Origin of the sequence: Aeromonas sp. QDB17, assembly GCF_027705305.1 — a bacterium.
Lineage (GTDB): Bacteria > Pseudomonadota > Gammaproteobacteria > Enterobacterales > Aeromonadaceae > Aeromonas > Aeromonas caviae.
Window position 1 is genome coordinate 1 of record NZ_JAPDBP010000022.1, and the last position, 56977, is coordinate 56977.

Sequence of the window (56977 nt, forward strand, 5' to 3'; positions counted from 1 at the left end):
GAAGCGAACTTATCAGGTTGGCGTAGTCCGCCGTGCTGGTAGGGGCGCATTATAGGGAGCCGCGCCGTGATGACAAGGGCTTTTTCACCGAAAAGAACCGTTCGCTCAGATATACAGCAAAGCGGTTTTATTTCGTTCGCATCACCACCATTTCGGGCTGTCATTGGATTTAAATTGAACATTTGAAAAGCCACTTTATAATTGACTTTTCAAATGTCCAATTAAGGTTTCATTCATGCACCAGATCCTGGATAGCCGCAAAGAGGAGAGAATCGTTCCTCTGTTCCGCCTCGGGTTTCGGCCTTTCTTCCTGTTCGGCGCCTTGTTCTCGGCTTTGGCGATGCTGGGCTGGCTGGGGCAGCTCAACGGTTGGTTCGCTCTGCCCGGGATTGCCAACCCCATCTGGTGGCATGCACATGAAATGCTGTTCGGCTTTGGTGCCGCCATAGTGGCGGGTTTTCTGCTTACCGCCGTCCAGAACTGGACCGCTCACCCTGGTGTACGCGGTTGGCCGCTGGCACTGGTCGTGGGATTGTGGGCCACCCCGAGAGGCCTGCTCCCCTGGTTTGGAGAAAGCAATGTCACTCTGATGGTCATGGACCTGGCCTGGTTGCCCCTCTGTACGTGGTTTCTCGCCAGACCCATCATAGTAACGCGCCAGTGGCGCAATCTCTTTTTTGTTCCCCTGCTTCTCGTGTTGACCCTGCTCAATACCGCTTGCTGGCGGTGGCATGCCGAATGGCCATTGGTGGAACATATCCTGCTTGCAACCGTGCTCCTCTTCACGACCCTGATTGCCGTCATGGGAGGACGTGTCATTCCCTTCTTTACCGCCAGAGCCACTGGGGCGGAAAAAGCACTCCCACTGCCGTGGCTGGAGCGCATTGCCCTCGCGTCTCTGTGGCTCATCCTGCTGCTCTGGTTGGTGCTCCCGACACAGTGGGTCACCGGCATCCAGATGTTCCCTCTATATATAGTGGCGGCAGGGGCTCACCTCTACAGGCAGCTGCGCTGGCGACCCGGAACCACGGTGGCCCACCCCCTGCTGTGGTCGCTTCACCTGGCCTACCTCTTTATCCCACTGGGGCTGACCGCCCTGGCGACACGCACGGCTGGCTGGCCGATTGCCTTGTCACTGGCCAGCCATCTGTTCAGCGCGGGCAGCATGGGGGCCATGATCCTCGCGATGATAGCCCGTGTATCCCTCGGACACAGTGGCAGAGCCCTGCAGATAGGACGCAGGATCACGGCAGCATTTGCACTGGTGATCCTGTCCGCGCTGTTGCGGGTCTTGCTCCCCCTCTTTTGGCCAGACCTCACCCTCACTGGATGGAACCTCAGCGGATGGAGCTGGGTTGCCGCCTACGGTCTGTTCATCTGGGTTTATACCCCCATACTGACCAGTCCCAGGGCGGATGGCCGCCCCGGCTAATCATCGCGTGGCCATGGCCGGATAGTGGATCAGATTGTGGAAGATGGCGGGAGCGACCCCAAGATTGCGATAGCCATGGGTACGGTCCGCTGCAAACCGGACGGCCTCCCCCTGATCGAGGGAACGCCACGCTCCGTCAACCAGTACCTCCATCACACCGCTGATGACGATGACATGTTCGGTCACTCCGGGTTCATGGGGTTCTGATTCCCGCTGGTAGCCAGGTAGCAGGGTCAGTTCGAACAACTCGAAACCAAAGCGGGCCTCATAGGGGAAAAGCGGGGCAACCTGCATCCCCTCTCCCGCCGGCTGCTGTCGAATATCATCGGCAATACGGTATACCGTCTCTCCCTGTGCCGCTGGTGTCGGCTCAATGAAACTGGAGAAAGAGACCCGAAAACCGGTGGCAATCTTCCACAATGTTGCCACCGTCGGACTGGATTCACCTCGCTCGATCTGTCCCAGCATGGCCTTGCTCACCCCCGTTTCACGGGCGGCCATATCCAGGCTCCATCCTCTTTCAGTGCGCAGCCCTTTCAATCGCTGGGCCAGATAGCGACTCATCTCCTGCATCTGTTCTCCGATTTCTTCGAGCCATATTGTGCGCCATAACGCACAGCGTTATAGTCGAAACCACATTGTACGCAATAGCGCACAAGCTACCAGCATCCACAAGGAAGTTTCCCATGCCCCTAGCCCTCCCCCACATGGTCGCGGGACTCATCGCCGTATTGGTGGGTTACACGAGTTCTGTCGTCTTGATCATCCAGGCCGCCACGGCCGCCGGTGCCGATACAGCCCAGGTCTCTTCCTGGCTATGGACACTGGGTATCGGCATGGGGGTCAGCTGCATCGGCCTCTCCCTCTATTACCGGGTGCCTGTCTTGACGGCCTGGTCTACCCCGGGTGCCGCCCTGCTCATCACCAGCCTGGGGAACTTCAGTCTGGCTGAAGCCATCGGCGCCTTCATCATCTCTTCACTGCTGATCACCCTCTGCGGTATCAGCGGCTGGTTCGACAGGCTGATGCGTCACATTCCCGCCCCCCTGGCGGCCGCCATGCTGGCCGGAGTCTTGCTCAGGTTCGGGCTGGATCTCTTCAAGGTGGCACCGCAAGATCCTCTGCTGCTTGGCACCTTGCTACTGGCTTTCTTGCTGGGTCGCCACCTCTGGCCCCGCTACACCATGGTGCTGGTCCTGGCTGCCGGCATGCTGCTCTGCACCCTGAGGGGCGAGCTGCAACTCAACGAGGTTCACTGGCAACTTTCCACCCCGGTCTGGATCTCGCCAGCCTTTTCCATCGACGCCCTGCTCGGCATCGCACTCCCGCTCTTTCTCGTTACCATGACCTCGCAAAACATGCCGGGCATTGCCATCCTGCGCGCCCACGGCTATCAACCGGCCACTTCTTCCCTGATTGGCTGGACCGGATTCATCGGCGTGCTGCTGGCACCGTTTGGCGGCTATGCCTTCAACCTGGCCGCCATCACTGCCGCCATCTGCATGGGCAAGGAAGTGGATCACGATGTCACTCGACGCTGGCCTGCTGCCGTGTGGGCTGGATGTTTCTACCTGCTCACAGGCTGTTTCGGTGCCACCGTGGTTGCCCTGTTCAGCGCATTCCCTGCGGTGCTGGTCACCTGCGTGGCCGGGCTGGCGCTGCTCGGTACCATAGGCAGCAGCTTGCACAGCGCCTTGCAGCAGGACGAGGAGCGGGAAGCCGCGCTACTGACTTTCCTTGTGACTGCCTCGGGGATCACCCTGCTCGGGGTCGGGTCTGCCTGCTGGGGATTGCTGATCGGAGTGACATTGCATCAAGTCAATCGGCTCCGCGCCTGACCTGACCATCTGGGGAGACTCCAGTGAGACGCAGCACATAATCCTGAGAAGAGCGTTCACATATGAACCTTATTCCTTTCTAGTGACAAAACGGCGCAGATCCTTCCCGACAAGCGCCGTTGTCAGACTCAATACTGGAGAACGAAGATGAGGAATCAGGCTGTCATTTTGTTACTGGCACTGCTGGGCGCCACCACGACCCAGGCTGCCGACACCGATCGGGAGCTGGCACGCCAGCTCGCGCTGCAGCAGAAGAACCTGCTGCCGCTCCTGAACAATCAGGAATACCAGAGTCCACTGCCCAACCTGCTGCAAAAGGCCAGCCCGCGCCTGAAGCGCCAGGCTCGGGATGCCAACCAGGCGGCCATCAGTCGGCAAGGGCTGGATGGCGAGGTCAGGGAACTGATGCAACTGCGGCTGGCCAATCCGGATCAGGCGGATGCACTGCAACAAGGGGTTGAGCCACTGGTTGCCTACATACCAAGTGGTGACGAAAAGAGCTGGAGCGCCATCGAGGCGTTCGACAGCGCCGGCAGCCCGATCTATCTCGATGTGAACCAGCCGCCGGCGCGGCCGGTACTGGTGGTGGAGGCCGATCCGGTCAAAGCCAAGAATGCCGGCCTGAAGGTGATGCGAAAGGCGCTGGCTGCCGCCGACATGCAGGTGACGCCCCGTGCCACCAGCAACACCACACCCCTCAAGACCAGCATTCTCAAGAAGATCAGGCTCAACGATGATCAGGAGCCCTGGCTGCTGGGCGCCGCCGAGGTCTATGCCGTCGTGGCCGGGGTCAATCCTGGCAGGGACGAGCCCGTGGTGGATATCGTCGACATGCCCTATCTCGACTACGACAACACCGACTACACCCCCAACCAGATCCTGGTCTATTGGGATCGCTACCGCTGGGGAGCCGTCGACGTGGTCATGATGGAGCAGGATGACAACGTCAATTACAAGGAGCTGAGCGCCCTCCTGATTGACGCACTCAAACTCGGCTTCACTGCGGGTGGCGTACCCGAGGCCCTGCCCTTCCTCGACCTTGGCGGTCGTATTGTCAAGGCACTCCCGGACTCCTGGATGACCAACAACGACGACTACCTCGACACCTTCTATACCCTGGAGCAGGATCAGAGCTATCACCAGTATCCCGGTGCTGCCGGCAATGCAGTCATCGATCTCGAGCCCAGGGAGATCCAGCCAACCCGGCCCTGACTGTCGCCCAAAACAAAAAGCCAATGAGAAGACTCATTGGCTTTTCTGTATCAGAGCCGCGGATCAGGCCTGACCTTTCGGCCTCACACCCAGTGTGTGACAGATGGCGTAGGTCAGCTCTGAGCGGTTCAGGGTATAGAAGTGGAAATCCTTCACCCCTTCCTGACTCAGCACACGCACTTGGTCGATGGCAATGCTGGCTCCCACCATGTTGCGCGTCATCTGATCGTTTTCCAGCCCTTCGAAACGCTGGTGCATCCAGCGCGGGATCTTCACGTTGGTGAAACCGGCAAACTTGGCCAGGGTCTGGTAGTTGGAGACCGGCAGTATCCCCGGCACGATCTCCGCATCGATACCGATGGCGGCGCAGCGATCCCGAAAACGCAGATAGGTCTCCACATCGAAGAAGAACTGGGTAATGGCCCGGTTGGCACCGGCATCTATCTTGCGCTTGAGGTTCAGCAAGTCGGATTGCGCACTGCGAGCCTCGGGGTGGCCTTCCGGATAGGCGGCGACCGAGATATCGAAATCGGCTTCGGATTTGAGCAGGGCGACCAGGTCGGTGGCATACATGTCAGGCTTGTCGAGACCGGGAGGCAAGTCGCCGCGCAGGGCCACGATATGGCGAATACCGCTGTTCCAGTAGTCACGGGCAATGGTTCGCAGCTCGTCACGGCTGGCGTCGATACAGGTCAGGTGTGGGGCGGCGATGAGGCCGGTACGCTCCTTGATGTCCTTGATCACCTTGTGAGTGCGGTCCCGGGTGCCCGAGTTGGCGCCATAGGTCACAGAGACGAATTTGGGCTCCAGCACCTGCAGGCGCTCGATGGACTGCCAGAGGGTGTTCTCCATCCCTTCGCTGTTGGGCGGGAAAAACTCGAAACTGACCGATATGTCGCCACCCAGATCCGCCAAACTCTGGTTGAGTGCCTCAACCTGACGCGCGCTGTGAAATCCCATCTGCTCTCTCCCTGTCCTGCAACCCATTCCTTCACGCCAAAACGGATGTTTGGACGTCTAAACGTCTTTCTATCTTTATGAGAAAACGGATCAAAGTCAATACCGATTTGTCAGCGACAAGGGGGATTGCCGATTTTTTTATTTTGCAATTCAACCTAAGTAATGAGCGACCCCATCCCAAAATGCTGTCAGGCACGCTATGATGCGGGCGGATCGTCCTGGACGTTCTGAATCTGCGTGTGATTGTTTGGCCGGGTTTCCCGGCCTTTTTTTAACTTCTTTCCCCGCCTGCCGATAAGCAATTCAAGCGTTTGCAGGAGCCCCATCATGGAAGATCACCCCGGTTTTGCCACCGATCTGCTGTTCGATCGCTATCAGGGCGAGGTGACGGATCATGATGCGTTCTGGACCGTGCGCACCCCGAGCTCTCCAGACTACTACTTCGGCAACTACCTGCTGCTGCCCACCCCCCCAAGCGATCGTGACAAGGGCTGGCTCGAGGCCAGTTTCGACAGGCTGATTGGCTGGGACCCCCGTATCCGCCACCGCACCTTCCAGTGGCCTCTCGCCGCAGGCCAGAACAGCCGGGTCGCCGGGTTCGTGGCGGCGGGATACCAATACATGGAGTGCGTGGTACTGGCGCTGGGTGCAATGGAGTGGCAAGCCCCCACCGGCAGCGACCTGGCCCCGGCTCGCCCGTTCACCGCGGCAGACTGGGATCAGTGGCTCGCCTTCGAGCTGGCAGAGCGGGATCCCGCCCATTCGGAGGAGCGCTATCTTCCCTATCTCTTGTCACGCCGCCAGCTCTATCAGGCCATGATCGATGACGGGCTCGGACAGTGGTGGGGGTTATGGCACCAGAATCAACTGGTTGCCAGCTGCGGACTCTTCTTCACCGGCACCCTGGGACGCTTTCAACTGGTGCGCACGCACGCAGAGTGGCGAAACCGGGGGCTCTGTCGTCTGTTGCTGAGCCAGGTCGCACGCCAGGGACTGGCACGGGCCAGTTCGCTCATCATAGTGGCAGACGAGCACTATCACGCCCAGCGGGTCTATCGCACTCTGGGTTTCGTGCCGGTGGCCCGTATCGGCAGCCTGTGCCGCTTGCCACGGGAATGACAAGTCATCACGCAGATGCAAAACGGGAGGCCAAGGCCTCCCGTTCTTCATGGTGAACCATCAGGGCTGTGCCCCCTCCAGTTCGCTGGCGAGCGCCTCCTCCACTTCGGCAGGAGGCGCTGGAGCGACGGCTCCGGACACCGGTGCTGACGGAGGCTGGGTCGCGCTTGCTCCGGAGGGCGCTTGTCCATCCGGCACCACAGGTGCAGCAGGCTCGGTCCCGATGGCACCCGACACAGGGACGGCAGGCACGCTCGCCTCACACTGACACTCCTGTCCCTTGCCCTGGTTGCCCTGATGGGGGGCATACCACCCTTTCAACCCCTGTTCCAGGCGATCGGCCGCCGCCTTGGGTGCCACGGTTCCCAGCAATACCTGCTGGCTCACCTCGGCCAGTTCATCCCCGAGCTTGGGAGTGCCGCGGGAGAGGATCTGGGTGGCAACCCGGATGGTGGAATCGCACTGATCCCGCCACTCCATCATCTCTCTGGCCGCCGGATTGGTGGCTTCAAAGAAGTGGTTGGAGAGCGAGAAGAAGCCGGGCAGCGAGTTGGTATAGAGCTCGGCAAACTGGGGAGTGGTCAGCCACTGCAGGAAGGTCATGGCGGCCTCCTTGTTCTTGCTGGCCGGATTCATCCCCATACCGATATCGGTGTGATCGGTGAAGAAACAGCCATCCCCCTGCTTTGCCACGGGCGGGCGCATGACACCGAAGTCCACCTTGCCGGTGAAGGGGGCAATCTCCCAGGATCCCGCCGCATAGAAGGCAGCCTTGCCCGAGGTGAACAGCTCGTTGGTGGTGGCGTAGTCGCGGCTCTCGCCCCCCTCCCCCAGGTAGTCACGCCAGCGCGCCAGCTCCTCGAACACCTTGACGTATTGCGGGTTGTTGAAGCGCTCCTGGCCCCCGATCAGCGCCAATCGACCATCCTCCCCCTTCCAGTAGTTGGGGCCTATGTTCTGGAAACCGAGCTCGGAGGCAACCCAGCTCTCCGAGCCGCTCACGGCGAGGGGAACATAGCGACCATCCGCCTTCACCTTGTCCAGGGCCGCGAAGAATGCCTCGCGGGTCTGGGGTACCGTCAGCCCCAGCTCACTGAATATCTTCTTGTTGTAGAAGAAGCCGTGAATCACCGATGCCATGGGTACGCAGAAAGTCTGGGCGCCACTGTCGGTCTGCCAGGGGGATTGGGCAAAGCTCGGGAAGTTCTCCATCCCCGCCATCTCGCTCAGCTCCACCAGATGGCCCGCCTTGAACAGGGCCAGGGAATCGTCAAACGGGCGGCAGGTGATGAGATCCCCCGCCTTGCCCGCCTTGAGGCTGGCCCAGAGGGTCGGCATGTACTCGACGTTCTGCACCCCGTTGAATTTCACCTGAATACCCGGGTGGGCGGCCTCGAATGCAGGAATGATCTTCTGTTCCCACAAGGCCTTGTCATCTATGCGCCAGCTCTCTATCACCAGCTCGCTGGCCATCAGCTGGCCACACAACAGGAGACTCAGGGCCCCGATCCATTTGTTAGCCATAAGTCCTCCTACACCTTGAAATGGGCGATCAATTGCTGCTGCTTGGCGACCAGATCCGCCAGCACCTCACTGCTGCTGGCCGATTCCCGCGCCTCCCGCTCGGTCTCGTAAGCCACATCCGCAATGCCGGCGACATGACGGGCAACCCCCTGACTCACGGAGATCTGTTCCTGGGCGGCATGAGCCACCTGATCCGCCATCGCCTTGATGGCGCTCATCCGCTCGGCAATGGATTGCAGTGCTTCGTCCATCACCCGGGTCTGGGCCACGCAATCCTGGGTCTGCTCCTGGCTGCGTGCCATCACGGCCACCACGTGCTTGCTGGAACTTTGCAGGTTCTCGATCATGGCCTGGATCTCCTCGGTCGAGGTCTGGGTCCGGTTCGCCAGTGCCCGCACCTCGTCCGCCACCACCGCGAAGCCGCGACCGGCGTCCCCCGCCCGGGCCGCCTCGATGGCCGCGTTCAGCGCCAGCAGGTTGGTCTGCTCGGCGATGCTGCGGATCACGTCGAGGATGCTGCCGATGTTGTCGCTGAATTCCCCCAGCTTGTGGGTGATGCCGACCGCCTCTTCCATGGCACCCGCCAGTTGTTCGGTGATCTGGCGCGTAGTCGCCACCTGTTTGCGTCCGGCGCGGGCCTCTTCATCCGCCAGGTCCACCTCGCGCTTGGTGCCGTCGGTGGAACGCGCCACCTCGGTCGCACTCACCTCCAGCTCGGTGATGGCGGCAGCCACCTGATCGGTCTGGCTCTTCTGATCCTGCACCCGTGACATGGCCCGCTCGCTTATCTCGGCGGCGCGGCTCGCCTCGTCCACCAGATGGCGCGAGCCGGCATTGATCTGGGCGAGCAGCTCGCCAGTCTTGTCTGCCAGGGTATTGATGGAGCGGGTCAGGCTGCCGAACTCGCAGCGGCTCTGGTAGTCGATGCGCCGGGTCATGTCACCCGTGGCCATGCGATCCAGCTCCCGATCGATGAGTTGCAGCGGACGCTGGATGCTGCGGGCCGTGGTGTAACCGATGAGGAGCGCGGCGGCCGCGGAGATGGCAGACACGATCAGGATCCAGGCGCTGGCGCTGCTGACGGCGTCATCCGCCCCGACCCGGCTCGCGCTGGCAATCCTGCCCGCCGATTTGGCCATCTCGTCCAGCAGCGCCAGGCTGTTGACCAGACTGGTGTCGAGTTGCTGGTTCAGGGACTGCAGCGAGGCCGCCAGTTGCTGGCCATTGCGCATGGTCGCCAGCAACCCTTTCGGGCCGAGGGCCAGCTCCTGCATCCGATCGAGGTTGACGATGAAACGCAGCCTCACGTCATCGGGCACCTGCACCCGTTCGAGCCGTTTGCGTGCCATCTCGATATCCTTGCCGAGCACCTTCTCCAATTCATTGAGATCGGTCTTGGCATCGGCCCGGCGGATGTTTTTCAGATCCCGGGCAATGCCGGAGGTGATGAGTTCGGCCTTGTTGCGCATGGAGCGTTTGCTCGCGGTCTGCTGCAACAACAGGTCGGCGGCCCACTGGTAGGTATCTTCCAGCCGGATGAACGCCAGCTCCAGTTCATGGCGCCGATCGAGTGCGGCCACCCACTGGCCGTGCTGGGTCAGCACCTGATCCGCCAACCCGTAGAACTCGCGGGTCGCCCCGTCGACCTGGCGGAACCGCTCGCTCGCCTCGGCCACCCCGTCAAACCGGGCCATCTCCTTGCTCTGGGCCAGGAAACGCTCCTGCTGCGCCTTGAACTGGCTGGCCAGTTGCGGCAACTGGGCCGCCTCCTCGCTGGTTCTGTAGGTGAGCACCCAGCGGTTGCTGTCCTGCAGTGCGCCCTTGAGCCCGGCGACCGCGATCACCAGGGGGGTGGCACGATCAGAAACCTGGGAGAGCCCCTCGTTGATCCCCCGGATCTTCAAGATACTGATGAAGCCGAGCAGAACCAGCAACAACAGCATCAGCACGAAGCCGGCGATGATCCGCTGCACAATAGATAAACCCATGGAGGCATCCTCACTCGTTGGGGAAAGGGGTGAATGCCGAGGTTATCGGCAGCGGGATGCAATGGAATAGCGGTTCGTGACGCGATGGCGGGCCAGATCACAGTTGGCGTGACATGGCAGGCAGAAAAGGGCCCGAACAGAGCCGGGCCAAAGAGACATGCTTGTTGTCATGGCCGTGCACCGGCCACGTTTGTCATCAGAAGCGGTAACCGACGCCGAACATGAAGGCCACCGGATCGATGGAGGTGTTGATGGTGCCCACGGCGGTATGCACATCGGTATCGATGTCGATGAGCCAGGCAGAGGCGTTGACGAACCAGCGGTCATTGATCGCCATGTCCAGGCCCACCTGACCCGCCATCCCCCAGGAGGAGTCCACGCTCACATCCGTCCCGGCCAGGGCACCGCGCCCTTCCTCGTCGAAGAAGGTGGTGTAGTTGATACCGGCACCCACATAGGGGCGCACCTTGCTGTTGGCATCACCGAAGTAGTACTGCGCCATCAGGGTCGGCGGGAGGTGTTTGACCTTGGCGACCTCACCCAGGCCGGCAGTCGACACCGAGTGGGAGAAGGGGGTCGCGGCCAGCAGCTCGACACCCCAGTTGTCCGTCAACATGTAGGAGAGGGTCAGGCCAAGCTGCATGTTGCTGTCGATCTCCAGCTCGCCCGTCCCCAGCACGTTGTCACTGCTGGTCTGGGGAGAGACGAACGCCAGGCCACCACGGACCAGGATGTCACCGGCCTGATGTGCCATGGCGACGGGGGAAGCAAATGCGGCTGCGATTAACAGAGGAAGGATCTTTTTCATCACATTATTCCTTTTTTGTTTTCTTTCTATGTTGCAAGCCCGAAAACTATAAAAGGATGTGAATGGCCGGTTATTGATTTAGCTCAATGGTTATCAAGAAATAGATAGATGTACACGGCAGCTTTGATTGGACAATCAAACCGCAGATGAAAATAAAAAGTCATTCAAATACATGATGATGCCTTAAATTACTGCATCATCATGAAATGTAAAATACCAATTAAATACACCTTAAACACCTTCATATCACCTTTCAATTGTTGTTTAATTATGCCCCGGGGCGTATTTTATTAATGCGATGTAACCACGCTGTAATTTGAATTTTATGAAACCACAGACACGCAAAGACAAAATTCTCGGCATTCTTGCCGCCATCTGGGGGATAGGTTCCTTCCTCTTCATTCTGCTGGGTTTCCTGTTCGCCCTCGCCTTCCTGATGCTGACACACTGAGTCTGCCGGACGAGTCCCTCTTTTCTCCCTCTCATCCCTGGCCGGGCGCCAGATCGGCGCACCTCGCCACCGGCCAACAAAAAAGGGGCCCTGGCCCCTTTTTCTCGAGTGACGCTTATTTCTCCAGTAGAGGAGCGAGGAAGCGCGCCGTGTGGGACTCCTTGCAACGGCTCATCTCCTCAGGCGTACCCGTCACCAGAATACGGCCACCACCAGCGCCCCCTTCCGGGCCCAGATCAACGATCCAGTCCGCGGTTTTGATGACGTCCAGGTTGTGCTCGATGATGACGATGGTGTTGCCCCGATCCCGCAGTTGGTGCAGTACCTTGAGCAACTGCTGGATATCGTGGAAGTGCAACCCGGTGGTCGGCTCATCCAGAATATAGAGGGTCTGGCCGGTGTCCCGCTTGGAGAGCTCCCGCGCCAGCTTGACCCGCTGCGCCTCGCCGCCAGAGAGCGTGGTGGCGGACTGACCGAGCCGGATGTAGGAGAGGCCCACGTCCATCAGGGTCTGCAGCTTGCGCGCCACCGCCGGCACCGGATCGAAGAAGGCACGGGCATCTTCCACCGTCATCTCGAGGATTTCGTGGATGTTCTTGCCCTTGTACTTCACCTCCAGGGTCTCGCGGTTGTAGCGCTTGCCCTTGCAGACGTCGCACGGCACGTAGACGTCCGGCAGGAAGTGCATCTCCACCTTGATGACCCCGTCCCCCTGGCACGCCTCGCAGCGTCCCCCCTTCACGTTGAAGGAGAAGCGGCCCGGCTGGTAGCCACGGGAACGCGCCTCCTGGGTGCCGGAGAGCAGCTCGCGGATCGGGGTGAACAGGCCGGTGTAGGTGGCCGGGTTGGAGCGCGGGGTGCGGCCGATGGGGCTCTGGTCGATATCCACCACCTTGTCCAGATGCTCCAGCCCCTCGACGCTGCGATAGGGAGCCGGGGTGGACTCGGTGGCCTTGTTCAGCTCGCGGTGGGCGATGCGGAACAGGGTGTCGTTGATCAGGGTCGACTTGCCGGAACCGGAGACGCCGGTGACGCAGGTCATCACGCCGATGGGCAGATCCAGGTTGACGTTGCGCAGATTGTTGCCGCTCGCCCCTTTCAATTTCAGCCACTTGCCAGTGAGCGAGGTGCGCTCGACCGGGATGGCGATCTGCTTGCGGCCGGAGAGGTAATCACCGGTCAGGGATTCGGGGTTCGCGATGATCTCCTCCGGCGTCCCCTGGGCAACGATGGCCCCGCCGTGCACGCCAGCCCCCGGGCCGATGTCGAGCACGTGGTCGGCTAGGCGAATGGCGTCCTCGTCGTGCTCCACCACGATCACGGTGTTGCCGAGATCGCGCAGGTGGGTCAGGGTCTTGAGCAGGCGTTCGTTGTCCCGCTGGTGCAGGCCGATGGAAGGCTCGTCCAGCACGTACATGACCCCCACCAGGCCAGCCCCGATCTGGCTGGCCAGCCGGATCCGCTGCGCCTCGCCACCGGAGAGGGTCTCGGCGCTGCGCGACAGGCTCAGATAGTTGAGGCCGACGTTCACCAGGAAGCCGAGCCGCTCGACGATCTCCTTGAGGATCTTGTCCGCTATCTGGGCACGCTGACCGGACAGGTTCAACCCTTCGAAGAAGGCCAGGGCATCGCCGATGGACTGCTCAGCGATGGCGGGCAGGTTGCGATTGTCCACGAAGACGTGGCGGGCTTCTTCCCGCAGTCGGCTGCCACCGCAACTGGTACAGGACTTGTTGGCGATGTATTTGGCCAGCTCTTCCCGCACCGCGTTGGATTCGGTCTCCCGATAGCGGCGCTCCATGTTGTGCAGGATCCCCTCGAACGGGTGCTTGCGCACCACCACGTCGCCGCGGTCATTCATGTAGCGGAACTCGATCTCGGTGCGCCCGGAGCCGCGCAGGATCACCTCCTGGGTCTTGAGCGGCAGATCCTCCCAGGGGGTCTCCAGGTCGAACTTGTAGTGATCGGCCAGGGATTTGAGCATCTGGAAGTAGTAGAAGCTGCGCTTGTCCCAACCACGGATGGCGCCGCCGGCCAGGCTCTGGCCTGGATCATGGATGAGCTTGGCGGGATCGAAATACTGCTGCACCCCGAGACCGTCACAGGTGGGGCAGGCCCCCGCCGGGTTGTTGAAGGAGAAGATCCGGGGCTCCAGCTCCGACATGGAGTAACCGCACTCGGGGCAGGCGAAGTTGGCGGAGAAGGTCATGGGGGCAACCCCATCCTCCCCGTCCATCGGCACCACCAGCACGATGCCGCCGGAGAGAGTCAGCGCCGTTTCGAACGATTCGGCCAGGCGCAGGGCCAGGTCATCGCGCACCTTGAAGCGATCCACCACCACCTCGATGGTGTGCTTTTTGTGCAGCTCCAGGGCGGGAGGATCCGACAGATCGCACACCTCGCCGTCGATGCGGGCGCGGATGTAACCCTGGGCCGCCAGGTTCTCCAGCAGCTTGGTGTGCTCCCCCTTGCGGTTGCGCACCACGGGGGCCAGCAGCATCAGCTTGGCGCCTTCGGGCTGGGCCAGCACCTGATCCACCATCTGGCTGATGGTCTGGGCCGCGAGCGGAATGGCGTGGGTCGGGCAGCGTGGCTCCCCGACCCGGGCGAACAGCAGCCGCAGGTAGTCGTAAATCTCGGTGATGGTGCCGACGGTCGAGCGCGGGTTGTGGGAGGTGGACTTCTGCTCGATGGAGATGGCAGGCGACAGCCCCTCGATGTGATCCACGTCCGGCTTCTCCATCAGGGAGAGGAACTGGCGGGCATAGGCGGAGAGGGACTCCACATAGCGGCGCTGCCCCTCGGCATAGAGGGTATCGAACGCCAGGGAGGATTTGCCCGAACCGGACAAGCCGGTGACCACGATCAGCTTGTCACGTGGCAGGATCAGGTTGATGTTCTTGAGGTTGTGGGTGCGGGCACCCCGGATCACGATTTTTTCCATCTTGTTGCGCGCTCGATACGGGAACCAGAGCGGGCCAGTATGGCATAGAGACTACTGGATGAATAGACAGTCTTTCCTTCCGTGCCCCTTCCTCAGAGATACTCCTTGGCCCAGCTCACCGCCTGCAACCGGTTCTTGACGTTCAGCTTCTTGAAGACGTTGTAGAGATGGGATTTGACGGTGTGTTCGCTCACGAACAGGCTGTCGGCGATCTCGGTGTTGGAGGCCCCCGTCATCAGGTGACGCACGATCTCCTGCTCGCGGGCGGTCAGCAGCGTCTGCTGACGCTGAGGTTGCCCGCTACCCTTGCGGTAGTAGTCCACCAGGTCGCACAGCAGGTGGCGCGGGATCCAGTACTCCCCCTGCAACACCTTGCGGATGCCGAAGACCAACCTGTCCAGCGTGTCCTGACGAAAGAAGAGCCCGCTGGTATGGGGCCACATCAGCAGCAGCTCTTTGTTGGTGCTGGTCGGGGCATTGAGCAACACGGCACTGGCCTCGCCAAAGCGCTGGCAGATGGCATTGCTCCACAGCTCCTGCTGGGTCGACTTGAGGTAGTCCAGATCGATCAGCAGCAAGGTTTTGGGGGCGCCCTCTGCAACGTCTGGCAGGTCATTCAGCTCCCCTACCAGCAAGATGGGCAGACCAAGCTCTTCACTGAGGTGACGCTGGAAACGGGAGGCTTGTGCGTTATTTTCGGTGATCAGCACCAGGAGGGAGTCGGGCGTCATCAAGAGAACTTCCTTGCACATTCGAGTCGGGGCTTTTTGGCAAGGAAGAGTACCAATCCCCCTCCTGGCTGCAGCATTAAAAAAGTATTAGACGCATCGGTGGCTCCTTTGAAGCCCAGCAATTTTCCAGCCAATACAATTGGCTAGCACGCCCCCCCCATTTGGGGGGTCAAGTAGTGCCGGTGCGCACCATAACAGCTCCGCCCTCTTCACGCAGCCTGCCCCAGCCTCCTCCCCTTGCTGGTGACACCTTACCTCGGGTAAGTTACTCAGGCTGTGGCGATCCATTGACGTCACAGTGGCAGGGAAGATGTGCGCTCATGCCCGCCAACTGGTACTATGGCGGCCAAACGCTGCGGCCGAACCATGACGCCTCTGCCGGCAAGCTCAGGCGCAGCCAGGACGCTGATAGAGAGATGACACCCAGCCAGGGCGCGCATCTCGTTGCAAACAAACGCATTATTGAATGGGCCCAGGCATCTGGCCTGGCCGGTATACATAAGGGTGGAAGAGAGATTATGGCCAGTCGAGGCATCAACAAAGTCATTCTGATCGGTAACCTGGGGCAAGACCCGGAAGTGCGCTACATGCCGAGCGGCGGTGCCGTGACTAACATCACCCTGGCCACCTCCGATACCTGGCGCGACAAGCAGACCGGTGAGCAGAAAGAGCGCACCGAATGGCACCGTGTCGTCTTCATGGGCAAGCTGGCCGAAGTGGCCGGCGAGTACCTGAAGAAGGGCTCCCAGGTCTATGTGGAAGGCAAGCTCCAGACCCGCAAATGGCAGGATCAGAGCGGCCAGGAGCGCTACACCACCGAGGTGCTGGTCGACAGCTTCACCGGTGTGATGCAGATGCTGGGTGGCCGTCCGCAGGGGGGTGGCCAGGGCATGGGCGGCCAGTCATCCCAGGGCAACTGGGGCCAGCCGCAACAGGCTGCACCGCAACAGAACATGCAACGTCCTGCTGCCCCGCAGCAGAACATGCAACCGCAAGGCGGTTACGGCCGTCCGGCCCAGCAGCCGCAATCCGCCCCGCCGGTCTACAACGAACCGCCGATGGATTTCGACGACGATATTCCGTTCTGATCCCCTGCGGCAGGCCCTGATTCATCAGGGCCTTTTTTTACCTGTTTCTGACGCATTCACCTCCTCCGACGACCATGTTACTGCCACTTTCCCGCGCTTTACGTCCCCTTCGTCCAGGCTTGTGGCTATCATCGAGACGATTTCTCCCTTCGGGAACCTGCATGAACTACTTGAGTCGTCTGCTGTGCCTCGCCCTGCTGATGTTCGGCAGCCACCTTGCCGCGGAGCCGCTGCGGGTGGGAGTCAGCTTTGCCATTCCTCCCTATGTCATCAGCCACGAAGACAGGGGCATTGAACTCGATCTCATGCGAGAGGCCTTCGCAGGCAGCCCCCATGAGCTGCAGGTCGTCTATCTTCCCCTGGAGCGCACCTTCAGGATGCTGGAGGAAGGCAAGCTGGACGCCATCATCAACGTCAAACCCGGCATGCTGGAAAGCGCCTACCTCTCACAGCCGGTGATCACCTTCCACAACCGGGTCTTTACCCTGGCGCCGACGGCAGTCCACACCATGAAGGATTTGCAGACCCTGCGAGTCAGTGCCTTCCAGCGTGCACGGCAGATTCTGGGAACGACCTTCTCCGACATCGTCGACCAGAATCCCCGTTATGAAGAGGTGGCGAGGCAGGAGGGACAGGTACAGCGGCTGCTGCTCGGGCGCACCGATGCCGTGATCCTGGAACAGCGGGTGTTCTACTACTATCTGGCGCAGTTGCTCGGGGATGACCAGGAGGGCGACCGCTATCCCAAGGACAAGGTCAGACAGCACAACCTCTTCCCCCCGACTCACTACCACTTCGCCTTTCGCGAGGCGGGCCACCGGCAATGGTTCGACAGACAGCTCGCCAAGATGAAGGCGGACGGGCGCTATGAGCGGATCTTTGCCGCCTATGGCACCACCTCTACTGCCGGAGACAAAAAAGCCAGCCCATGATGGACTGGCTTGATACCGGCTCCGGGGAGCCGCAGTGGATGGAGCGTTACTTCATCGCGCTGCCGTTTTTCAGCTCTGCTTTCTGACGTTTGGCTTCGCGTTTCTCTTTCAGTGACATCTGCGGTTTTTTCTTGGCATCTTTGCCGTGATGCTGTTCTTTGTTGCTCATCATCAGACTCCAAAAAGGTTACCTGGACAGTTGGAACGGGTGTTCCAGCATGTCAGCCGAATCGTGGATTTCAGTACGCCAACAGTGACGATCGGGGATCGCACTGGCCTCAGCATACTCCCAATCTTCCGCCGGGATCCAGCCTCCCGGCAGCGCCTGTCAGCCAGGCGTTCCCGTCGCGTGCTCCCCCCCGGAAATGACGACCGGGCGACACTTTTGGCATCCGGGGACGGATGGTCAGCCTGTCCCCGATGGATGTGTGTTAGGGTGGACATTCAACGATCGCAGGAGCGCGTCATGAAGAAGCTGGAAATGAAGGATCTGACCGAGGCCGAGAAAGCCGAGATTGCCCTGCTGGTGCAAAAAGCCCAGGCCAATGCCGATCACACCCTGACCAACGGGGAGCGCAACAAAATCCGCGAGGCAGGACGCCAGAAGATCGCCGCCGATCGCGCCCAGGCCGCCAAGGCGGCTTCCGCACTGGCGCGGGAAAAAGCCAAGGAGCGAGCCAGCGCCCAAGTGCTGCCCGACACCTTCAACTGGTCCGATTCCGTCAGCAACAAATACCGTGGCAGACGGTAACGGCAGCATGAATGCTCGCAGATGACGCTGCTGCAAAAAAGGGGGCTGGCAGAGCGTCATGTCATCCCCCTGAAAAGGGCAGCAGAAGGCGCCTGGCAGCTGATGCACACCCGGATAAAACGCCTATCCAGCCATCACTGACTGAAACGAATACCAAGATAAAGATTGCCATGACAGGGTGTGCGTGTTCTAATCGTTTTCGATGGTTCGGTAGTTCAGACCTGATTATGTTAGGCAGTCATCTTAAAGCAGTGATTTGTGCAGGCAGTTATCCCCGATAATTCTTGCCAGATAATTCTCCTTCTTTAGTGCTCCCCATACGTATTTCTGACGAAAAATCATGGATTGCCGCTCCGGTGGCGTTTCACTAATCACTACTCAAGGAAATTATCATGTCCAAAATGACTGGTACCGTAAAATTCTTCAACGCCGAGAAAGGCTTCGGTTTCATCTCCCCGGCTGACGGCAGCAAAGACGTGTTCGTTCACTTCTCCGCCATCCAGTCCAACGGTTTCAAAACCCTGGAAGAAGGTCAGCGCGTTGAGTTCACCATCGAGCAAGGCCAGAAAGGCCCGGCTGCTGCGAACGTCGTTCCGCAGTAATTCAAGCCGGAGCACCTTCCCCTCTTTGGGCAAGGGCCTCAGCAAGAATTGAAAAAACCCGCTTCGGCGGGTTTTTTGTTGCCCGTTTCCGGGTGGCCGACCTGTTGCCCTGCTTCCCTCTCGCCACGTGCAGCAAAAAGGGCACCCTGGTGGTGCCCCATTTCCTGGTCAGGTTCCTTACAGGGGCAGGCTGATCCGCGCCTCCAGCCCCCCCTCCTGGCGATTGTGGAGGCTGAGCTCACCGCCGTGCTGGTGCACCAGGGTGCGGGCGATGGCGAGCCCCAGTCCCACGCTGCCAGACTCGGTGTTGCGGGCTTCATCCAGGCGCACGAAGGGCTTGAACACCTCCTCCAGCTGGCTCTCCGCAATCCCCGGCCCCTGATCGCGAACCAGGATCAGCAACTCGCCGTCACCGCGCACCAGCGAGACCTCGGCCCCCCCTGCGTACTTGATGGCGTTGCCGATGAGGTTTTGCAGCACCCGGCGCAGGGTGTTGGCGCGGCAGGCGTAAACCTGCTTGCCCTCGGCCAGGCAGGTGACGGGCTGGCCCATGTCGGCATAGTCGTCACACAGGCTCTCCAGCAGGCTGACCAGATCCAGCTCCCGGGTCGCCTCCTGCTGCCCCTCCTCCCGGGCAAAGCTCAGGGTCGCCGCCAGCATCTGCTCCATCTGCTGCAGGGTCTGCTGGAAGCGCTCCTTGTCTTCCCCGTCCGCCAGAAACTCGCTGCGCAGCCGCAGGCTGGTGATGGGGGTGCGCAGGTCGTGGGAGATGGCGGCCAGCATCCGGGTTCTGTCCTGCACGAAGCGATCTAGCCGGGTGTGCATCCGGTTGAAGGCCTGGATGGACTCGCGGATCTCGGTGGGCCCCTCCTCGCGCAGGGGTTCGATGTCCTCACCACGCCCCAGCCTGTCGGCGTTGGCGGCCAGTTGCTTGAGGGGACGGGTCGCCCGGCGGAACAGCCAGATCATCAGGCCGATCACCAGGCTCGCCACCAGCAGCAGGTTGAGGGTGGTCTGCCAGGACCAGCTCGCCGTCTCCTTGTCCACCAGGGAGCTGAACTGGAGCCAGCCGCCGTTGGGCAGTTCGATGGAGCCGTAGAGCCGCATGTCCTGGGGCGGCGGCATGCCGTTGCGATCCTTCATCATGCGGTTGTGGTGCTGCCAGGCCCGGCTGCGCTGTATGTCCTGCTTCAGCTCGGCGCTGATCTCCACCGCCAGGGAGGATGGATAGCCGAGCTTGGCCCGCACCAGCTTCTCGAAGCGGGGGCTGCGGTTGTCCGGCTGCAACGGCTCGTCGGCCAGACGCAGCAGCAGGGTCTCGCTGCGGCTTGCCTTGAGGATCTCGTGATAGAGGGAAGGAGGAGAGAGGGAGAGCAGGCGCACCACGGAGATGATGCGTTGCATGGCGTTGCGGCTGTTGACGTAACCGAGGGCCTCCTCCCTGTCCGAGCGGTAGATCTGGATACTGAGCAGCTGGATCAGCACCAGCCCCGCCAGGGCCACCAGCACTATCTGGCCGGTCAACCCCTTGGGCAGCAGCCTGGCGAAGACGCGCTTGATCATGTCGGCCTCACTCCTGGGTCACGTCGGCGGCGAACAGGTAACCGCCACCCCAGATGGTCTTGATGAGCTCGGGATTCTTGGGATCCCGCTCCAGCTTGCGCCGCAGCCGGCTCACCAGGGTATCGATGGCGCGATCGAAAGCCACCGCCTCCCGGCCACGGGCCAGATCCAGCAACTGATCCCGGCTCAGCACCCGCTGGGGCCGCTCCAGAAACACCTTGAGCAGATCGAACTCGGCGGTGGAGAGGCTCATCCCCACCCCCTCCTCGTCCACCAGCTCCCGGCGATTGACGTCGAGCAGCCAGCGATCGAAGCGCAGATCCCGGGTCAGGGTCTCCGGCACTGGCAGGCTCTCCGCCTGGGTACGGCGCATCACCGCCTTGATGCGGGCCAGCAGCTCCCGCGGGTTGAACGGCTTGGAGAGGTAGTCGTCCGCCCCCATCTCCAGGCCGATGATGCGGTCCGTCTCCTCCCCCATGGCGGTCAGCATGATGATCGGCAGACGGGATTTGACCCTGAGCTCGCGGCACAGGGTGAGGCCATCCTCCCCCGGCATCATCAGATCCAGCACCAGCAGGTCGAACTCCCGCTCATCCAGCAGCCGCTTCATCTCCTTGCCATCGCGGGCGCAACTGACGCGCATGCCATGCTGCTCCAGAAAGCGCTTGAGCAGATCGCGGATCTCGCTGTGGTCATCGACCACCAGAATATGAGGGCTGCCTTGGTTCATCATCATCTCTCCGTTATCGGGCTGGGGCGATTATACGAAAATCAACCGGGCGGGTTGTGTCAAAGTGTGCCAGCACGCCCCTGTGCCACACTCTGCTACAAAATAGGCCTCTACTGGCAAATTTCAGACACTTCCACGGTGTTTACTGGATACCAAGGCGAAAGAGCCTCTACCCGTACACATCCGACAGGAGTTACCCATGAAAAAGCTGACCAAGACCCTGCTGACCGCCACCCTGATCCTCGGCCTGCCGCTGGGCGCCTATGCCGCCAGCGAGGCGGTCTCCACCGCGCAACCGACCCAGGCCACGGCGACCGGTTGCCCCATGGACGGTACCGACATGATGGGCGGCAAGCATCATGGCGGCCGCCACGACAAGATGGCCCGCATGAAGAACATGACCCCGGAACAGATCCAGGCCCATCTGCAACAGCGCTACGACAAGATTGAAGATCCGGCCAAGAAGGCGGAGTTCGTGAAGAACCTTGGTCTGCGTGCAGACGGCATGATCAAGCACGCCGAGGTGATGAAGCAGTTCGCAGAAGCAAACCAGTAAATCGACGTGATGAAGCCGTTTGCCGAAGCAGACCAGTAAGTCGACGTAATGAAGCGGTTTGCCGAAGCAGACCCGTGATCCGGCGGGGCCCTGCCCCGACACCGGCGAAAACGACAGGGTGGCGCAAGCCACCCTTTTTTGTCTCCACCCCCCAGTTTTTTCACCTTTTCCTGCCTGGCCGCATCATGTTATGTGAGCGATAACAAACGTTTCACTTTCGAAATAAATCATAATGGTCCCTCACACAACAGACGCGGGCACGATCCCGGGCACAGTGGACAGGAGTCGTTATGGGATGGAATCTGGGCACAATCAAGGGGCGCTATACCGCCGTTTTTCTGGGCTTCATGGCGCTGGTGTGCGCCCTGACGGTGATCGGCATCCAGATCTGGATCACCCCCGCCCTGCAAAAAGCGGGGGAGGAGAACGTGGCGCTGCGAGTCGGCGAGATAGCGACCGATATCCGTGACCAGCTCAACGGGGTGCAGACCCAGTCGCGCAGCATTACCCAACTGGTGGCACAACTGCCGAGCGAGCAGATAGATGCCCAGCTCCCGGCCCTCATCGACCAGTACGGCAACAGCATGGTCTTCGGTGGCGGCATCTGGCCCCTGCCGGACAAGCGGGAGGCGGGGCGCGCCAAGTTCAGCACCTTCTTCCACAGGGATGCGTCCAACGCCCTCATTCCCAACACCTACTGGAACTCGGCAGAGGCGCCCAACTATTTCGATCAGCCCTGGCACAAGGCCGGTCAGCAGGCGCCCCGTGGCGTCTGTGCCTGGGCCGCCGCCTACAAGGATGGCGCGAGCCAGCAGCCGAGAACCAACTGCGCCATGGGGATCTACCAGGATGGCACCCTCTACGGGGTGTCGACCATAGACGTCACCCTGGGCTTCTTCAACGACCTGGTGGCCAAGAAAGAGCAGGAGATCGGCGGTCAGGTGATGATCATCGAGGCTGACGGCAAGATCCTGAGCCGCAACGCCCGTCTGACCGGGGATGTGGTGCTTGGCAACCTCTCCGCCCACGCTGACTATCCCTTCGCCCTCGCCATCAGCGGCCTGCTGGGCCAGGATGCGAGCAAGGGGCAGCTGCGTACCACCTTCCAGGATCAGGGTGAGGAACAGACCCTGCTGATGGAGGCCATCGAAGGGACCCCCTGGTTGCTGGCCGCCGCCCTGCCGACCCGCACCCTGACCCAGGACTGCCGGGATGTGCTCGCCACCTTGGCGAGCATCCAGCTCCCCCTGGCGGGGCTGCTGTTCGTGCTCATGGTGCTGGCCATCAGCCAGCTTGGCAGCCGCCTGCAGACCCTCAAGCTCAACATCGACGCCCTCAGCGCCGGCGACGCCGATCTGACCGCCCGCATCCAGGTCAAAGGGCATGACGAGCTGGACAACATCGCCCTGTCGGTCAACCGCTTCATCGCCTTCCTGCAACAGATGATGGTGCAGGTGACCGCCGCCACCGACCTCATCACCCGCGAGCTGGCCCAGCTCGATCAGCAGACCGGGCAGGCCAGGCGGATCCTGGGAGAACACGCCAGCGAAACCGATCAGGTCGTCACCGCCCTCAACGAACTCAGCTCCACCGCCGACAGCGTTGCCCGCCACGCCAACGACTCCGCCAGCTTCACCGAGGCCGCCAACGGTCAGGCGGCCAGCTCCCGCAAGGTGGTGGGGTCGGCCTCCGCCAGCGTGGTGGCCCTCATCGACGAGGTGGATCTCGCCGCCGCCAAGGTGCTGGAGATGCAGGAAGATGCCCAGCAGATCGGCAGCGTGCTCGGGGTGATCGGCGGCATCGCCGCCCAAACCAACCTGCTGGCGCTCAACGCCGCCATCGAGGCGGCCCGGGCCGGTGAACAGGGCCGGGGCTTCGCGGTGGTGGCCGACGAGGTGCGTGCCCTCGCGGCACGCACCCAGAACAGCACCGCCGAAGTGGGCAGCATGTTGTCACGGCTCACCCAGGGGGTCGCCGAGGCCGTGGTCGCCATGGAGCAGACCAAGCGCAGTTGCCAGGCGGCGGCCGACACCACGGGGCAGGTCACCGGCGGCCTCGACACCATGGCCGACGCCGTGGTGCAGATCCACGATCTCAGCAGCCAGATCGCCACCGCTGCCGAGGAGCAGAGCCGGGTGACCGAGGAGATCAACCGCAACATGGTGAGCATTCGCGACATGCTGAACCTCCTGGTGGAGAACGGCGGCAACACGGAGCAGAGCGCCGCCACCCTGCTGGGGTCCAACCGCCAGTTGCTGGCCCTGGTACACCGCTTCAAGGTGTGAGCCTGAACACCAGGCAGCAAAAAGGGGCCCGCGGGCCCCTTTTTCATTCACCTTGCCAGGACTCAGGCCTTGTTGGCCAGGTTCAGGGTCTTCACGGTCTCGCCTTCGAACTTGATGACCACGTTCTTCTGGGCCACTTCGGAGTCTTTCAGCAGGGACTTGGTGGTCTCGGCCAGCAGCGGGGAGGCCTTGTTCAGAGCGTCCAGGTCATAGGTCCACACTTCCAGACCGGCGTCGGTCTTGGTGCTGGCCGGGGCGCCCAGCTTGTCCTTGATGGCCTGCTTGTTGGAGCCGCCTTCCTTGATGTCCAGAGCCTTCTTGATTGCTTCGTTGGAAGCGGTGTCCATGGCGTTGCCAGCCATCTCTTTGGCGGTGCTGGTGACGCTGCTGGTCACGGTGTCGGTCAGGGAATCCATCAGGCCGGCGTGGGCAACCAGAGGCAGGGCGGTCAGGGCAATCAGCAAGGACTTTTTCATGAAGATACATCTCGCAAGAATGAAAAGAGCGCGCATGAAACCAGCGGGATGAATTGGAGTCAAGAAAATCCCTTGGTCAAGCCGTATTCGGGGGGGAAAAGCCCCGTAGCGGCTCCGACCAGTGCCCTTGTCAGCCGCTGAGCTGGTCCTTGCCCGCCAGCTTGGCCCGGTAGAGCGCCCTGTCGACCCGTGCCATCAGGTGGGACACCTGCTCGTCGGGGTCGGACTCCACCAACCCGAAACTCAAGGTCACGGGCTCGATCCCCTTGACCCTGGCATGACTCAGGCGCTGCCTCAGCTTCTCGGCCACCACCCGGGCGTCGGGCAACCGGGTATTGGGAAGCACCAGCATGAACTCGTCACCCCCCCAGCGGGCCAGCAGATCGATCTCGCGGATGCAGCCCCGGGTCAGCTGCACGATATCGATCAGGGTCTGGTCCCCCACCCCGTGGCCATGGCGATCGTTGATCTGCTTGAAGTCGTCCACGTCCATGGCGATCACGGCAAAGGGCTCCTTGAAGCGCTTGGCGCGCTCATGCTCCAGCCGCACCGCCTGCTCCAGCCGATAGCGGCTGGCCGCGCCGGTCAGGGAGTCCGTCTCCGCCAGGCGGCGGTTCTCCTCCACCTGGAACTGCAATGCCTGGTTGAGCCGCTCCAGTTCGGCGGTACGCTGCGCCACCTGCTGCTCCAGGGTGCGGTTTTGCAGCTCCAGCCTGGCGTAGAGTTCCCGCTGGGCGTGGATGTTGCGGTGTGCCCCCACCATCCTGGCGACACTGCCGTCCGGGTTGCGTGCGACGATGCGGCCGCAATCCGCCACCCAGAGGTAGTCACCGTTACGGCAACGGCAGCGGTACTCGGCCCGGTAGTCTGCCGCCCGCCCGCTCAGGCAGGCATCGAAGCTCTCCATGACCTGCGCCAGATCGTCCGGGTGGATCAGGTTCTCCCAGGTGAAGACGGTGTTGTCGAGGGAGTGGGGCTCATACCCCAGCATCTGATACCAGCCGGGATAGCGATGGACATAGCCGGTGTTGGCATTCCAGTCCCAGAGACCGTCGCTCACGACCTCCAGCATGCCGCTCATCACGGCCTCGTCGAGGGCCGGTTGCCTTGTCATCTCATTGTCATGCAGCATGAAAACCTTCCTTGTTCTGCTACTCGGCGCCACGGATCCGCTTGTTGACCTGGCGGGAGAACCGGGCCTGCCGGTCGAGCCTTCAAGGGGGCGACTGGCCTCGACACCCCGTCATGACGGGTTATCGGCCAGGTTGCTCTCTTGTTGAACAACAGTAGCAGCCCGCACACTTTCGAGTCTTGCGCGCCGTCACGCTCCCTTCCGTTCTTCTGCCGGCCAGATTGCACCACGGCGGTGCACACCTTTGGCGCAGCCCTGCCCATATTGGGCAAGCCTCGCTGACCAGGGCTGCGATTAATAAGTAAGTGCATGAATAAAAAGAAAAATACTTTTCTGGCGCAATATTTGCCTTTATCTGGGTGAACCACAAGGATTGGGGATATTGCATGAAATTAATCACCGCCATCATCAAGCCGTTCAAACTCGACGACGTGCGCGAAGCCATCGCCAACCTCGGCGTCGAGGGGCTGACGGTTTCCGAGGTCAAGGGGTTTGGCCGCCAGAAGGGGCACACCGAGCTGTACCGGGGTGCCGAATACCAGGTGGATTTCCTGCCCAAGGTAAAGCTGGAGATCGCCACCCTGGCCGACAACGTCGAGCAGATCATCGAAGCCATCAGCAAGGCCGCCCACACCGGCAAGATAGGTGACGGCAAGATCTTCGTTTATGACCTGCAGGCCGCCGTGCGCATCCGCACCGGCGAGACCGACGCAGACGCCCTTTGATACGACTGGAACTGAGGAATACGACATGGAAGAGTTGATCACATCCGTCAGCGAGCTGCGCTATGCACTCGACACCTTCTACCTGCTGATCTCCGGCGTGCTGGTCATGTGGATGGCCGCCGGGTTCGCCATGCTCGAAGCCGGCCTGGTCCGCGCCAAGAACACCACCGAGATCCTGACCAAGAACATCCTGCTCTATGCCATCGCCTGCATCATGTTCCTGCTGGTCGGCTACAACATCATGTACGTGGACAACAGCGCCGGCGGCTGGCTGCCGAGCTTTGGCAGCCTGATGGGCAGCCAGGCGGACGACGCGGGCCACTCCCTGCACTCCGACTTCTTCTTCCAGGTGGTGTTCGTCGCCACCGCCACCTCCATCATCTCAGGTGCGGTGGCAGAGCGGATGAAGCTCTGGTCCTTCCTGCTGTTCTGCGTGGTGATGACCGGCTTCATCTACCCCGTGGAAGGCTACTGGAGCTGGGGCGGCGGCTTCCTGAAGGAGGCGGGCTTCTCCGACTTCGCAGGCTCCGGCATCGTCCACATGGCGGGCGCTGCCGCTGCCCTGGCCGCCGTGCTGCTGCTCGGCCCCCGTCGCGGCAAATATGGCAAGCAAGGGGAGATCTACCCCATCCCCGGCTCCAACCTGCCGCTCGCGACCCTGGGCACCCTGATCCTCTGGATGGGCTGGTTCGGCTTCAACGGTGGCTCCCAACTGGCGCTCTCCAGCGCCGCTGATGCCACCGCCATCGGCACCGTGTTCGTCAACACCAACGCCGCCGCGGCCGCCGGTGTGGTCGGCGCCCTGCTGGTCAGCAAGCTCACCTGGGGCAAGGCGGATCTCACCATGATCCTCAACGGCGCCCTCGGCGGTCTGGTCGCCATCACCGCCGACCCGGCCTCCCCCAGCCCGCTGTTCGCCAGCCTGATCGGCGCCCTGGCCGGTGCCCTGGTGGTCTACGCCATCGTCGCCTTCGATCGCCTGAAGATCGATGATCCGGTCGGCGCCATCTCGGTACACGGCGTCTGCGGCCTGTTCGGCCTGATGGTGGTGCCTTTCTCCAACACGAGCGCCACCTTCGGCGCCCAGTTGCTGGGGGCCGCCACCATCTTCGGCTGGGTCTTTGTCGTCTCCCTCGTGGTCTGGAGCCTGCTCAAGGCCACCATGGGCCTGCGGGTCAGCGAAGAGGAAGAGATGATGGGTGTGGATGTCCACGAGTGCGGCATCGATGCCTACCCCGAGTTCGTCAGCGTCAAATCCAGCATCTAAGCACGCCATCTGCTTGCGGGGCCCGGGGGACACCTCGGGCCCCGTTTTTTTGGCGGCTCGGCGCCCCTGAAGGCAGGAGGACGGTTCGAGCGATGCCACTCTGCCAAGTAGCCGGTGAACCCTCTGCTTTGCCCCCTCCCCTTTGCAAAGGGAGGGTCGGGATGTGCCGTGCCGATTGATGGATGGAGCCATGACCCCCTCCCCGCCTCCCCCTTGGCAGGGGGAGGAGCAACCAAGCAGCCCCTGTCTGGACGGATCAAATCATCGAGGTGGCAGCCACGTAGGTTCGATTAGCGAAGCGTAATCGGACAGCGGTAACGGCATTGCTCCCTTCTCCCGTTTATTAAAAAAGGAGGAGAAGGGCTGGAGATAAGGGGCAGGAAAAAGAGAGTTCGCGGTAAACGTTGGGCTTCGCTACGCTCAGCTATGACAAAGCAATCGGTAGTTTTGTATTGATCCAAGCAAGACAAACCTACAAAATTTTAAAAATAAAAAAATATTAGAGGTAAAGTGCAAAGCTCAATATATATAGCCAATATTTTATTGTGTTTGCTCCCACCACACTTTATTATGACTTCGCTTACTTATTTAGGAAGTAAGGTGTATCACAAGCTGTCAAGTAGAACGCGCACCAGTACACTGGCTAGCAGACGACTTGCATGGCCGCAGATGGCTAGTAGACTCACGTCGAACACTCCTGCGATGATGGTATCATATATCATATCTGACATTCGTGGCCGACATCATATCGGTGTTGTGAATGCGTATTTAAGTACGTTTGTTAAGCCCGGATTGGGAATCGGATGGCCACAGTCCTTTACCTTTCCGGGTTTTGCAATTTAAGGCTCAATATGATGAACTCAGAAAATCAATGGTTTCGGAGTCGTGGTTACTTACATTTTGATTCTCCAGTAAAATTACGAAAAGCCTGTCAAATTGTAAAATCTCCTCTCAATGTTGCCCACCATGCATTCCTCCCGCTAATAAGTTACGATATACACAGCTTTAAAATATCAATAGACAAAGATGGTAATGTTCAAAAGAAAATCAAAGAAAGGCCAATTTCATATGCATCACACATCGACTCTCACATTTACTCTTACTATGCAGAGTTATTGTCTAATGTATATGAGAAGGCTCTCCACGAATTGCAATTAAAAGACTCCGTACTTGCTTTCAGATCTCTTGGAAAAAGTAATATTGATTTTGCTAACACGGCCTTTGAAAAAATAAAGGCTCATGGTGATTGCACTGCAATCGCGATGGATATCTCTGGTTTCTTTGATAATTTAGATCATGTAATACTCAAATCAATGTGGTGCAAATTACTCCAAGAAAACTCATTACCAGATGACCATTTCAATATATACTGTTCTCTAACCAAATCGTCTACAGTCAATAGAGACCTATTGTATGCAGCGCTTAAAATATCGAGAAACAATCCAAAATCTACAGGGGCAAGGCTTTGCGATATAAAAACCTTCAGAGATAAAATACGAGGCCTAGGGCTAATAAAAACCAACTCGACTGGAAGAGGTATACCACAAGGAACATCTATAAGCGCTCTTCTGTCTAATATATACATGCTAGATTTCGACAAGAAAATAAAAGACATGGTGGTATCTATTTCAGGAGAATACTATCGTTACTGTGACGATATGCTTTTTATCATCGATAGTGATAAAACCAGCGAGTTAATATCTATAGTGACACAAAGCATCTCCGAGCTAAAGATAGAAATAAATGATAAGAAAACAGAGGTTAGAAACTTCCACGTATATAGCGGAGTTCAAAAATGCGACAAGCCGCTACAATATTTAGGGTTCATTTTTGATGGCGAAAGAAAACTAATTAGATCAGCAGCCCTAGCTAGGTTTTCAGGCAGAATGAAAGCTGGGGTTAGGTTAGCTAAAAAGACGCATCAAAAAGCTAACCTTATCGAAGAGAAAAATGGTGTAGCCAAAACACCACTATTTAAGAAGAAAATTTATGAGCGTTACTCGCATTTAAGCAAGCGAAACTTCATTACATATGGCCATAAAGCGGCAAATATAATGGGTTCTAATGCGATCAAAAAGCAATTAAAACCCCTTTGGGGGAGACTGCTCAAAGAGATAAATGAGCAATAATTGTTCACTCCTAAAAACATACGTTGACGGCGGCAACTCCCTTCACCGCCGTACCATCGCTCACTCCCCCAACCTCTCCGCCAATCCGGAATACCGCTCGGTCTTTTTCCGCACCGCCTGTGCCAGCAGGGCGCGATCGCCGTAGAGATCGAGGCGGGCCTTGGCGCGGGTGATACCGGTGTAGACCAGCTCGCGGGTCAGGAGCGGGCTGGGGCTGTCGGGCAGCACCAGCACGGTATGGGCAAACTCCGACCCCTGGGATTTGTGAATGGTCATGGCGTAGACCGTCTCATGGGGGGGCAACCGGCTGGGCAGCAAAGCCCGCAGGGTGCCGTCCGGCTGCTCGAACCACACCTTGAGGCGGCCGGTGTCATCGGGCAGGCAGAGCCCCATGTCGCCGTTGTAGAGGCCCACCCCGTGGTCGTTGCGCACCACCATCACCGGGCGGCCCGCATACCAGTCGCCATCACGCTGGATCAGCCCTGCCTTGGCGAGGGCCAATTCGAGCCGCTCGTTGAGCCCCGTCACCCCGAAGGGGCCGTCCCGCAGGGCGCAGAGGATCTGGAAGCCGTTGAACGCCTTGAACACCGCCGCCGGATCCTCTCCGGCCCGGGCCGCCTTGAGGTAGCTGCCATAACCGGCCACCCCCTCGGCAATCAGGGCGTTGTAGGCCTCCCCCGCCCAGGGATGCAGGCGGATGTCGCCAAATCCTGCGCCCCAGACCGCCTCCACCGCCGCCCCGTCGCCGCTGTTGCAGGCCCGCGCCAACTGGCCGATGCCCGAATGCTGGTCAAAGCGCCAGCTCTTGGAGAGCAAACAGAGGCTGTCGCGCACGCGGGCCCCCGCTGGCGTGCCTTGCAGGCGATAACCGGTCTGGCGGGAGAGCCAATCCGCCTGCGCGGGGCTGATGCCCTGTTCGATAAAGCTGCAGATATCGCCGAGCACGGCCCCCGCCTCCACCGAGGCGAGCTGATCCTTGTCGCCGAGCAGGATGAGGCGGGCATGGCTCGGCAACGCATCCAGCAGGCGCGCCATCATGGGCAGGTCCACCATGGAGGCCTCGTCCACCACCAGCAGGTCGAGGTGCAGCGGGTTGCCTCTGTGATGGCGGAACTGGCTGCGCCCGGGGATCACCCCGAGCAGCCGGTGCAGGGTGCCCGCCTCGGTGGGGATGGCCTCCACCCACTCGGGGGGCAGATCCAGGGCCTGCAGGGCAGCGCCGATACTCTCGGTCAGACGCGCCGCCGCCTTGCCGGTGGGGGCCACCAGCCGGATAGCCGGGGCCTTGCCCCCTTGCAGGCCGGTCTCCACCAGGATGGCGAGGAGCTTGGCCACCGTGGTGGTCTTGCCGGTGCCGGGGCCGCCGGAGATGACCGCGAAGGGGCGCGCCGCCGCCGTGGCCGCCGCCAGCTTCTGGCCGTTGCAGCAGAGCGCCTCGGGCACCAGGGTATCCAGCCGCTCCAGCTCGCTGGCCGCCTGGGCGCTCTTTAGCAGGGTCTCCACGGCGGGCCACTCCACCTCGTGGGGGAAGACCAGATCCAGGTACTTCTCCACAAAGTGGCGGACGGAGAAGTCCGGTGCGAGGCGGGCCTTGAGCAGGGCCCCGAACACCAGGCCGTAGTCGCGGGCAAAGAGGCGTGACAGGGCCGGGGCAATCTCCGGCCATTCGGCCCGTTCACTCAAGGCGCTAAGGTGGCGGGCCACCCCCAGCTCAAAGTCGTGGTAGCGGGTGAGGTAGAGGCGATCCCCCCAGAGTCGCAGGGGCCAGCGGGGGGTCTCCCCCTCCTCCTGTTCGCTCCCCACCAGGGGGCTGGCCGCAAAGAGGGCGGGCCAGCTCGCAGGATCCGCGAGATCCGCCAGCAGATCCCGGCTCTGATCCGGATCCAGCCCGAAGGGGCGCGAGGATCCCTGCCCGTCACCGCCCTGAGCGAGCATCGCCAGCGGCAGGCAGACGTGGCCGCGCCCCAGCTCATGGCAGGCGAGCGCGGCCCCCAGCACCAGCTCGGGGCAGCCGCCAAGGTCGGCCACCAGCCTGGCAAATTGCAGGTCAAGCTGGCGGATGCGCCCCGCCAGCGCCAAGGCTTTCAGCCGCTCTATCATGGTTTCGCCCTTCATCTCGCCCCTCATGCCTCTGCCTTGTTCGATTTTTCTAAACGATGATCGTCAGACGTCACACCTTTACTAAACAACTCGTCCAGCCCCAGCACCAGTTCCCGGCTGGGCCGGGCATGGAAAATGCCCCCTTGGGGCATGCCGCGCAGGAAGAGATAGAAGACCCCGCCAAAATGCCGGTCGAAATCGTAGCCCGGCAGCCGCAAGGCGAGCAGCCGGTGCAGGGCCAGCGAATAGAGCTGGTATTGCAGATCGTAGCGATGCTCGCGCATGGCCCGCTCCAGGGCCGGGCGGCCGTAATCGGCGGGGCTCATGCCAAGGTGGTTCGATTTGTAGTCGAGCAGATACCAGCGCCCCTGCCACTCGAACACCAGGTCGATGAAGCCCTTGAGCATCCCCTGCACGGTGGCAAAACCGAGCGGCTTGCCGCCCCGCGACAGGGGGTCGTGCTGCTGGCAGAGTGCGGTGAGCGCCGGTGCCGTCACCCGCCCCATGGGCAGGAAGAACTCCAGCTCCACCTGTTTGCGCTCGGGGGCCAGATCCCGCAGCCGCACCGGATCCCCAAGGCTGGTCTCAAGGGGAGTATCCAGCACCGCCTCCACCTGCTGTTGCAGCACGGGAGCCCAGCCTTCGTCGAACCCCTCCTGGGCCAGCAGGGCGGCGATGTGCTGTGCCAGTGACTCACCCTTCGCGTGCTCGAAGTCGATGGTCTCGAACAGGCTGTGGAGCAGGGTGCCGGGACGCGCCCCCTTGGGGAAGGTGAAGATGGAAGGGGCGGGCGCCTCCTCTTCCTGCACGGTGACGGCTGCCTCGGTGGCCACCTCGTCGTCGAAGCCGGGGTTGGCCAGCACCCCCTTGCCGTGGCCGTTGCCCTGGGCCGCGAGCCCGGAGTAGGAGCTGATCCACCAGTCCCGCTCAAGCTGCCCCTGGAACGCGCGCACGGTGGGCTCCCCCGGCGTCTCCGCCTCGGCGGGCAGCGGGGCCGGGCGGGTGAGCGAGGGCTCACCGACGGCCACCCCCGGCAGGGCCTGGGCCAGGTCGGTGAGGGCGGTCGCCAGTGTCCCGGCGTCCCCCTCCTCCCCCTTTTGCAGCAGGTAGCCGATGGCGGTGCGGTGCAGGTCGGTCTTCTCCGACTTGCCCGCCCCGGAGCGCACCGGCGCCAGCCCGAGCCAGGTGGCATAGACCCCCCGGGTCAGGGCCACGTAGAGCAGGCGCAAGTCTTCGGCGAGGCGCTCCTTGTCGGCCTCGGCCAGGGACTCTTCGGCGCCGGTGAGATCGAGCACGGTACGATTGCCCGCCTCCCCCGTTTCGTGGAACAGGGGGGTGTCGGCGGCGCGGTGGCTGCAAATGAACGGCAGGAAGACCAGCGGGTACTCCAGCCCCTTGGATTTGTGGATGGTGACGATCTGCACCAGCTTGCGCTCGGATTCCAGGCGAAGTATCTGCTCCCCGTCCTGGCCGTTGGGCTGGCTCACCGCCTCCCCGAGCCAGCGCAGCAGGGCGTACTCCCCGTCCAGCTCGCCGCTCGCCTGTTGCAGCAGTTCGCCGAGATGGAGGAAGTTGGTCAGCCGCCGCTCCCCGTAGGGGCTCGCCAGCAAGGAGGCGGCGAGGTTGCGCCCGTGCATCAGGGCCCGCAGCATGGCCAGCACCCCGTGGCGATGCCAGACCGCGCGGTATCCCATGAACTCCTGCACCGCGCTCTCCCAGGCCCGCTCGTCCGAGGCCAGCGCGTCCAGGGCCCTGGCATCGAGATCGAACAGGCCGGTGGCGAGCGCCGCCCTAAGGCTTCGCTCATCGCTCGGGTTCTGGCAGGCGTGCAGGATCAGCAGGATCTCTCGCGCCTCCACCTGGGCAAGCACGCTCTCGCGGTTCGACAGATAGACGGAGGCGATGGCAAGGCGCGCCAGCTCCTGTTGCACCAGCTTGCCCTCGGCGCCGGTGCGCACCAGCACGGCGATATCCCCGGCCCTGACCGGCTCGCTGCCAAGCATCGCCTTGCCCTCCCGGGCCAGCGTGAGCAGGCGATGGATCTCCGCCGCCGTGGCGCGGGCCATCCTGCTCTGGTACTCCCCCTTGTTGAAGGTGGGCTGACCGGTGAGCTGCCAGCAATGCAGCACGGGGGCGCTCTGCCCCTCGATCAGCAGTGCCCGGCTCTTGCCCTGCGCCTCCACCGGCAGGAAGGGGATGTCCGCCTCGTAGATGAAGGGATCCTTCGCCCGCTCGAACAGGCCGTTGACCGCCGCCACCAGGGCGCGGCTTGAGCGCCAGTTGCGCCCCAGGGTGTAGTGGGCGCTCACATTTCGCCGCGCCTGGATGTAGGTAAAGATGTCCGCGCCACGAAAGCCGTAGATGGCCTGCTTGGGGTCGCCGATCATCAGGAGCGCCGTGTCCTGGTGACCGCCGTAAAGCCGGTGGAAGATGCGGTACTGCTGGGGGTCGGTATCCTGGAATTCATCGATCATGGCGACCCGGTAGGTGGCGCGGATGCGCTCGCACAGCCGCTCCCCCAGGCCCGAGCCGAGCGCCCCGTCGAGATCCCGCAGCAGATCGTCGAAGGAGAGCTGATGGGCCTGGCGCTTGCTCTCCTGCATCCGGCTGCGCACCACCCTGGCCGCCCGCTGCAAGACGAGATCCCGGATGCCGGGTCGGCTCGCCAGCAGGGCGTCTATCTCGCCAAAGAGCGGCAGGGTGGGCACCGTTCCCCCCTTCTTGAGGTTCTCCTCCAGCACCTGCTGGCCGAAGCGCTCCAGCTCCTTGGGCAGGACGTAGCCGCTGGTCTCGTCCTGCGCCCAGTCGCCAATCTTGGCAAGCCAGCCCTCGTAGTTCTTGCCGGTGTAGCGGCTGATCTGCCCCTCGGTCTGGCAGCGGATCTCGTCCGTCTGCGCCAGCCACCCGGCTTTCACCGCCCCGATGCGGGCCATGGCGACGCTGTGCCGCGCCGCCAGGGTCTCGTCCCCCGCCACCGGGCGGATCTCCAGCTCGTCGTTGTCGAGCCAGCTCCCCATCTCCCGCAGCAGGGCGGCGGGGCTCGGCCAGAGCCTTCGCACCGCCCGGGCCAGGGGCTGATCCACCGGATAGAACTCGGCGCGCCAGTAGTCACTCACCGCCTGCAGCCGGAGCCGGCTGTCGTCGGTCAAAAATTCGGTTTCAAAGAGGGCGCCCGACTCGAAGGCGTTCTGCCTGAGCATCCGCTGGCAGAAGCCGTGGATGGTGAAGACCGCCGCCTCGTCCATCTGCCGCTCGGCGGCCAGCAGGCGACGGGCCGCCAGGTCGTGATCCTCCACCTCCACCAGCAGTTGGGCCAGCAGGGTATCCGTGCTGTGACCGCGCATAAAGGCGAGACGCGCCTCGTGGATGCGGGCGCGGATCCGCCCCCTCAGTTCGGCGGTGGCCGCCTCGGTAAAGGTCACCACCAGGATCTCGGTCACCGACAGGGGACGCTCGTGGGCACAGGGCTGACCGGCGTCTCCCCCCTCCTCGCCTGCTTGTTCGATAACCGGGCCGTGGCCCAGCAAGAGGCGCAGATAGAGGCCCGCGATGGTATAGGTCTTGCCGGTCCCGGCGGAGGCCTCGATCAGCCGCTCGCCATAGAGGGGAAAACGCAGGGGATTGAGCGGGTTAGCCATTATTGCAACTCCTCCAGCGCCTGATGGAGCGGGGTCAGGTGTTCACGGGCCAGCCCCTGCAACTGGGCCAGCACCTCGTCATCGAGTTCCGGGAAGCAGCGGGCGACATAGACGTCCTGCCCCTCTCCCGTCACCATGTAGCCGCCGTTGAAGCGGGCAAGCGCCGCCTTGTCGGCCTCCTCCGGCTTTGCCGGATCCTTCTCGATCCCCTTGAGCCACTCCCAGGCGGTGCTCGGGAAGAAGGGCAGCGGCCGCTTCATCCCCTGGGTCCAGAGGGCCACCAGGGCCGCCAACCTGGGCCGCGCCTCGTCCGCCGCAAGCCTTGGCAGCCGCAGACTCTGTTTGGCATCGAACAGCAGGGTGTCGCCGGGGGCGCTGCTCAATGAGAGGCAAAGGTGCTGGATCCAGGCCAGCAGCAGATCCTTGCCGTTGAAGCTGCCGGGTTTGACCACCAGCGCTCGTCCCTTCTGGGTGTCTATCCAGCCCTGAAGCTGCCCCTGGGCCAGGGCGATGTCGATCTCCACCGCCTGTTTGTCCCCCGTCCAGGGGCGCAGCCGCGCCGCCAGCTTGCCCATCTCGCCGTCGATCTCCTCCAGCAGCAGGCTGCCGAACCACCCTTGCGGCAGCAGGCCGGAGAGTTGCAGCCGGTGGCGACGGGCCTCGCTCTCCCCTTCGGTCAGATGGGCATCCAGCAGCAGCGCCTTGAGCTGATAGTGCTGCAGGCCGTCCAGCTCGAAGGGCTCGCTGTCTTCGATGGTCGCCTCCTCCAGCTCGAACCACACCTTGAGGCGGCGGTTGAGGAAGTACCTGGCGGGCTGGCGATAGAAGCGCAGCAGCTCCGCCAGCTCCAGCCCCTGCTCCCTGCCCCACTCCGCGGGCAGGGGCAGATCGCCGCTCTGGAAGTTGGCGGCACCCCGCTCCGGGCTCAGGGCCGGCAGCCAGTCGGCGGCATAGGTGAAGAGACCGGAGCCGGGTTCGGGGTAAAAGTAGGCCGGGCTGTAGGGGGTGAGGGGGTGCGCCACGATCAGGTGTTCGAGCAGCCGCCGGCCCGAGGTGTCGTCGTCGAGATCTTCATCCCCCGCCAGCACGAAGCCCTGGCGCACGTAGTCGATGAGCTCCGCCAGCAGCACGGAGGGCACCTTCTCGCTGTTGTCCTGGGCGCTGAACCCCTGATAGCTGATGTAGAGCCCCTGCTGGGCACTGAGGAGCGCCTCGAGGAAGAGGTAGCGGTCGTCATCCCGGCGGGATCGGTCCCCGCGCCGCGAGGCCACCGCCATCAGATCGAAGCCCATGGGGGGCAGGGTGCGCGGGTAGACGCCGTCGTTCATGCCGAGCAGGCAGACCTGGCGGAAGGGGATGGAGCGCATCGGCATCAGGGTGCAGAAGTTGACCTGACCGGCGAGGAAGCGCTGGCTGGAGCGGGACTCCCCCAGCACGCTGCCGAGGTAGTCCTGCAACAGGTCGGCACTGATGGCCTGCTCGAAGCGGGCCTCGCCGAGCTGGGCCTGCCAGTCGGTGAGCTGGCTGCGGATGAGCTGGAGCTGGCGCTCTTCATCCTCGTCGGCGAGGTAGAAGCGCTCCAGCAGCGCCAGCAGGCAGGCGTGCCATTCGGCCAGCGGCTGTGCCTGTTGCAGCCGGGGCAGAAACTCCGCCAGGGAGTCGACGAACCAGGCGAGCTTGCCGAGGATCAGCCCCTGCTGCCCCTCGATGTCCGCATAGGGCAGGATCCCCGCCACCGGCTCCCCGTCCCCCATGGCAAAACCCAGCAGCATGCGCCGCAGGCCGAACAGCCAGCTGTTGCCGGACAGACGCGGCAGCGCGAAGCGCTCGGGATAGTCGTCATCCAGCCCCCAGCGGATGCCGGTCTCCTGCACCCAGCGCCGCAGCACGTTGAACTCGTCGTCGTCCAGCTCGAAGCGGCGCAGCACGGCGGGCACCTCCAGGATGGCGAGCAGCTCCCCCGCCCCGAAGCGGGCGTTCGGCAGCCTGAGCAGGGCGAGGAAACTTTGCAGCAACGGGCTCTCCTGGCTCGCCGCCCGATCGGAGATCGCAAAGGGGATCTGGCCGCGGGCCCCGCCCCGCCCCTTGCCGCCCTCCTTGCCAAAGACGGCCTGGATGTAGGGGCCGTAGCTGTTGACGTCCGGCATCATCACCACCACGTCTTTGGGGGTGAGGGTGGGATCCTGCTCGAACAGGGCCAGCAGCCGGTCGTGCAGCACCTCGAGCTCCCGCATGGGGCCGTGGCAGGCGTGGATCTGCAAAGTACCGTCATCCAGGCTGACAGGGCTCTTGTGGTGGCTGGCATCGAGACTGAACTCGCCGGCCCCCCGTTCCGCCAGCTCCAGCACGTCTTTCTGGATGGCCCGCAGCAAGGTGACCTTGCCCTCATCGTCGCGATCCTCGATGTCGACGAAGGCCTCGATCTGCGGCACCTCCAGCTCCATCAGCTGGTGCAGGTAGTCGCGCCCCAGCTTGCCCATGGAGGCGAGCAAGGGGTTGGCGGGGCCCTGCAGGGTCTCGAGATCCGTGCCGGGCTTGAGCTTGTTTTCGAGGCGCGCCAGGGTCTTGCGATCGAGCAAGTCCCCCCAGTAGTAGCGGCAGGGGTTGGTCACAAACAGGTGTACCTCCACCTCGGGGCGGCTGCCGAGGGCCAGCAGGGCCTCCACGTAGCGGGGCGGCAGGGCCGAGATGCCGAACACGAAGACCCGTTGCGGCAACCTGCCCGGCAGATCCCGGGTGCGCTCCAGCTCGTGGATGAAGGCCTCGTAGAGGTTGGCGCGGTGGTAGCCGCTGGGGCTGAGAGCCAGGGTGCGGGCCACCAGCTCGCGCCAGAGCCCGGGCTGCCAATCCTGACCGCTCACTCCGGCCAGCTCCTGGCTCAATCCTTCCCCCTCTTCCCAGCGGGCGATCCAGTCCGGCCGGTAGACCAGATACTGGTCGAACAGATCCGCCACCTTCTGGCAGAGCTGCCAGAGCCGCACCTGCTCCGGCGCCGCCCCGTCACTGCCCCCCAGATAGGCCGCGAGGGGCGCAAAGGCGGGTCTGCCGAGCAGGGTGGGCAGAATGGTCATCAGGTGCCAGCTCATGGCCCCCTTGTTGTAGGGGCTCTGGCGCGGCACGTCCGCCAGCACCCGGGTGAACATCTCCCAGATGAAACTCGCGGGCAGGGGAAAGTCGATGTTGGCGGCGATGCCGAACGCCTTGGCCAGCTCCAGCTTGAGCCACTGGGCCATGCCGGGACTCTGCACCAGGATCTGCTCCCGATCGAAGGGGTGGGAGAGCGGAGCCTGCCGGATGCGGCTCACCAGCAGCTCCTTGAGCAGATCCAGCTGATTGGAGTGGTAGAGGGTAAACATGGACGACTCCCGCCAATTTCATGAAGAGGGGGTGCGCGGGGGGACACTCTCTGGCATTCCCGTCACGGCACGCGAATCGGGATTGTCGGGGATCGGGGGATAAGATGCAAAAGGCACTTGTGGCCTCCGGACTGCGCGCCGTCACACCGATGACATCCCCGGAGAGCGGGCACAAAAAAGCCGGTGCAGGGCACCGGCCAAAAGGCGTTGGAAAACTTGAAACGTCAGGGTATTACCAGTGCTTGCCGAGGCGGGCATCCAGGCTGAAAGCCCCTGCACCGGCCGCCGCCAGGGCCAGGAAACCACCGGCCACGGAGACGTTCTTCATGAACATCAGCATCTGCATCTGCTCGGCAGGCTGATAGTGGAAGATGAAGGCGGCCATCAGGGTGAAACCGGCCAGCAACACGGAGAGGCTGCGGGTAAAGAGACCCAGCATGATGGCGAGACCGCCACCCAGCTCCAGCAGGATCACCAGGGGCAGCATGAACCCGGGCACGCCCATGGCTTCCATGTAACCCTGGGTGCCGGCGTAACCGCCGATCTTGCCCCAGCCAGCCATCACGAACATCAGCGCCAGCAGTACACGACCCACCAGCAGTGCCACATCTTTCATCTTGTCCATCGTCATATTCCTTTGCTTACCATCATGGTATTTACAGTGTAAAAGCTAATTGTTAACTCATTCATTTCGCCAAGATTTTTCTATCAAGGCAGGTCAAACAGCAGGGCTTCACTCCCCCTGGAGGCGGTGAGCACCCAGCTCGACTCGTCGCGGCTGAGCAGCCCGTCGCCGGGTCGGGCAGCCAGACCGTTGCCGGTCAGCTCCCCTGAAATCATGTGCAGGTAACCATGACGCCCTTGCAGTGCCCACTCCAGGGTCTCCCCTTCTGCGAGCTGCAGACGCCACACTCTGGCCTGCTGGCGGATCCTGAAGGATCCCGCCTCGCCGTCCGGTGATGCCACCAGCGTCATCCCGGGCTTGTTTTCAATCTTCTTCTGCTGATAACCCGGGGTCGTGCCGTGTTCATTCGGCTCGATCCAGATTTGCAGCAGGGAGAGCGGCTCGGTCTGCGAGGGGTTGTACTCGCTGTGCCGGATGCCGGACCCTGCGCTCATCAGCTGGAAATCCCCCGCCGGTATCTGCTCGGCGTGGCCGAGGCTGTCCTTGTGCTCTATGGTGCCTTGCAGCACGCAGGTGAGGATCTCCATGTTGGCGTGAGGGTGGGTCGCGAAACCGCCACCCGGCGCCACCCGATCCTGATTGATGACCCGCAGGGCAGAGTGTCCCATCCATTCCGGGTCATAGTAGTGACCGAAGGAGAAGCTGTGACGGGCATCCAGCCAGCCAAAGTTGGCCTTGCCCCGTGCTTCTGCGGCTCTCAATTTCATCATGGTGTGCTCCTCACTGACCAAGTTGGTTCATTAACGCTGGCGACCGTCACCCAGACCGAAGGGGATGCGGTAGCTGCTGCTTTCGTTGCCCAGGCTCACCGTCAGCTTGCCCTGGGTGCGGTTCGGGATGGCGACCTGCTGGGTGCCCATCAGGTTGGCGTGGACGGAAGCCAGCAGATCACCGGACTCGTCGCGCACCTCCAGCATGGGGTTGGCCTTGCCGTCCATCGCGGCGGTGGCGCTCCAGTTGACGAACAGCACGCCCGGGGCGGCATTGAAGTCAGCGGGAACGGAAGCCTGGGCGGCACCTGCGGTCATCAGGCCTGCAACGGCCAGCATCTTGATTACGTTTTTCATGTTCATTCACTCTCTTGGGTTTTATGTCATTGCCAAGGCCCCTTGGGCCCGAATCAATGCATCCATGCAAGAGATCATTCAAATACTATGTTGTTCTTTTGCTGACATCAGACATCGTGTTTGGGGATGTCTCAGCCCGGAACTACCTTTTATTTGGCTGCCAGGCGTTCCTGCCTAAGCGTTGATTGAATATTAAAGTGACTTCCCCTAAGTTGTTAGCGAGATAATCTGGTAAACACATTCAAAAAAATTGAAGGTTGGATATGGCCAAGGAATCGAACAAGGAGCGGGCGCTGACCCTGGAGGCGATCCGGGTGCTGGACGCCATCGACCGCCGTGGCAGCTTCGCGGCGGCGGCCGACGAGCTGGGCAAGGTGCCTTCGGCGCTGAGCTACACGGTACAAAAGCTGGAAGACGAGCTGGACGCCATGCTGTTCGACCGCAGCGGCCACAGGACCAAGTTCACCCCGGCGGGCCGCATGCTGCTGGAGCGGGGCCGGGTGCTGCTGGAGGCGGCCGAGCACCTGGTGGGGGAGACCCGGGCCCTCTCCCGTGGCTGGGAGACCGACATCACCATCGCCGTCGACGCCTTGATGCCGGTACAGGCTCTCTACCCCCTGGTGGATCGGCTGGCCGAACAGACCGATACCCGGCTGAGGTTTCGCGCCGAGGTGCTGGCGGGCAGTTGGGAGTGCCTGGAAGATGGCCGCGCCGACCTGCTCATCTCCTCTCTCAATGCCGATATCGCCATGACCGGCATCAAGCACCAGGTGCTCAGGGAGGAGGTGATGCTCTACGTCGCCCACCCCGATCACCCCCTGCATCAGGAACCCGAGCCCCTGGCGGACGAGACCCTGCGCCGCTATCGCGCCATCGCGGTAGCCGACACGGCACTGCGCAAGCCGGTGCTCACCTACCGCCTGCTCGACAAGCAGCCGCGCCTGACCGTCAGCACCATGGGGGAGAAGCGGGACGCCCTGCTGGCGGGGCTCGGCATCGGCACCATGCCGCAACGCTGGATTGAAGAGGACATCAAGGCGGGCAGACTCAAGGTGATCAGTCCCGAATATCGCCACCAGATCCAGGTCGTGCTGGCCTGGCGGCGGGACACCATGGGCAAGGCCAAGAGCTGGCTGGTGCGGGAGATCCCCAAGCTGTTTGCCGGTCAGGGGGAATAAAGGACTGCCTTCCGGGGTCGGTGGCGCAGGAAGTACCAAAACTGCGCCCCATTCTTGACGACGGGCTCAGATTCGGAGAAAAGAAAAAAAGCGGACCTCTTGCGAGTTCCGCTCAATGCCAGGAAAGAATAAAACCTTGCGGTTAAAAAAACCCTTAAATTGGAAGCAAACAATCGTTTTCTCAACCAGGAAGGTATTGAATCCGATTCGTGTTGAATTATGTGCGATGTAATATGCATCACCAGCAAAATGTTGAAAGGTTGAAGGATATGCACCACCGAGTGTCACTTTCTGCCACCTTGCACCACAACTGGTCAGGCCATTTCCGCCATTATCACCGGGTTACCCTCCTCTGGTTTTTCTAGGTGTCAAAATTTGAGCCCGATACAGACAAACCACTCAATTTCTGACACGACTAAAAATGCAGATAAAGGAATAGTTGCATGACCTACAGCCAGACACTGGCCAATCACATCCTCGACACCCTGAAGAAAACCCTGACCGACAAGGGGATCCGCTATCAGACCCTGGCAGAAGCCATGGGGGTTTCCATCGCCACCGTGAAGCGCATGATGAACAAGCCCTCCCTGCCGTTCGACACCCTGCTGGAGATCTGCCATCTGGTGGGACTCTCCTTCGAAGAGCTGCTGGACCGGACCCAGGATGCCCAGAGCCGCCGGGCCGTCTTCACCCAGGAGCAGGACGAGGCGTTTCACAAGGAGCCGGGGCTCTATGCCTTTCTCGCCAACATCTTCTGGCGCGACAAGACCCTTATCGATCTCAAGCGGGAGTACGGCCTGACCGATGCCTCCTGCTACCTCTATCTGCGCAAGCTGGAGAAGCTCGGCATCCTGCAGCTTGGCATCGACAACAGCTACCATTTCCTCATCAGCGAGCGCATCAGCTTCGAGCAGCACAGCCGCTTCGCCCGCCAGCAGGCGCGCCAGGCCATGTCGGTGCTGGGGGACTATCTGGTGGAGAACATGCACAGGCCCAACAACTACATGGCCCTGTGCCAGCTCCATCTGGGGGAGAGCGAGGCCATGGCGCTGATCGATCGCATGAAGGAGTACTGGCATCAGGAGCTCAAGCTCAACCGCCCCGCCATCGGCCAGCGGGAGGGCAGCAAGACCTACACCATGTCGCTGCAACTGGCGGACTGCGGCTACCAGAGCTTCGACGATCTGATCCCCAACATCGACAACTGATCCCGGTGGATCCTGCGGGATCCGCCATGTCAGCGCCAGAACGCCGCTACTCTGCCAGTTGCACCTGCCGCGCGCCGGTGGCGAGCGGTTGCAGTGCCCGGGTATCCAGGCAGATGCGGATGGCGTCCGGTCGCCAGTGCTCGATGTCGCAATCCACCAGCTTCCCCTCCTCGTCATGATTGACCCGCACCAAGCGCAGCACGGCACTCCCCTGGGCCAGGTTGAGAGCGCGGGCTATCTCTCCCCGGGCCGCCGAGGGGGTGATCTCGAGGCTCGCCCAGCCCTGGCCTATGCCATAGCGCTGCCGGTAAAGCTCGGTGAGGGAGCTGGCCAGAGGAGCGCTGGCGATGCCGGGGAAACGGCTCGCCAGCAGGTGATGGCTGACGTGGAGCACCGGGCGACCGTCGATCAGCCGCTGGCGGCGAATTTCATACAGCGGCGTAAAGGGTTCCAGACCCATCCAGCGGCACAACTCGCTGCTGGCAAGCTGGTTGCCATGGGCCAGCACCCGGGTCTCGGCGGTGCGCTGCTGCTCGCCAATCCACTGGTGAAAGTGGGTGTGGATGGCAGGATCGTAGGTGAGGCGGGGCGGCGCCACGAACCAGCCGCGCCGCTCGGCCCGGTAGATGAGGCCGTCCGCCTCGAGGCTGGAGAGTGCCTCCTTGATGGTGATGCGGGTGGTGGCGAATCGCTCGCTCAGGGCCCGTTCGGCGGGCAGCTGCTGCCCCGCCGCCAGGTGTCCGCTGCCGATATAGCGGCGCAGGGTCCGGCAAATCAGTTCACACTTGGAGGGTGTGCGGCCATCGGCCATCCCCTGTTCACTCAATCGCTCTGTCACTGTCACATCCCTGTCGGTCATTCGGATTTGCACACCACTGGAGTAGACCAGAGGTTGTCGACCCCGAGTTGTAACCGCCCCTGATGACAGCGCCATGACAGGGCGATTGTCACGAAACTGCCATCAAAGCGCCCCGCCACCGTCATATTTCCCCTCTAGCATCCCTCTCGAACCTTAACTGACCTAGTCCAGAGGGATGGGATGATGAAAAGCGTGATCGCAAGTGCACTGGCCCTGGTGGCCATCAGTCAACCGCTGTTTGCCGCCGAGAACATCGCGGATCTCGAAAAAGCCGCCCGCGGTGAGGGCCAGCTCCAGAGCGTCGGCATGCCGGACAGCTGGGCCAACTGGAAGGATACCTGGCAGCAGCTCGGCAGCATCTACGGCATCAAGCATCAGGATACCGACATGAGCTCCGCCCAGGAGATCGCCAAGTTTGCCGCCGAGAAGGCCAATGCCACCGCCGACATCGGCGACGTGGGCGGCGCCTTCGGCCCGGTCGCGGTCAAGCAGGGGGTCACCCAACCCTACAAGCCCTCCACCTGGGCCGACATTCCCAACTGGGCCAAGGATGCGGATGGTCACTGGATGCTGGCCTATACCGGCACAATCGCCTTCCTGATCAACAAGGATCTGGTCAAGGCAGCCCCCACCAGCTGGCAATCGCTGCTGGGCGGCAACTACAAGGTGACGCTGGGTGATGTGGGTGTTGCCTCCCAAGCCAACAACGGTGTGCTGGCGGCGGCCTATGCCACCGGTGGCAGCGAGAAGAATCTCAAGCCCGCCCTGGAGTTGTTCGGCAAGCTGGCCCAGCAGGGTCGCCTGTCGCTGAATGACCCGACCATCGCCAACATCGAGAAGGGCGAAGTGGAAGTGGGGGTGCTGTGGGACTTCAACGCCCTCAACTACCGCGACCAGATCGACCCCAAGAAGTTTGAAGTGGTGATCCCGAGCGACGGCTCCGTCATCGCCGGTTACACCACCATCATCAACAAGTGGGCCAAGAACCCCAACGCCGCCAAGCTGGCGCGGGAATACATCCTCTCCGATGCCGGTCAGATCAACCTGGCCCGCGGCTATGCCCGCCCGATCCGCAGCAACGTTGCGCTGCCGGATGACGTGAAGGCCAAGCTGCTGCCGGCCGAGCAGTATGCCAAGGCCAAGCCGGTGCAGGATCACGCCGCCTGGGAGCAGAGCTCCAAGGCCCTGCCGCGTCAGTGGCAAGAGAACGTCATGATCTACATGCAGTAAGGAGCGGCCAGTGCAACACAAGGTGATAGTGGTACTTGTGGATGGCCTCTCTGCCGGGGTAGCCCATGGGATGGGCTACCTCGCAGGCATGGTGGAGGCGGAGCGCGGCCTCTATACGACCCTCAGCTGCGCCCTGCCATCCCTCTCCCGGCCTCTCTACGAGTGCATCCTGACCGGCGTTCCGCCGGTAGCGAGCGGCATCACCCACAACGGGGTGAGTCGTCTCAGTCTGCATGACTCCATCTTCCATCTGGCCCGCGCCTCGGGCAAACGCACCGCAGCGGCGGCCTACCACTGGGTGAGCGAGCTTTACAACAAGAGCCCCTGGCTGGCGGCCCGCGATCGCTTTACCCACGATGAGCAACTGCCCATCCAGCACGGCTGCTTCTACTGGGATGACGCCTACCCCGACAGCCACCTGCTGATGGACGGCGAGTGGCTGCGCAGCCAGTACGACCCCGATTTTCTGCTGATCCACCCCATGGGGGTGGACGATGCGGGCCACCAGTTTGGTCTCGATTCCCGCCAGTACCGCAATCAGGCGCGCCGCATGGACAGCCTGCTGGCCGACCTGCTGCCCCAGTGGCTGGCAGAGGGGTATCAGGTGGTGATCACCTCGGATCACGGCATGAACAACGATCTCAGCCATGGCGGCACCCTGGCCGAGGAGCGCACTGTGCCACTCTGGCTCTTTGGCGACGCCTTCGTCGAGCGCTGGCCGGATGGGGTGGCGATCGCCCAGACCCAGCTCTGCGCCCTGATGGCGGATCTGCTGGGAGTTCCCCACGACAAGCCGGCAGCCCCCCCGCTGCTCAAGGCGGCCTTTATGCGCGAGGTGCACTGATGATGCCTGCCACCACCGAGATCCTCGCGGATCAACAGGTGAAGCCACGCCGGGTGCGCCGCCACTGGCTGCCGGTCCTGGTGCTGCTGCCGTTTATCCTCTTGATGATCCTGTTCCAGCTCGCCCCCATGGTGTGGGTGCTGGTGGGCAGTTTCCAGACCCCGGATGGCTGGGGCATCGACTACTACCGGGAGATTTTGAGCTCCCCCTTCTACCTGCAATCGTTCGGCAACTCGCTGCGCATCGCCAGTATCGCCAGTCTGGCGGGGCTTGCCATCGGCACCCTCGGGGCAGCCGCGCTGCGCCACAGCGGTGAGAGGGTCAAGCGGCTGCTGCTGGCCTTTGTCACCATGACCGGCAACTTCAGCGGTGTGCCGCTGGCGTTCGCCTTCATCATCGTGCTCGGCATCAACGGTGCGGTGACCCTGCTGCTGAAATCCTGGGGCCTTATCGACGGCTTCAACCTCTACTCGGGCAGCGGCCTTATCCTCATCTACACCTACTTCCAGATCCCGCTTGCCCTGCTGCTGCTCTACCCGGCGTTCGATGCGCTGCAGGATGAGTGGCCGCAAGCGGCCGCGCTGCTCGGCGCCAGCAAGGGGCAGTATGTGTGGCACGTGGCGCTGCCGGTGCTGACGCCCGCCTTGCTCGGCACCCTGATCATCCTGTTTGCCAACGCGGTGGGAGCCTATGCCTCTGCCTACGCTCTCACCACCGGCAACTTCAACCTGGTGACCATCCGGGTGGCCAGTCTGGTCTCCGGCGACATCTTCCTCGAGCCGAATCTCGCGGCGGCGCTGGCGGTGATCCTGATGGTGCTGCTGGGGGTGGTGACGGCCGCCAACCAGTGGTTGCTGAAAAAGAGCTATGTGAACAAGGGGCAATCCCATGCATGATTTGACGCCGCGCTGGCCCAGATGGGTGCTGGGGGCGCTGGTCGCCACCCTGCTGCTGCCGCTGCTGGCTACCTTTCTCTACTCCATCTCCACCCGCTGGGGGGCGACCCTGCTGCCGGACGGCTTCACCCTCGAGTGGTATCTCAAACTCTGGGGCGACCCGCGCTTTCTGGCGGCCTTTGGCCGCAGCCTCCTGGTCTGTTTCGCTACCCTGCTGCTTGGGACCCTGGTGCTGGTGCCTACCGTGCTGGTGGTGGCCTACTACTTCCCCAGGCTGGATCCCTGGATGAACCTCTTGATCCTGCTCCCCTTCGCGGTGCCGCCCGTGGTCTCTTCGGTGGGGCTGCTGCAGATCTACGCTGACGGCGTGCTGCCGATTATCGGCACGCCGTGGATCCTGATCGGGACCTGGTTCACCGTGGTCCTCCCCTTCATGTACCGGGCGCTGGCCAACAGCCTGCAAGGGGTGCCGCTCAAGGATCTGATGGATGCCGCTCACCTGCTGGGGGCGAGCAGTGCCCGCGCCTTCCTGCTGGTGGTGATCCCCTGCCTGCGCAAGGGGCTGCTGGCGGCGCTGTTTCTCTCCCTCTCCTTCCTGCTCGGGGAGTTCGTGTTTGCCAACATGCTGGTGGGCACCCGTTACGAGACCCTGCAGGTCTACCTCTACAACATGCGTGCCACCTCGGGCCACTTCACCAGCGCACTGGTGATGAGCTACTTCCTGCTGACCCTGCTGCTCACCTGGGCAGCCAACAGATTTCATCGGTGAATCAACATGTTCCATCTAGAAGTGAATCAACTGCACAAATCCTACGGCGACACCAAGGTGTTCGAGGGAATTGAATTCGGCATCCGCAAGGGGGAGCTGGTGACCCTGCTTGGCCCCTCCGGCTGCGGCAAGTCCACCCTGCTGCGGGCCCTGGCCGGGCTCACCCCGGTGGATGGCGGTCAGGTGCGGGTGGCCGGTGAGGACATTACCTGGCAGGAGCCCCAGAAGCGGGGCATCGGCATGGTGTTCCAGAGCTATGCGCTCTTCCCCAACATGACGGTGTGGGACAACGTTGCTTTCGGCCTCAAGATGAAGCCCCAGCCGGGGCGGGATCTCGCCGCCAGCGTGCAAGAGGCGCTGGCGCTGGTGGAGCTGACCGGCTTCGAGCGCCGCTATCCGGGCGAACTCTCCGGCGGCCAGCGCCAGCGGGTAGCGCTGGCCCGCGCCCTGGTGGTGCAACCCCGGATCCTCTTGCTGGATGAGCCCCTCTCGGCGCTGGATGCCCGCATCCGCCGCAGCCTGCGCCAGCAGATCCGCGCGATCCAGCAGCGCCTCGAGCTCACCACCATCTTCGTGACCCACGATCAGGAGGAGGCGTTGACCCTGTCGGATCGGATCTTCCTGATGAACAAGGGCTCCATCGTCCAGAGCGGCACGCCGGAGCAGATCTACACCCGCCCCGCCAGCGAGTTCGTGGCGGGCTTTATCGGCAACTACAACCTGCTGGGTGGCGAGCAGGCCAAATCCCTGTTCGGCCCGCGCTTTCGCGGCAAGCTGGCGCTGCGGCCGGAGTCCATCACCCTGCTGCCCGCAGGGGCGGTCAGCCACGAGCCCAGCCTGCCCGGCATCGTTCGCCAGCAGCAGCTGCTCGGCAACGTCATCCGCTATCAGGTGGAGTGCGAGGCGGGGCTGTTGACGGTGGATTGCCTCAACCGCCGTGCCGGCGATCTGCTGCCGGTAGGCAGCGCCGTGACCCTGGTGGTGGCCCGGGATCAACTCTGTGAGGTAGCATAACGCCATGAATCCCATTCATTTTTCAGCCAGTACCCCGATGCTGGCAGCCAACCCGAGGAGCAGCCATGGCCCTGGCACTGTTTGATCTGGACGAGACCCTGATAGCGGGGGATTCCGCCAGCCTCTGGCTGGAGTACATGGTGGCCCAGGAGCTGGCCCCGGCGGGCATGGTGGCCGAGGAGCAGGCCATGATGTCCCTCTACCATCAGGGCAAGATGGACATGCACCAGTACATGGCCTTCACCCTGCAACCGCTGGCAGGCAGGACGCGCCAGTGGCTCGACTCCCTCTGCACCCGCTTTGCCGAACAGGTGCTGCGGGAGCGTCTCTACCCCGAGGGGCTGGCCCGCATCGAGTGGCACCGCCAGCGTGGCGACGAGCTGGTGCTCATCTCCGCCTCCGGCGAGCATCTGGTGGCCCCCATGGCGCAGATGCTGGGGATGGATCACTGCGTGGCCATCCTGCTCGACGAGGAAGCCGGCATGCTGACCGGCCAGACCCGCGGCACCCTGAGTTTTCGCGAAGGCAAGGTGGCCCGCATCAACCAGCTCTTTGCCGGAAAGGAACACCTCTGGCAGGGGAGCTTTGGCTACAGCGATTCCCACAACGATCTGCCCATGCTGCAGGCGGTGAGCCATCCCCATGCGGTCAATCCGGCCCCCGCCCTGCGCCAGTGCGCCGAGGAGCTGGGCTGGCCCCTCTGGACCTGGCAGTTGCACCCTTGATCCGCGCAATGAAGAAGAGGCCCTCAGGCCTCTTCTTTGCTCAACATGCCATCCCCTGAGGGCGAGTCGTCCCGGGGAGCCAGGGGATCCACCATGTAGATGCGATTCTTGCCGTCACCCTTGGCGCGATAGACCTCGGCATCGACCATGGTCAGCAGGCTCCTGGCCCCAAGCCCGGGGGCACTCGCCACCAGGCCGCCGCTGAAGGTGATCCCAAGACCGGGTTCACGCCAGTGCAGGGAGGCCACCCCCATCCTGTACTGCTCCAGCAGCATCTGGCAGAAGTGGATATCCGGATTGGCGAACAGCACCACCAGCTCTTCCCCGCCATAGCGGCATACCCAGCCATGATCCCCCAGCAGCTTGGCGCCAAAGCTGGCCACCCGCTTGAGCACCACGTCCCCGGTCTGGTGACCATAGGTGTCATTGATCCGCTTGAAACCGTCCAGATCGATCATGGCCAGGCAGAAGCGGTCCTGATCGAGCAGCAGCCGATTCAACCGCTCGTCGAAGAAGCGCCGGTTGTAAAGGCCGGTCAGCTTGTCGAGGTTCGCCTGCTGGCGCACCTCGTGATAATCCTTGCTCACCTCCGCCAGCTCGGCATAGACGTGCCTGAGCTCGCGCATCCCCCCCTGGTGCACCTCGTCAGGCTGGGTCCGGCTGGCCCGGATCACGGTGGAGATCTCGTCCAGCATCCGCCTGAAATAACGGGACCAGATCAGTGCCAGCACCATGTAGAGCACGCTGGCCAGCACGATGATCCCGAGCACGTTGAGGGAGGCGCTCGCCACCACCGCCTGGATGCTGGAGGCGGGCAACACGCTGATCAGCACCCAGTTGTGGTCCGGCAGGCGGCTGTAGGCCACGAACTGGCGAGACGCCTGATCCAGGAAGATGCCGTCCTCCCCGCTGAAGCGGGAGAGCCAGGTCGGGTGGGTCATGGGCTTGAGCAGTTGTGAGGGATCGGGGTGGGCCAGCACCTTGCCCGACTGGTTGACGATCATCTGGTAACCGCTGTTCCACTGCCGGTTCAGCTGGGCGGAGAAGGGGGCCAGGATTGCATCCACCGCGAAGACCCCCCGCACCTTGCCCTCCTTGTCGGTGATGGCCCGCGCCAGGGCGATCACCAGCGTGCCGTTGGTGTAGTCGTAGTAGGGTTCGGTCCAGACCATCTTGCCCACATGCTGGCTGGCCAGCTGATACCAGGGGCGCACCCTGGGATCGAAGTCCGCATCCGCCTGCCATTCGGGGTAGATCAGCATCTGGCGTTCGGCGGTGCCCACATAGATGTAGATGAGATCCGCCATCACCCCCTTGTAGAGGCGCCACTCCCTGAGATAGGAGTCGGTGTTGCGCAGACGGGGGCCGCTGATGTCCTCCACCTTGATCTGGTCGTAGATGAGGGAGAACTGACGCTCCATCTCGTTCAGGTAGGGCTCGATGAAGACGTGGCGCAACTGGTGATTGGTGGCGAGCAGGCGCTGTTGCAGCTCTCGCTGCAGGCTGCGCTCCATGTGCAGGTAGTAGATGGCGCCCAGCATCAGGACGGGAATGAAGAGCAGAAGCAGGCCCAGGCGCATCCGTGCCACCAGGGACCAGGTCTTTTTGGAGACTGCTCGCTTATCCAACCCTGACTCCATGCTATCCCCTGACATCGTGTAGTGTCAGAATATCAGCCCCACCTGATGGCGTCCAAAGGGAAGCGCATCAGGTGGCCAACGAGAAGGAACTGGCCTGGATGTTGAAACCGGAACTGCTGACTGCCCTCCATTACTGCGCCGTGATCACCCTGACCGGTGCCATCACCTCGGAGTATTTCCTGTTCCGGCGCGGCATGTCCATCGAGCAGGTGCGCAAGCTGCTGCTGGCTGACAGCCTGGCCGCCCTGGCCCTGCTGCTCATCTTCATCACGGGCGTGCTGCTGGTGGTCGCCCATCCCCAGCCACCGGCCATCCTGTTTGCCAATCCGGGTTACCGCACCAAGCTGCTGATGTTCTTCGCCATGGCCATCAGCTTTGGCTACCCCAGCCGGCTGTTCCACCACTGGCGCCGATCCTTGCGCCAGGGACGGGCTCCCCTTGTCTCCACCCAGCAGCAGTTCTGGGTGATCTGGATCCTTAGGGGCAACCTGCTGCTGCTCGCCCTGCTGCCCCTGCTCGCCAAGCTGGCCAGCCGCTGATCCTGCCCTCGCCCGGCAACAAATGGCTGACGACAAACGCCCCTTCTCGCAGGTATCGTAATGGCGGGGCCCGAGTGCCGCCGAGACTCTTTCTCAGGGATGATTCCGTATGCGTTCAAACATGATGTTATTGATGGCCGCCGCCATCTGGGGGCTGGGCTTCGTCGCCCAGCGTCTGGGGATGGATCACATGGGGCCCTTCACCTTCAACGGCCTGCGCTTCCTGCTGGGCGCCCTCTCCCTGCTGCCGCTCTTGTGGTGGCTCAAGTCACGCCAGCCGCCCCAGCCTGCCGGTGATCACCGCCTGCTGCTGACCGGGGGCCTCATCGCCGGCACCGTGCTCTTCTCCGCCGCCTCCCTGCAACAGGTGGGGCTGCTCTACACCACGGCCGCCAAGGCGGGCTTCATCACCGGCCTCTACATCATCCTGGTCCCCGTCATCGGCCTGGCCCTGCGCCACAAGACCGGGGCCAACACCTGGGTAGGCGCCCTCATCGCCATGGCCGGGCTCTACTACCTCAGCGTCACCGAGGAGTTCACCATCGGCTACGGCGATCTGCTGCAAGTGATCGGGGCCCTGTTCTGGGCCGTGCACCTGCTGGTGCTGGATCACTACTCGAACCGGGTCGCCCCCATTCGTCTTGCCGGGGTGCAGTTCGTGGTGTGCGGCCTGCTCAGCCTGGCCACGGCCTTCATCATCGAGACCCCGACGGCGAGTGGTGCCGTGGCGGGATGGCAGGCGCTGCTCTACGCCGGTCTGGTCTCGGTCGGCATCGGCTATACCCTGCAGGTGGTGGGGCAGCGCGGTGCCCATCCGGCCCACGCCGCCATCATCCTCAGCCTTGAGACGGTGTTCGCCGCCATCGGCGGTGTCCTGCTGCTGGGGGAACATCTGGACGAACGGGCCGTGGTCGGCTGCGCCCTGATGCTGGCGGGGATGCTCATCTCCCAGATCCGGCTTCGCTGGTGGTGGAAGTCCCGCCGCAACAAGGTGCCCAGCCAGCCCTGATATCTGCGGTGGTCATGGACCCCAAATTAAACGAGGCGCCCTTGGGCGCCTCGTTTTATTGCCGCCTGCCTAGCGCACGCTGGAGCAGAAGCTCACGTCATCGCGCAGGGGGTCATTGCTCACGCTGTGATAGAGCTCGAAGCAGGGGCCGTCCCCAAAGGCGAGCCCGGCCGCGACGATATCGCCAATGTGCTCCTGCCAGCGCTCCCCGTACTGGCTGCGATCCGTGATGAGATAGCGGGACTGGGCGTAGCGCCCGGCGGGGATGAGCTGAATTTCCACCTCCCCCGCCCCCAGGGTCCCCACCGGTACGCTGATGCCGATGTCGGTGCGGCACTGGGCCGGCGGCGTCACCTCGGGGTTGTCGTGGTAGATGAAGATCCACTCTCCCCCTTCCAGGCCACGGGGCGCGGCCCACTGGTGAAGGCGATGGCAGACGGCGTCATACCCTTCGCCATAGGGGCCGGTCACGCGGATATAGGCCAGGGTGCGGGCGTCCATCTCGACGGTGTTCATGGTGTTGCTCCTTGCTGATGAGTGGCCTTCAGCATAAGGGAGTGCCCCTTGCCATGCGTGTCCTTCCTTGCGATCCAGGTGTCCATTCTTGCCCTTGTCGCGGCGAAACGCCCCCGGGGTGCAACCATAGTGACGACGAAACGCCTTGGCGAAAGCCTGGGAGCTGCCAAGCCCCGCCCCCAGGGCGATGGCGGTGACGCTGGCATCGGTGTAGCAGAGCTGCCAGGCCGCCCGCTGCATCCGCAGGCGGCGGCACATCTCGCCGGGGGCCTCCCCCACCACAGCGGTGAACACCCGGTGGAAATGGTAGAGGGAGAGGCAGGCGCGACTCGCCAGCGCCTCGATGGAGAGATCCGGATCCTGCTCCAGTGCCCGCAGCACCGGCGTCAGGCGCTCGCGATAGTCGATCATCGGCGCACCCTGGCCATGTAGAGGGCATCCACCAGCACCCCATGACGCAGGCCGTAATCCCGGGCAACGCCCTCCTCCACAAAGCCCGCCTTGCGATAGAGGGCCAGGGCTGCCTGATTGTCGGCCCAGACCGTCAGCTCCACCCGCGTCAAGCCGAGCCAGTTGTCCGCCAGATCCAGCGCAGCCTGCATCAGGGCGGTGCCCACCCCGCGCCCGGCCCAGTCATCGTGTACCGCCATGCCGATGCTCGCCACGTGGCGGCGACGGGGGGCCGGCTCCACCATCAGGACCAGCGCGCCCGCCACCTCCCCCTCCCACTCCGCCAGCAGGCTGTAGATGCCATCCCGCGGGGTCAGCTTCTGCTCCCACTGCTGCAGGGAGGGGAAGGGAAGTTGCAGGGTGCCCGCCTGGGCATGGGGCATGGCGTGAAGATCCCGCAGGGCGGCGGCATCTTCCGGCCCGGCGCGGCGAATGGTGATGGACATGAGACCTCCTGATTGGCTGAATCCCATCTTGCCGCAAGGCTGGCGTCTGTTTCCCCCCCCATCAGCGAAACCAATCAAAGGGTTAGGCACACTCCATTGGAGCCGCTCCCCCACTTCACCTAGTCTGGCGACTCATCACAAGGAGACCCGCCATGACCGACAAGACCCTGCGCAGCGCCAACGGCGCCCCCGTCGTCGACAACAACAACAGCCTCACCGCCGGCCCCCGCGGCCCCGTCCTGATGCAAGACATCTGGTTGATGGAGAAACTCGCCCACTTCGACCGCGAGCGCATTCCCGAGCGGGTGGTGCACGCCAAGGGCTCGGGCGCCTACGGCACCTTCACCGTGACTCACGACATCAGCGCCTTCAGCAAGGCCGACCTGTTCAACGTCGTCGGCAAGCAGACCCCGGTGTTCCTGCGCTTCTCCACAGTGGCGGGCGAGAAGGGGGCCGCCGACGCAGAGCGCGACGTGCGCGGCTTCGCCCTGAAGTTCTACACCGAGCAGGGCAACTGGGATCTGGTGGGCAACAACACCCCGGTGTTCTTCATTCGCGATCCCCTGAAATTCCCCGACTTCATCCACACCCAGAAGCGGGATCCCCGCACCAACCTGCGCAGCGCCACCGCCGCCTGGGACTTCTGGTCCCGCCACCCGGAATCCCTGCACCAGGTCACCATACTGTTCAGTGATCGCGGCATCCCCAGGAGCCTGCGGGAGATGAACGGCTACGGCAGCCACACCTTCAGCTTCATCAACTCGGCCAACGAGCGCTTCTGGGTCAAGTTCCACTTCAAGACCGAGCAGGGCCACCGCTTCTACACCGATGAAGAGGCGGCCACCGCCGTCGGTCAGGACAGAGAGACCAGCCAGGCAGATCTGTTCAACGCCATCGAGCGGGGGGACTTCCCGCGCTGGAAGGTCTATGTGCAGGTGATGCCAGAGGCCGAGGCCCAGACCTACTCGATCCACCCGTTCGATCTCACCAAGGTGTGGCCCCACAAGGACTACCCGCTCATCCCGGTCGGCGTGCTGGAGCTCAACCAGAACCCGGACAACTACTTCGCCCACGTGGAGCAGGCCGCCTTCACCCCGGCCAACGTGGTGCCCGGCATCGGCTTCTCGCCGGATCGCATGTTGCAGGGGCGGCTCTTCTCCTACGGTGACACCCAGCGCTATCGCCTCGGCGTCAACCACGGCCTGCTGCCGGTGAACGCCCCGCGCTGCCCGTTCCACCACGGCGCCCACCGCGACGGCGCCATGCGGGCGGACAGCAACGGTGGCGCCAGCCCCAACTACCAACCGAACCGCTTCGGCACCCAGCAGCCGAGCGAGCAGCACGAACCGGCCCTGAGTCTGGAAGGGGCTGCCCTGCACTACGATTTTCGCGACTACGACAGCGACTACTACAGCCAGCCGGGGGATCTCTTCCGCCTGATGGACGAGGGGCAGCGTGCCCGCCTCGCCGCCAACCTGGCCCGCTCCCTCATCAATGTGGAGGATGACGCCATCGTCGCGGCCCAGCTCAGGCACTTCGAGCAGGCCGACCCCGAGTACGCCAACCGGGTCGAGCTGGCCCTGGCCGCCCTGCAGCGCTGAGTCGCAGGCAGCCAACCTCTGCAAAAGCAAAACGGGGGCCTGATGGCCCCCGTTCTCGCATGACGGTCTTTGATGAATGAAAAACGGAGCCCGAGGCTCCGTCTTTCCATGCCGTATCCATCCCGGACGCTGCGCCCTCGCGCGCTTCCCTCCCTTGCCAACAAGGGTTTGTACCGCCAGCTCACGACGGCAACGACGTTGTGCACTGGCAGAGCGGCATCATTATCCACCTGTGGTAATAAACCTGCCTACGGTAATGCACTTTTAGTCACCCATAAAAACGGAGCCAGAGGCTCCGTTTTTCAATGCGGTATCCATCCCGGCCGCTGCGCCCTCGCGCGCTTCCCGACCCTTGCCAACAAGGGTTTGTACCACCAGCTCACGACGGCAACGACGTTGTGCACTGGCAGAGCGGCATCATTATCCACCTGTGGTAATAAACCTGCCTGTGGTAATGCACTTATATTCACCAATAAAAACGGAGCCCGAGGCTCCGTTCTTCCATGCCGTATCCATCCCGGACACTGCGCCCTCGCGCGCTTCCCGCTCCTTTGCCAACAAGGGTTTGTACCGCCAGCTCACGGCGGCAACGACGTTGTGCACTGGCAGAGCGGCACCATTGTCCACCTCTGGTAATAAACCTGCCTGCGGTAATGCACGTTTAGTCACTAATAAAAACGGAGCCCGAGGCTCCGTTGTTCAATGCGGTATCAATCCCGGACGGAACGCGCTTCGCGCTCTTCCCGCTCCCTTGCCAACAAGCGTTTGTACCACCAGCTACTGCGACGACGTTGTGCATTGGAAGAGCGACGAGCCATTGCTTAGATCCCAGTCAAGAGAAGAAAGAGCCGCATTATGCGATAGAGATCACGCCCGTGTCTGTAGCTGGATCAAGAAAAGGCTCACTGGCCCACCCGGATCGTCCGCTGGTTGCCCTCCGGTTCACCACTCTGTGACGGCGTCGTCACCTCTCGCCAGATCAGGGGGCCATTGGTCTCCATCGCCTGTTGCGGCGCGCACTCCAGCCAGAGCTCCCCCTGCTGGATACGGGCCCCCTGGGAGTATTTCTGATCCTGATACCAGCACACCCGCTCGGGCAGCGAACCAAGGGGCAGCACCAGCTCGGTGCCCACCGAGTGGCTGAGGGTGTTGGACGCCGGGGCGGCCAACGCGGGGAAGAGCCAGCCAAGGGCCAGCAGACAACCTGCACAACGGATCATGGGAATTCCTGTCACGGGGGAGTGAAAGTGTAAAGCGACCAGCAGAGCCCTCGACTTGACCAATAAATGTCAGCTCATCTGGCATTCCGGAAGCAATATGATAGCCTGCCTGCGCCCGCCAAGGCCTGTCAGGGTTCTGCCGTGGGCCCCCACCGGCATCGCCGGGATGCGGTAATGAATAACCCTTAATAATCAGATAATTAACTGGATATGTTGTCAATGCGTATCATGCCGTTGCTCAAGGCTGCCTGCCTGAGCCTGATGTTGTCCGCCTGTGTCGCCCCCCTGCTGATGATGAGCCCCACCAGCCAGCTGATGTGGGCCCTGCTCAAGCCGCTGGTCGGTTTCGATCCGAACGAGGCCAACCTGTTCGAGCAGCCGCTGATCAAGGACAGAATGACCGCCATGCTGGGGCCCAACTACGAGAGCACCATGCAGCTGCTCAAGACCGCCGACGAGCTGCAACAGGAGGGGCCACTCTTTTACGTGGTCTCCCGCTACGCCCCCGTGCCGGACGTGGCCAAACAGGCCGGCATGGTCTGGAACGCCGACACCAACCAGCTCGCCGTCATGGTGCAAAAAGGTGACGGGGCGACCCAGGTCTTCGGGGAAAACCTGACGGCCGCCACCCCGACCTGGCCCAGCGCCATGCAGGGCTGGCAGTCCCAGGCCACCCCGGCCGCCACGGCCCTGACCGGTGCCGGTCAGGGGCTCACGGGCGCGGGCAGTTCTCTGCTGGGCACC

50 protein-coding genes (1 of these 50 cut by a window edge) are annotated in these 56977 nt (G+C 62.4%); 26 read left to right on the top strand and 24 right to left on the bottom strand.

Going from position 1 to position 56977, the window contains the following annotated elements; translation table 11 throughout:
• A partial coding sequence (locus OKC41_RS16830) for a hypothetical protein (RefSeq protein WP_270672192.1) occupies window positions 1-182 on the bottom strand: 182 nt, incomplete at its 3' end.
• A 53-nt stretch (window positions 183-235) separates the two neighbouring features.
• Between OKC41_RS16830 and OKC41_RS16835 the strand changes: the two genes are divergently transcribed.
• Complete coding sequence (locus OKC41_RS16835) at window positions 236-1432, top strand: NnrS family protein (protein WP_010674224.1); 1197 nt, start codon at window positions 236-238, stop codon at window positions 1430-1432.
• Here the strand turns inward: OKC41_RS16835 and OKC41_RS16840 are convergent, their stop codons facing one another.
• Entirely contained in the window at window positions 1433-2005 is a 573-nt protein-coding gene (locus OKC41_RS16840) for a helix-turn-helix domain-containing protein (protein WP_010674223.1), read from the bottom strand.
• A gap of 113 nt (window positions 2006-2118) precedes the next feature.
• On the opposite strand from OKC41_RS16840, the gene OKC41_RS16845 reads away from it, so the two are divergent.
• Complete coding sequence (locus tag OKC41_RS16845; protein ID WP_010674222.1) at window positions 2119-3270, top strand: benzoate/H(+) symporter BenE family transporter; 1152 nt, start codon at window positions 2119-2121, stop codon at window positions 3268-3270.
• Window positions 3271-3417: 147 nt separating this feature from the next.
• Window positions 3418-4482 (top strand): DUF3103 family protein, encoded by a 1065-nt coding sequence (locus OKC41_RS16850; RefSeq protein WP_104452174.1) that lies wholly within the window; start codon window positions 3418-3420, stop codon window positions 4480-4482.
• A gap of 63 nt (window positions 4483-4545) precedes the next feature.
• Here the strand turns inward: OKC41_RS16850 and metF are convergent, their stop codons facing one another.
• Complete coding sequence (gene metF / locus OKC41_RS16855) at window positions 4546-5442, bottom strand: methylenetetrahydrofolate reductase (protein WP_010674220.1); 897 nt, start codon at window positions 5440-5442, stop codon at window positions 4546-4548.
• A 327-nt stretch (window positions 5443-5769) separates the two neighbouring features.
• On the opposite strand from metF, the gene OKC41_RS16860 reads away from it, so the two are divergent.
• A complete protein-coding gene (locus OKC41_RS16860; protein WP_270672193.1) occupies window positions 5770-6561 on the top strand; it encodes a GNAT family N-acetyltransferase in 792 nt (263 codons plus the stop codon).
• Between the two features lie 60 nt (window positions 6562-6621).
• Here OKC41_RS16860 and OKC41_RS16865 read toward each other — a convergent pair whose 3' ends face one another.
• From OKC41_RS16865 to OKC41_RS16875, 3 genes are all read right to left on the bottom strand, one after another.
• Complete coding sequence (locus OKC41_RS16865; RefSeq protein ID WP_052815869.1) at window positions 6622-8085, bottom strand: extracellular solute-binding protein; 1464 nt, start codon at window positions 8083-8085, stop codon at window positions 6622-6624.
• An 8-nt stretch (window positions 8086-8093) separates the two neighbouring features.
• Complete coding sequence (locus OKC41_RS16870; RefSeq protein WP_201895218.1) at window positions 8094-10073, bottom strand: methyl-accepting chemotaxis protein; 1980 nt, start codon at window positions 10071-10073, stop codon at window positions 8094-8096.
• 196 nt (window positions 10074-10269) lie between these two features.
• Complete coding sequence (locus OKC41_RS16875) at window positions 10270-10881, bottom strand: OmpW family outer membrane protein (protein ID WP_010674216.1); 612 nt, start codon at window positions 10879-10881, stop codon at window positions 10270-10272.
• Between the two features lie 325 nt (window positions 10882-11206).
• Here OKC41_RS16875 and OKC41_RS16880 point away from each other — a divergent pair, with 325 nt between their 5' ends.
• Complete coding sequence (locus OKC41_RS16880; RefSeq protein ID WP_010674215.1) at window positions 11207-11332, top strand: hypothetical protein; 126 nt, start codon at window positions 11207-11209, stop codon at window positions 11330-11332.
• 115 nt (window positions 11333-11447) lie between these two features.
• Here OKC41_RS16880 and uvrA read toward each other — a convergent pair whose 3' ends face one another.
• Both uvrA and OKC41_RS16890 read right to left on the bottom strand, forming a co-directional pair.
• Window positions 11448-14276, bottom strand: a complete 2829-nt coding sequence (gene uvrA / locus OKC41_RS16885) for an excinuclease ABC subunit UvrA (protein WP_201895219.1) — start codon at window positions 14274-14276, stop codon at window positions 11448-11450.
• Between the two features lie 92 nt (window positions 14277-14368).
• The gene (locus tag OKC41_RS16890) at window positions 14369-15007 is read right to left on the bottom strand and encodes a LuxR C-terminal-related transcriptional regulator (RefSeq protein ID WP_010674213.1); all 639 of its coding nucleotides are present in this window, start codon (window positions 15005-15007) and stop codon (window positions 14369-14371) included.
• 518 nt (window positions 15008-15525) lie between these two features.
• Between OKC41_RS16890 and OKC41_RS16895 the strand changes: the two genes are divergently transcribed.
• Together OKC41_RS16895 and OKC41_RS16900 are read left to right on the top strand one after the other, a co-directional pair.
• Window positions 15526-16095 (top strand): single-stranded DNA-binding protein, encoded by a 570-nt coding sequence (locus tag OKC41_RS16895; RefSeq protein ID WP_010674212.1) that lies wholly within the window; start codon window positions 15526-15528, stop codon window positions 16093-16095.
• A gap of 161 nt (window positions 16096-16256) precedes the next feature.
• Window positions 16257-17027: an ABC transporter substrate-binding protein gene (locus OKC41_RS16900; protein ID WP_201895220.1), complete on the top strand. Its 771-nt coding sequence runs from the start codon at window positions 16257-16259 to the stop codon at window positions 17025-17027.
• A 46-nt stretch (window positions 17028-17073) separates the two neighbouring features.
• Here OKC41_RS16900 and OKC41_RS16905 read toward each other — a convergent pair whose 3' ends face one another.
• Window positions 17074-17196: a hypothetical protein gene (locus tag OKC41_RS16905; protein WP_010675895.1), complete on the bottom strand. Its 123-nt coding sequence runs from the start codon at window positions 17194-17196 to the stop codon at window positions 17074-17076.
• 297 nt (window positions 17197-17493) lie between these two features.
• Here OKC41_RS16905 and yjbD point away from each other — a divergent pair, with 297 nt between their 5' ends.
• Complete coding sequence (gene yjbD / locus OKC41_RS16910; protein ID WP_042879473.1) at window positions 17494-17778, top strand: DUF3811 domain-containing protein; 285 nt, start codon at window positions 17494-17496, stop codon at window positions 17776-17778.
• A 392-nt stretch (window positions 17779-18170) separates the two neighbouring features.
• Window positions 18171-18380 (top strand): cold shock domain-containing protein, encoded by a 210-nt coding sequence (locus tag OKC41_RS16915; protein ID WP_010675897.1) that lies wholly within the window; start codon window positions 18171-18173, stop codon window positions 18378-18380.
• Window positions 18381-18557: 177 nt separating this feature from the next.
• On the opposite strand, the gene OKC41_RS16920 is transcribed toward OKC41_RS16915, so the two are convergent.
• A complete protein-coding gene (locus OKC41_RS16920) occupies window positions 18558-19943 on the bottom strand; it encodes an ATP-binding protein (protein WP_010675898.1) in 1386 nt (461 codons plus the stop codon).
• A 7-nt stretch (window positions 19944-19950) separates the two neighbouring features.
• The gene (locus OKC41_RS16925) at window positions 19951-20673 is read right to left on the bottom strand and encodes a response regulator (protein ID WP_010675899.1); all 723 of its coding nucleotides are present in this window, start codon (window positions 20671-20673) and stop codon (window positions 19951-19953) included.
• Window positions 20674-20872: 199 nt separating this feature from the next.
• On the opposite strand from OKC41_RS16925, the gene OKC41_RS16930 reads away from it, so the two are divergent.
• Both OKC41_RS16930 and OKC41_RS16935 read left to right on the top strand, forming a co-directional pair.
• A complete protein-coding gene (locus OKC41_RS16930) occupies window positions 20873-21229 on the top strand; it encodes a hypothetical protein (RefSeq protein WP_201895221.1) in 357 nt (118 codons plus the stop codon).
• Between the two features lie 290 nt (window positions 21230-21519).
• Window positions 21520-23514: a methyl-accepting chemotaxis protein gene (locus OKC41_RS16935; RefSeq protein ID WP_270672194.1), complete on the top strand. Its 1995-nt coding sequence runs from the start codon at window positions 21520-21522 to the stop codon at window positions 23512-23514.
• 62 nt (window positions 23515-23576) lie between these two features.
• Here OKC41_RS16935 and OKC41_RS16940 read toward each other — a convergent pair whose 3' ends face one another.
• Both OKC41_RS16940 and OKC41_RS16945 read right to left on the bottom strand, forming a co-directional pair.
• On the bottom strand, window positions 23577-23990 hold the full coding sequence (locus tag OKC41_RS16940) for a hypothetical protein (RefSeq protein WP_010675902.1): 414 nt from the start codon (window positions 23988-23990) through the stop codon (window positions 23577-23579).
• A gap of 130 nt (window positions 23991-24120) precedes the next feature.
• A complete protein-coding gene (locus tag OKC41_RS16945; protein ID WP_048209682.1) occupies window positions 24121-25122 on the bottom strand; it encodes a sensor domain-containing diguanylate cyclase in 1002 nt (333 codons plus the stop codon).
• Between the two features lie 386 nt (window positions 25123-25508).
• On the opposite strand from OKC41_RS16945, the gene glnK reads away from it, so the two are divergent.
• The 3 genes from glnK (at window position 25509) to drt2 (ending at window position 29243) form a co-directional block, all read left to right on the top strand.
• On the top strand, window positions 25509-25847 hold the full coding sequence (gene glnK / locus OKC41_RS16950) for a P-II family nitrogen regulator (protein ID WP_010675904.1): 339 nt from the start codon (window positions 25509-25511) through the stop codon (window positions 25845-25847).
• Window positions 25848-25872: 25 nt separating this feature from the next.
• Window positions 25873-27114 carry an ammonium transporter gene (locus OKC41_RS16955; protein ID WP_042864817.1) on the top strand — a complete coding sequence of 414 codons (1242 nt, stop codon included), beginning with the start codon at window positions 25873-25875 and terminating at the stop codon, window positions 27112-27114.
• 854 nt (window positions 27115-27968) lie between these two features.
• Window positions 27969-29243, top strand: coding sequence for an antiviral reverse transcriptase Drt2 (gene drt2, locus OKC41_RS16960; RefSeq protein WP_201902289.1), 1275 nt, complete (start codon window positions 27969-27971; stop codon window positions 29241-29243).
• A 60-nt stretch (window positions 29244-29303) separates the two neighbouring features.
• Here the strand turns inward: drt2 and recD are convergent, their stop codons facing one another.
• The 6 genes from recD to OKC41_RS16990 form a co-directional block, all read right to left on the bottom strand.
• Window positions 29304-31358 (bottom strand): exodeoxyribonuclease V subunit alpha, encoded by a 2055-nt coding sequence (gene recD / locus OKC41_RS16965; protein ID WP_270672195.1) that lies wholly within the window; start codon window positions 31356-31358, stop codon window positions 29304-29306.
• A gap of 8 nt (window positions 31359-31366) precedes the next feature.
• Window positions 31367-34981 (bottom strand): exodeoxyribonuclease V subunit beta, encoded by a 3615-nt coding sequence (recB, locus tag OKC41_RS16970; RefSeq protein WP_270672196.1) that lies wholly within the window; start codon window positions 34979-34981, stop codon window positions 31367-31369.
• A complete protein-coding gene (gene recC, locus OKC41_RS16975; protein WP_270672197.1) occupies window positions 34981-38337 on the bottom strand; it encodes an exodeoxyribonuclease V subunit gamma in 3357 nt (1118 codons plus the stop codon). The genes recB and recC overlap by 1 nt, the downstream gene beginning before the upstream one ends.
• Before the next feature lie 232 nt (window positions 38338-38569).
• Complete coding sequence (locus tag OKC41_RS16980; RefSeq protein WP_010675909.1) at window positions 38570-38962, bottom strand: DoxX family protein; 393 nt, start codon at window positions 38960-38962, stop codon at window positions 38570-38572.
• 83 nt (window positions 38963-39045) lie between these two features.
• Window positions 39046-39732 (bottom strand): pirin family protein, encoded by a 687-nt coding sequence (locus OKC41_RS16985; protein ID WP_010675910.1) that lies wholly within the window; start codon window positions 39730-39732, stop codon window positions 39046-39048.
• 30 nt (window positions 39733-39762) lie between these two features.
• On the bottom strand, window positions 39763-40095 hold the full coding sequence (locus OKC41_RS16990; protein WP_201895227.1) for a hypothetical protein: 333 nt from the start codon (window positions 40093-40095) through the stop codon (window positions 39763-39765).
• Window positions 40096-40352: 257 nt separating this feature from the next.
• Here OKC41_RS16990 and OKC41_RS16995 point away from each other — a divergent pair, with 257 nt between their 5' ends.
• Together OKC41_RS16995 and OKC41_RS17000 are read left to right on the top strand one after the other, a co-directional pair.
• Complete coding sequence (locus OKC41_RS16995) at window positions 40353-41267, top strand: LysR family transcriptional regulator (protein WP_010675912.1); 915 nt, start codon at window positions 40353-40355, stop codon at window positions 41265-41267.
• Window positions 41268-41710: 443 nt separating this feature from the next.
• Window positions 41711-42475, top strand: a complete 765-nt coding sequence (locus OKC41_RS17000; RefSeq protein WP_010675913.1) for a helix-turn-helix transcriptional regulator — start codon at window positions 41711-41713, stop codon at window positions 42473-42475.
• Between the two features lie 46 nt (window positions 42476-42521).
• Here OKC41_RS17000 and OKC41_RS17005 read toward each other — a convergent pair whose 3' ends face one another.
• Window positions 42522-43334, bottom strand: coding sequence for a UTRA domain-containing protein (locus OKC41_RS17005; RefSeq protein ID WP_270672198.1), 813 nt, complete (start codon window positions 43332-43334; stop codon window positions 42522-42524).
• A 183-nt stretch (window positions 43335-43517) separates the two neighbouring features.
• Here OKC41_RS17005 and OKC41_RS17010 point away from each other — a divergent pair, with 183 nt between their 5' ends.
• The 6 genes from OKC41_RS17010 (at window position 43518) to OKC41_RS17035 (ending at window position 48812) form a co-directional block, all read left to right on the top strand.
• Window positions 43518-44564, top strand: coding sequence for an ABC transporter substrate-binding protein (locus OKC41_RS17010; protein ID WP_270672199.1), 1047 nt, complete (start codon window positions 43518-43520; stop codon window positions 44562-44564).
• A gap of 10 nt (window positions 44565-44574) precedes the next feature.
• Complete coding sequence (locus OKC41_RS17015) at window positions 44575-45408, top strand: alkaline phosphatase family protein (RefSeq protein WP_270672201.1); 834 nt, start codon at window positions 44575-44577, stop codon at window positions 45406-45408.
• Window positions 45408-46304, top strand: a complete 897-nt coding sequence (locus OKC41_RS17020) for an ABC transporter permease subunit (protein WP_270672202.1) — start codon at window positions 45408-45410, stop codon at window positions 46302-46304. The genes OKC41_RS17015 and OKC41_RS17020 overlap by 1 nt, the downstream gene beginning before the upstream one ends.
• Window positions 46297-47073 carry an ABC transporter permease gene (locus OKC41_RS17025; RefSeq protein ID WP_270672203.1) on the top strand — a complete coding sequence of 259 codons (777 nt, stop codon included), beginning with the start codon at window positions 46297-46299 and terminating at the stop codon, window positions 47071-47073. Before OKC41_RS17020 ends, OKC41_RS17025 begins: the two co-directional genes overlap by 8 nt.
• Before the next feature lie 6 nt (window positions 47074-47079).
• Window positions 47080-48087, top strand: coding sequence for an ABC transporter ATP-binding protein (locus OKC41_RS17030; RefSeq protein WP_202044922.1), 1008 nt, complete (start codon window positions 47080-47082; stop codon window positions 48085-48087).
• Window positions 48088-48152: 65 nt separating this feature from the next.
• Complete coding sequence (locus OKC41_RS17035; protein ID WP_104452156.1) at window positions 48153-48812, top strand: HAD family phosphatase; 660 nt, start codon at window positions 48153-48155, stop codon at window positions 48810-48812.
• A 23-nt stretch (window positions 48813-48835) separates the two neighbouring features.
• On the opposite strand, the gene OKC41_RS17040 is transcribed toward OKC41_RS17035, so the two are convergent.
• The gene (locus tag OKC41_RS17040; RefSeq protein ID WP_270672204.1) at window positions 48836-50440 is read right to left on the bottom strand and encodes a diguanylate cyclase; all 1605 of its coding nucleotides are present in this window, start codon (window positions 50438-50440) and stop codon (window positions 48836-48838) included.
• A 110-nt stretch (window positions 50441-50550) separates the two neighbouring features.
• Here OKC41_RS17040 and OKC41_RS17045 point away from each other — a divergent pair, with 110 nt between their 5' ends.
• Window positions 50551-50991, top strand: coding sequence for a DUF2214 family protein (locus OKC41_RS17045; RefSeq protein ID WP_029314852.1), 441 nt, complete (start codon window positions 50551-50553; stop codon window positions 50989-50991).
• Window positions 50992-51100: 109 nt separating this feature from the next.
• On the top strand, window positions 51101-52000 hold the full coding sequence (locus tag OKC41_RS17050; protein WP_039040136.1) for a DMT family transporter: 900 nt from the start codon (window positions 51101-51103) through the stop codon (window positions 51998-52000).
• Between the two features lie 69 nt (window positions 52001-52069).
• On the opposite strand, the gene OKC41_RS17055 is transcribed toward OKC41_RS17050, so the two are convergent.
• On the bottom strand, window positions 52070-52927 hold the full coding sequence (locus OKC41_RS17055) for a GyrI-like domain-containing protein (protein WP_042016487.1): 858 nt from the start codon (window positions 52925-52927) through the stop codon (window positions 52070-52072).
• Window positions 52924-53412, bottom strand: coding sequence for a GNAT family N-acetyltransferase (locus OKC41_RS17060; RefSeq protein ID WP_010675925.1), 489 nt, complete (start codon window positions 53410-53412; stop codon window positions 52924-52926). Before OKC41_RS17060 ends, OKC41_RS17055 begins: the two co-directional genes overlap by 4 nt.
• Before the next feature lie 152 nt (window positions 53413-53564).
• Between OKC41_RS17060 and OKC41_RS17065 the strand changes: the two genes are divergently transcribed.
• On the top strand, window positions 53565-55013 hold the full coding sequence (locus OKC41_RS17065; protein ID WP_270672205.1) for a catalase: 1449 nt from the start codon (window positions 53565-53567) through the stop codon (window positions 55011-55013).
• A 902-nt stretch (window positions 55014-55915) separates the two neighbouring features.
• On the opposite strand, the gene OKC41_RS17070 is transcribed toward OKC41_RS17065, so the two are convergent.
• Window positions 55916-56233 (bottom strand): DUF1496 domain-containing protein, encoded by a 318-nt coding sequence (locus OKC41_RS17070; RefSeq protein WP_039040821.1) that lies wholly within the window; start codon window positions 56231-56233, stop codon window positions 55916-55918.
• A 219-nt stretch (window positions 56234-56452) separates the two neighbouring features.
• On the opposite strand from OKC41_RS17070, the gene OKC41_RS17075 reads away from it, so the two are divergent.
• Window positions 56453-56977 carry the beginning of a hypothetical protein gene (locus OKC41_RS17075; RefSeq protein WP_270672206.1) on the top strand. Its footprint extends 798 nt past the window's final position, so 525 of the gene's 1323 nt are visible here — the first part of the coding sequence; it begins with the start codon at window positions 56453-56455; the stop codon falls past the right edge of the window.

Coding starts and splice junctions, on each gene's coding strand:
- glnK (WP_010675904.1), top strand. CDS start 25,509: ATGAAATTAATCACCGCCATCATCAAGCCGTTCAAACTCGACGACGTG.
- OKC41_RS16990 (WP_201895227.1), bottom strand. CDS start 40,095: ATGAACATGAAAAACGTAATCAAGATGCTGGCCGTTGCAGGCCTGATG.
- OKC41_RS16980 (WP_010675909.1), bottom strand. CDS start 38,962: ATGGACAAGATGAAAGATGTGGCACTGCTGGTGGGTCGTGTACTGCTG.
- OKC41_RS16930 (WP_201895221.1), top strand. CDS start 20,873: ATGAAAAAGCTGACCAAGACCCTGCTGACCGCCACCCTGATCCTCGGC.
- recB (WP_270672196.1), bottom strand. CDS start 34,981: ATGGCTAACCCGCTCAATCCCCTGCGTTTTCCCCTCTATGGCGAGCGG.
- OKC41_RS16845 (WP_010674222.1), top strand. CDS start 2,119: ATGCCCCTAGCCCTCCCCCACATGGTCGCGGGACTCATCGCCGTATTG.
- OKC41_RS17065 (WP_270672205.1), top strand. CDS start 53,565: ATGACCGACAAGACCCTGCGCAGCGCCAACGGCGCCCCCGTCGTCGAC.
- OKC41_RS16840 (WP_010674223.1), bottom strand. CDS start 2,005: ATGCAGGAGATGAGTCGCTATCTGGCCCAGCGATTGAAAGGGCTGCGC.
- OKC41_RS17055 (WP_042016487.1), bottom strand. CDS start 52,927: ATGATCGACTATCGCGAGCGCCTGACGCCGGTGCTGCGGGCACTGGAG.
- recC (WP_270672197.1), bottom strand. CDS start 38,337: ATGTTTACCCTCTACCACTCCAATCAGCTGGATCTGCTCAAGGAGCTG.
- drt2 (WP_201902289.1), top strand. CDS start 27,969: ATGAACTCAGAAAATCAATGGTTTCGGAGTCGTGGTTACTTACATTTT.
- OKC41_RS17060 (WP_010675925.1), bottom strand. CDS start 53,412: ATGTCCATCACCATTCGCCGCGCCGGGCCGGAAGATGCCGCCGCCCTG.
- OKC41_RS17005 (WP_270672198.1), bottom strand. CDS start 43,334: ATGACCGACAGGGATGTGACAGTGACAGAGCGATTGAGTGAACAGGGG.
- OKC41_RS16915 (WP_010675897.1), top strand. CDS start 18,171: ATGTCCAAAATGACTGGTACCGTAAAATTCTTCAACGCCGAGAAAGGC.
- OKC41_RS17045 (WP_029314852.1), top strand. CDS start 50,551: ATGTTGAAACCGGAACTGCTGACTGCCCTCCATTACTGCGCCGTGATC.
- uvrA (WP_201895219.1), bottom strand. CDS start 14,276: ATGGAAAAAATCGTGATCCGGGGTGCCCGCACCCACAACCTCAAGAAC.
- OKC41_RS17025 (WP_270672203.1), top strand. CDS start 46,297: ATGCATGATTTGACGCCGCGCTGGCCCAGATGGGTGCTGGGGGCGCTG.
- OKC41_RS16870 (WP_201895218.1), bottom strand. CDS start 10,073: ATGGGTTTATCTATTGTGCAGCGGATCATCGCCGGCTTCGTGCTGATG.
- OKC41_RS16865 (WP_052815869.1), bottom strand. CDS start 8,085: ATGGCTAACAAATGGATCGGGGCCCTGAGTCTCCTGTTGTGTGGCCAG.
- OKC41_RS16945 (WP_048209682.1), bottom strand. CDS start 25,122: ATGCTGCATGACAATGAGATGACAAGGCAACCGGCCCTCGACGAGGCC.
- OKC41_RS17035 (WP_104452156.1), top strand. CDS start 48,153: ATGGCCCTGGCACTGTTTGATCTGGACGAGACCCTGATAGCGGGGGAT.
- OKC41_RS16985 (WP_010675910.1), bottom strand. CDS start 39,732: ATGATGAAATTGAGAGCCGCAGAAGCACGGGGCAAGGCCAACTTTGGC.
- OKC41_RS16875 (WP_010674216.1), bottom strand. CDS start 10,881: ATGAAAAAGATCCTTCCTCTGTTAATCGCAGCCGCATTTGCTTCCCCC.
- yjbD (WP_042879473.1), top strand. CDS start 17,494: ATGAAGAAGCTGGAAATGAAGGATCTGACCGAGGCCGAGAAAGCCGAG.
- OKC41_RS16925 (WP_010675899.1), bottom strand. CDS start 20,673: ATGAACCAAGGCAGCCCTCATATTCTGGTGGTCGATGACCACAGCGAG.
- OKC41_RS16895 (WP_010674212.1), top strand. CDS start 15,526: ATGGCCAGTCGAGGCATCAACAAAGTCATTCTGATCGGTAACCTGGGG.
- OKC41_RS17020 (WP_270672202.1), top strand. CDS start 45,408: ATGATGCCTGCCACCACCGAGATCCTCGCGGATCAACAGGTGAAGCCA.
- OKC41_RS16955 (WP_042864817.1), top strand. CDS start 25,873: ATGGAAGAGTTGATCACATCCGTCAGCGAGCTGCGCTATGCACTCGAC.
- OKC41_RS16890 (WP_010674213.1), bottom strand. CDS start 15,007: ATGACGCCCGACTCCCTCCTGGTGCTGATCACCGAAAATAACGCACAA.
- OKC41_RS16850 (WP_104452174.1), top strand. CDS start 3,418: ATGAGGAATCAGGCTGTCATTTTGTTACTGGCACTGCTGGGCGCCACC.
- OKC41_RS16860 (WP_270672193.1), top strand. CDS start 5,770: ATGGAAGATCACCCCGGTTTTGCCACCGATCTGCTGTTCGATCGCTAT.
- metF (WP_010674220.1), bottom strand. CDS start 5,442: ATGGGATTTCACAGCGCGCGTCAGGTTGAGGCACTCAACCAGAGTTTG.
- OKC41_RS16920 (WP_010675898.1), bottom strand. CDS start 19,943: ATGATCAAGCGCGTCTTCGCCAGGCTGCTGCCCAAGGGGTTGACCGGC.
- OKC41_RS17070 (WP_039040821.1), bottom strand. CDS start 56,233: ATGATCCGTTGTGCAGGTTGTCTGCTGGCCCTTGGCTGGCTCTTCCCC.
- OKC41_RS17000 (WP_010675913.1), top strand. CDS start 41,711: ATGACCTACAGCCAGACACTGGCCAATCACATCCTCGACACCCTGAAG.
- OKC41_RS16835 (WP_010674224.1), top strand. CDS start 236: ATGCACCAGATCCTGGATAGCCGCAAAGAGGAGAGAATCGTTCCTCTG.
- OKC41_RS16935 (WP_270672194.1), top strand. CDS start 21,520: ATGGGATGGAATCTGGGCACAATCAAGGGGCGCTATACCGCCGTTTTT.
- OKC41_RS16905 (WP_010675895.1), bottom strand. CDS start 17,196: ATGAGCAACAAAGAACAGCATCACGGCAAAGATGCCAAGAAAAAACCG.
- OKC41_RS16940 (WP_010675902.1), bottom strand. CDS start 23,990: ATGAAAAAGTCCTTGCTGATTGCCCTGACCGCCCTGCCTCTGGTTGCC.
- OKC41_RS16900 (WP_201895220.1), top strand. CDS start 16,257: ATGAACTACTTGAGTCGTCTGCTGTGCCTCGCCCTGCTGATGTTCGGC.
- OKC41_RS17050 (WP_039040136.1), top strand. CDS start 51,101: ATGCGTTCAAACATGATGTTATTGATGGCCGCCGCCATCTGGGGGCTG.
- OKC41_RS17010 (WP_270672199.1), top strand. CDS start 43,518: ATGAAAAGCGTGATCGCAAGTGCACTGGCCCTGGTGGCCATCAGTCAA.
- OKC41_RS16995 (WP_010675912.1), top strand. CDS start 40,353: ATGGCCAAGGAATCGAACAAGGAGCGGGCGCTGACCCTGGAGGCGATC.
- recD (WP_270672195.1), bottom strand. CDS start 31,358: ATGAAGGGCGAAACCATGATAGAGCGGCTGAAAGCCTTGGCGCTGGCG.
- OKC41_RS17030 (WP_202044922.1), top strand. CDS start 47,080: ATGTTCCATCTAGAAGTGAATCAACTGCACAAATCCTACGGCGACACC.
- OKC41_RS16880 (WP_010674215.1), top strand. CDS start 11,207: ATGAAACCACAGACACGCAAAGACAAAATTCTCGGCATTCTTGCCGCC.